At 68.9% G+C, this 42,305-nt stretch carries 34 protein-coding genes and 1 pseudogene (1 of these 35 only partly in view); 10 read left to right on the top strand and 25 right to left on the bottom strand.

Annotated elements, in window-relative coordinates:
• The 4 genes from E3O18_RS14765 to E3O18_RS14750 all read right to left on the bottom strand — a co-directional run.
• Nucleotides 1–483, bottom strand: a 483-nt coding sequence (locus tag E3O18_RS14765; RefSeq protein WP_134397077.1) for a PadR family transcriptional regulator, incomplete at its 3' end; no start/stop codon positions are given.
• 2 nt (nucleotides 484–485) lie between these two features.
• Complete coding sequence (locus E3O18_RS14760; protein WP_166784564.1) at nucleotides 486–1,367, bottom strand: DUF4097 family beta strand repeat-containing protein; 882 nt, start codon at nucleotides 1,365–1,367, stop codon at nucleotides 486–488.
• Between the two features lie 192 nt (nucleotides 1,368–1,559).
• The gene (locus E3O18_RS14755; protein WP_166784563.1) at nucleotides 1,560–2,234 is read right to left on the bottom strand and encodes a universal stress protein; all 675 of its coding nucleotides are present in this window, start codon (nucleotides 2,232–2,234) and stop codon (nucleotides 1,560–1,562) included.
• A gap of 109 nt (nucleotides 2,235–2,343) precedes the next feature.
• Nucleotides 2,344–3,267: a CPBP family intramembrane glutamic endopeptidase gene (locus E3O18_RS14750; protein WP_134418411.1), complete on the bottom strand. Its 924-nt coding sequence runs from the start codon at nucleotides 3,265–3,267 to the stop codon at nucleotides 2,344–2,346.
• Nucleotides 3,268–3,566: 299 nt separating this feature from the next.
• Here E3O18_RS14750 and E3O18_RS14745 point away from each other — a divergent pair, with 299 nt between their 5' ends.
• Together E3O18_RS14745 and E3O18_RS14740 are read left to right on the top strand one after the other, a co-directional pair.
• Complete coding sequence (locus E3O18_RS14745; RefSeq protein WP_241976521.1) at nucleotides 3,567–4,754, top strand: M20/M25/M40 family metallo-hydrolase; 1,188 nt, start codon at nucleotides 3,567–3,569, stop codon at nucleotides 4,752–4,754.
• A 183-nt stretch (nucleotides 4,755–4,937) separates the two neighbouring features.
• Entirely contained in the window at nucleotides 4,938–6,161 is a 1,224-nt protein-coding gene (locus tag E3O18_RS14740; protein WP_241978207.1) for an NRAMP family divalent metal transporter, read from the top strand.
• Nucleotides 6,162–6,557: 396 nt separating this feature from the next.
• Here E3O18_RS14740 and E3O18_RS14735 read toward each other — a convergent pair whose 3' ends face one another.
• From E3O18_RS14735 to E3O18_RS14710, 6 genes are all read right to left on the bottom strand, one after another.
• Entirely contained in the window at nucleotides 6,558–7,259 is a 702-nt protein-coding gene (locus E3O18_RS14735; RefSeq protein WP_134394042.1) for a GntR family transcriptional regulator, read from the bottom strand.
• Nucleotides 7,260–7,347: 88 nt separating this feature from the next.
• Nucleotides 7,348–9,153 (bottom strand): biotin carboxylase N-terminal domain-containing protein, encoded by a 1,806-nt coding sequence (locus tag E3O18_RS14730; protein ID WP_134394041.1) that lies wholly within the window; start codon nucleotides 9,151–9,153, stop codon nucleotides 7,348–7,350.
• Between the two features lie 131 nt (nucleotides 9,154–9,284).
• Entirely contained in the window at nucleotides 9,285–10,949 is a 1,665-nt protein-coding gene (locus tag E3O18_RS14725) for a 5-oxoprolinase/urea amidolyase family protein (protein ID WP_134418410.1), read from the bottom strand.
• Nucleotides 10,918–11,691 carry a 5-oxoprolinase subunit PxpA gene (locus E3O18_RS14720; RefSeq protein WP_134394039.1) on the bottom strand — a complete coding sequence of 258 codons (774 nt, stop codon included), beginning with the start codon at nucleotides 11,689–11,691 and terminating at the stop codon, nucleotides 10,918–10,920. The genes E3O18_RS14725 and E3O18_RS14720 overlap by 32 nt, the downstream gene beginning before the upstream one ends.
• A gap of 97 nt (nucleotides 11,692–11,788) precedes the next feature.
• Nucleotides 11,789–12,448 (bottom strand): hypothetical protein, encoded by a 660-nt coding sequence (locus E3O18_RS14715; RefSeq protein WP_198410569.1) that lies wholly within the window; start codon nucleotides 12,446–12,448, stop codon nucleotides 11,789–11,791.
• A gap of 127 nt (nucleotides 12,449–12,575) precedes the next feature.
• Entirely contained in the window at nucleotides 12,576–12,779 is a 204-nt protein-coding gene (locus E3O18_RS14710; protein ID WP_134394038.1) for a dodecin family protein, read from the bottom strand.
• 126 nt (nucleotides 12,780–12,905) lie between these two features.
• Between E3O18_RS14710 and E3O18_RS14705 the strand changes: the two genes are divergently transcribed.
• Nucleotides 12,906–16,145 carry an efflux RND transporter permease subunit gene (locus E3O18_RS14705; RefSeq protein WP_134394037.1) on the top strand — a complete coding sequence of 1,080 codons (3,240 nt, stop codon included), beginning with the start codon at nucleotides 12,906–12,908 and terminating at the stop codon, nucleotides 16,143–16,145.
• A 113-nt stretch (nucleotides 16,146–16,258) separates the two neighbouring features.
• Here the strand turns inward: E3O18_RS14705 and E3O18_RS16815 are convergent, their stop codons facing one another.
• Nucleotides 16,259–16,873 carry a DUF4232 domain-containing protein gene (locus E3O18_RS16815; protein WP_166784942.1) on the bottom strand — a complete coding sequence of 205 codons (615 nt, stop codon included), beginning with the start codon at nucleotides 16,871–16,873 and terminating at the stop codon, nucleotides 16,259–16,261.
• Between the two features lie 146 nt (nucleotides 16,874–17,019).
• Here E3O18_RS16815 and E3O18_RS14695 point away from each other — a divergent pair, with 146 nt between their 5' ends.
• On the top strand, nucleotides 17,020–18,384 hold the full coding sequence (locus tag E3O18_RS14695) for a protein kinase (protein WP_134394035.1): 1,365 nt from the start codon (nucleotides 17,020–17,022) through the stop codon (nucleotides 18,382–18,384).
• A gap of 66 nt (nucleotides 18,385–18,450) precedes the next feature.
• Here the strand turns inward: E3O18_RS14695 and E3O18_RS14690 are convergent, their stop codons facing one another.
• The 7 genes from E3O18_RS14690 to E3O18_RS14660 form a co-directional block, all read right to left on the bottom strand.
• Nucleotides 18,451–19,731, bottom strand: coding sequence for a hemolysin family protein (locus tag E3O18_RS14690; protein WP_134397642.1), 1,281 nt, complete (start codon nucleotides 19,729–19,731; stop codon nucleotides 18,451–18,453).
• 452 nt (nucleotides 19,732–20,183) lie between these two features.
• Entirely contained in the window at nucleotides 20,184–21,380 is a 1,197-nt protein-coding gene (hutI, locus tag E3O18_RS14685; protein ID WP_134418408.1) for an imidazolonepropionase, read from the bottom strand.
• A complete protein-coding gene (locus E3O18_RS14680; RefSeq protein ID WP_134418407.1) occupies nucleotides 21,377–22,846 on the bottom strand; it encodes an amidohydrolase family protein in 1,470 nt (489 codons plus the stop codon). Before E3O18_RS14680 ends, hutI begins: the two co-directional genes overlap by 4 nt.
• A 62-nt stretch (nucleotides 22,847–22,908) precedes the next feature.
• Nucleotides 22,909–24,129 carry an allantoate amidohydrolase gene (locus E3O18_RS14675; protein WP_206750816.1) on the bottom strand — a complete coding sequence of 407 codons (1,221 nt, stop codon included), beginning with the start codon at nucleotides 24,127–24,129 and terminating at the stop codon, nucleotides 22,909–22,911.
• Between the two features lie 13 nt (nucleotides 24,130–24,142).
• Nucleotides 24,143–25,831 (bottom strand): urocanate hydratase, encoded by a 1,689-nt coding sequence (gene hutU, locus E3O18_RS14670; RefSeq protein ID WP_134394031.1) that lies wholly within the window; start codon nucleotides 25,829–25,831, stop codon nucleotides 24,143–24,145.
• Between the two features lie 36 nt (nucleotides 25,832–25,867).
• A complete protein-coding gene (locus E3O18_RS14665; protein WP_134394030.1) occupies nucleotides 25,868–26,539 on the bottom strand; it encodes a helix-turn-helix domain-containing protein in 672 nt (223 codons plus the stop codon).
• Between the two features lie 215 nt (nucleotides 26,540–26,754).
• On the bottom strand, nucleotides 26,755–28,275 hold the full coding sequence (locus tag E3O18_RS14660; RefSeq protein ID WP_134418406.1) for a SulP family inorganic anion transporter: 1,521 nt from the start codon (nucleotides 28,273–28,275) through the stop codon (nucleotides 26,755–26,757).
• Between the two features lie 192 nt (nucleotides 28,276–28,467).
• On the opposite strand from E3O18_RS14660, the gene E3O18_RS14655 reads away from it, so the two are divergent.
• Nucleotides 28,468–28,857: a MerR family transcriptional regulator gene (locus E3O18_RS14655; protein WP_134397638.1), complete on the top strand. Its 390-nt coding sequence runs from the start codon at nucleotides 28,468–28,470 to the stop codon at nucleotides 28,855–28,857.
• Nucleotides 28,858–29,546: 689 nt separating this feature from the next.
• On the opposite strand, the gene E3O18_RS14650 is transcribed toward E3O18_RS14655, so the two are convergent.
• The gene (locus E3O18_RS14650) at nucleotides 29,547–30,197 is read right to left on the bottom strand and encodes a peptidoglycan DD-metalloendopeptidase family protein (protein WP_134418404.1); all 651 of its coding nucleotides are present in this window, start codon (nucleotides 30,195–30,197) and stop codon (nucleotides 29,547–29,549) included.
• Between the two features lie 1,056 nt (nucleotides 30,198–31,253).
• Between E3O18_RS14650 and E3O18_RS14645 the strand changes: the two are divergent.
• The 3 genes and pseudogenes from E3O18_RS14645 to E3O18_RS14635 all read left to right on the top strand — a co-directional run.
• A pseudogene (locus E3O18_RS14645) lies at nucleotides 31,254–31,439 on the top strand (hypothetical protein); the annotation flags it as partial.
• A gap of 266 nt (nucleotides 31,440–31,705) precedes the next feature.
• A complete protein-coding gene (locus E3O18_RS14640) occupies nucleotides 31,706–32,080 on the top strand; it encodes a sigma-70 family RNA polymerase sigma factor (protein ID WP_241978205.1) in 375 nt (124 codons plus the stop codon).
• Nucleotides 32,081–32,651: 571 nt separating this feature from the next.
• Nucleotides 32,652–32,999, top strand: a complete 348-nt coding sequence (locus E3O18_RS14635) for a DUF3140 domain-containing protein (RefSeq protein ID WP_134394026.1) — start codon at nucleotides 32,652–32,654, stop codon at nucleotides 32,997–32,999.
• 212 nt (nucleotides 33,000–33,211) lie between these two features.
• Here the strand turns inward: E3O18_RS14635 and E3O18_RS14630 are convergent, their stop codons facing one another.
• The 3 genes from E3O18_RS14630 to hutH all read right to left on the bottom strand — a co-directional run bounded on the left by E3O18_RS14630 (nucleotide 33,212) and on the right by hutH (nucleotide 37,984).
• Nucleotides 33,212–33,841 (bottom strand): Pr6Pr family membrane protein, encoded by a 630-nt coding sequence (locus tag E3O18_RS14630; RefSeq protein WP_166784561.1) that lies wholly within the window; start codon nucleotides 33,839–33,841, stop codon nucleotides 33,212–33,214.
• Between the two features lie 741 nt (nucleotides 33,842–34,582).
• A complete protein-coding gene (locus E3O18_RS14625) occupies nucleotides 34,583–36,268 on the bottom strand; it encodes a M23 family metallopeptidase (protein WP_166784941.1) in 1,686 nt (561 codons plus the stop codon).
• Nucleotides 36,269–36,433: 165 nt separating this feature from the next.
• Complete coding sequence (hutH, locus tag E3O18_RS14615) at nucleotides 36,434–37,984, bottom strand: histidine ammonia-lyase (RefSeq protein WP_241976519.1); 1,551 nt, start codon at nucleotides 37,982–37,984, stop codon at nucleotides 36,434–36,436.
• Between the two features lie 128 nt (nucleotides 37,985–38,112).
• Here hutH and E3O18_RS14610 point away from each other — a divergent pair, with 128 nt between their 5' ends.
• Nucleotides 38,113–38,877, top strand: a complete 765-nt coding sequence (locus tag E3O18_RS14610) for an IclR family transcriptional regulator (RefSeq protein ID WP_134394022.1) — start codon at nucleotides 38,113–38,115, stop codon at nucleotides 38,875–38,877.
• A gap of 182 nt (nucleotides 38,878–39,059) precedes the next feature.
• Here the strand turns inward: E3O18_RS14610 and E3O18_RS14605 are convergent, their stop codons facing one another.
• From E3O18_RS14605 to E3O18_RS14595, 3 genes are all read right to left on the bottom strand, one after another.
• Nucleotides 39,060–40,127, bottom strand: coding sequence for an alpha/beta hydrolase (locus E3O18_RS14605; protein ID WP_134418401.1), 1,068 nt, complete (start codon nucleotides 40,125–40,127; stop codon nucleotides 39,060–39,062).
• A 98-nt stretch (nucleotides 40,128–40,225) separates the two neighbouring features.
• Nucleotides 40,226–41,338, bottom strand: coding sequence for an FUSC family protein (locus E3O18_RS14600; RefSeq protein WP_134394020.1), 1,113 nt, complete (start codon nucleotides 41,336–41,338; stop codon nucleotides 40,226–40,228).
• Nucleotides 41,339–41,400: 62 nt separating this feature from the next.
• Nucleotides 41,401–41,880, bottom strand: coding sequence for a GNAT family N-acetyltransferase (locus E3O18_RS14595; protein WP_134394019.1), 480 nt, complete (start codon nucleotides 41,878–41,880; stop codon nucleotides 41,401–41,403).
• Nucleotides 41,881–42,140: 260 nt separating this feature from the next.
• Between E3O18_RS14595 and E3O18_RS14590 the strand changes: the two genes are divergently transcribed.
• On the top strand, nucleotides 42,141–42,305 hold the start of the coding sequence (locus tag E3O18_RS14590) for a DEAD/DEAH box helicase (RefSeq protein ID WP_134394018.1). It continues 1,977 nt past the right edge of the window; 165 of the gene's 2,142 nt are visible here — the first part of the coding sequence; it begins with the start codon at nucleotides 42,141–42,143; its stop codon lies off the right edge, out of view.

Genomic DNA, 42,305 nt, shown 5'->3' with positions numbered 1-42,305 from the left:
GGCTGCCGCGCCGGCGGCGGCCCCGGCCGCGGTGCGCGCGGCATGACCGGCGGCGGTGCCCGCGGTGGTGCCCGCCTTGCGTGCGCTGCGGGCATCCCCCGCCTGGCGCTTGGCGGAGGCCAGGTCGAGGCGCAGACTGCGCATCGCCGCGCTGACTCCCGACCGCACGTCATCGGCCAGTCGCCGTACGGAGTCGGCGACCTCGGTCTCGAGGTCGTGCAGGTCACCCTGACGGGCCTGGAGTTCGGCGCGGCCGGCGTCGGTGATCTCGTAGACGGTCTTGCGGCCATCCGTCGATTTGGTCACGAGTCCTTCCTCTTCAAGCTTGGCCAGGCGCGGGTAGATCGTGCCGGCGCTCGGGATGTACGTTCCGCCGAAGCGGTCGCTGAGCGCCTGGATCAGTTCGTAGCCGTGCCTCGGCTGATCGGCGAGCAGGCTGAGCAGGTAGAGGCGAAGGCTGCCGTGGGCGAAGACGGGGGTCATTCTCAGACCTCCCCGTTGGCGCGGGCGTCGCCCGGTTCGGTGTTTGCTCGTTCGCCGGCCGGGCCCGCGGGCGCAGCCTCGGTGCTGCGACGCACCACCGTGATGTCGCCCGACACCGAGTTGGCCTGCAGCTCGAGCCAGCTGCCCTGGAGTGTGCCGGTGCTGGACTCGAAGCCCTTTCCAAAGGTGCCGCGAATCGTCTGGTCGTCCAGCTGCAGCGTGCCCGAGACGGTGTTCAGCCGGTAGCGCGTCGCCACATCGGCGCCGAGGCGCACGGTGAGGCTGCCGCTGATCGTGTTCGTGTTGATGGAATCGGGCGTGCCCTCGATGTCGAGGAACACCTCGCTGTTAACCCCGTCGAGACTGAAGCGACGGATGGCCCCGCTCGCCGTGCAATCGCCGGAGACCGTGTGGGCGACGATGCTGCCCTCGAGGCCGCGCACCGACAGCTCGCCGTTCACGGCGTTGAGCTCCAGGTTCCCGGTGACGCCGTCAACCACGATGTCGCCCGACACCGTGCTCAGCCGGGCGCCGTTCGTGAGGCCCGAGATCAGGGCCTCGGCCGAGATCACGCCGAGCTTCAGGGCCACGTCGCGGGGGACCAGGATACTGACGTCTGCCTTCGCGGTGCCGCGGAACGATGCGAAGACCTCGATGAAGTTGTCCCAGCGCAACTGCGGATGGTCGATCTCGAGAGTGTCTCCGTCGACCGAGATCTTGAGGTCCTTGCCGGTCACGCTGTGCACCTCGATGCGAGTGCCCGGCTCGTCGTGGCCGATCACGTCGATCTTGCCGCCGATCATGCCCACCTTGAGCGCCCGAACGACCTCGATGTCGATCACCGTGGTCTGCCCGGGGCTGACCAGCCATTTTTCCAAAGCCATGGAATTCTCCTTTTCGGGGCGGCGTCCGCGCAGCGGATGCTCACCACCTGTTCACGATATATCGCGTTTGTTGAAACTCACGATATATCGCGAGTGGCGAGCTGACAAGCGCCGGCGCGAACTCTCAGCCGGGTTTCAGCTCTCGGTTCAGCCTTCCGTTCAGCCTTCCGGACCGGCTTTCCGGTAGGGCGGTCAACTCTCCGGCTCGATGGTCGGGCCGAGGCGGGCGGCGCGCTCGGCCGATTCGATCGATTCGACCGGGGCGGCTCGCACAGTCAGCAGCGGGATCGGGGCTTTGTTGGCGATCTCCCGGGCCACGCTGCCAAGGAAACGCGAGCGGCGCTGCCGGTGGGAGCCGAGGGCGAAGAGGTCGTAGGCGCCGGAGCCCGCCCGACGCAGGATCTGATCGGCGGCGCCCCCGGTGGCCCGGGTGCTGAACGGGTGCACCGCAAGGTCGGCCAGCTGGCCGACGGCGGCGGACTGGATGCCGGCGGCGATGCGGTCAAGCCTGTCGGGGGAAACGTCGAGCGCGACGTCGTAGTCGAGGACCGTCAGCAGCGTCACGGTCTGCAGCCTCGCCCCGAGGAGGAGCACGACCGTGACGGCGGCGTGGTCCGCGGCCTCGGAACCGTCGATGCAGACGAGCACCCGCACGTCTCCCTCGAGGGATTCCCCGGGAATCACGGCCGCCTCGGCCAATTCCTCCCGCTCGAGGTAGACGGCCAGCCCGGCCAGCGCGATGGCGAAGGGGCCGGCAGCCAGACCGAGAACCACCCAGATCGGGGCATCGTGGCCGCGGCGGATCATCACGAACGCCGACGCAAGTCCCACCAGGACCCAGCCGGCCGCCACCAGAAGCGGTGTCACCCAGACGCCTTCTGCCCACATGCCCTCAGCATTGGCGGCCCGCGCCGAACTTGCAAGGGGGCGAGGTCCGGCGGCCGGGGCATCCGTCGACCGGCTCGCCGCCTGAGCCTCAGTACAGGAAGATCGGCAGCCAGTCGCGGGTGTGGGCGTGCACGATCACGAGGAAGACGACCGCGTCGAAGAGCAGGTGCACGATCACCACGTAGGTCAGTGATTTGGTGAGCGCGAAGGTGTAGCCCTGCAACAGCGCGAAGGGGAACGTCATCAGCGGCCCCCAGCTCTGATAGCCCAGTTCCCACAGGAACGAGGTGAAGATCACGGCCTGCAGGAGATTGGCCTGCCAGTCGGGGAAATGACGCCTGAGCAGGGCGAACGCCGTGCAGATGAAGAAAAGTTCGTCCCAGATGCCGACGAAGCCGACGCCCACGAACAGGCGGGCGATCTCGTCGGGGGCGGTCACGGCCGGCCAGTTCTGGTAGGCGCCGGAACGGATGAAATAGGTCGGCAGAATCAGGTAGCCGAGCAGCAACACAAGCGGCAGATACCAGCGTTCCAGAGAGGTCCAGCGCTGGCCGGTGCGGATCGGGAACCGGATCGCGTGGTCGCCGAACGCGTAGCGGGAGAGCAGGTAGGGCACGAGCACGGCGACGGTCAGCACGGTCCCCATCAGCGCCATATTCGGGTAGCTGATGTCGGCCTCGACCGAGATGGTGCTGATGATCAGCAGTCCGATCGCGATCAGGAGCAGATCCTTGAACAGGGCACGGTCGATGGCGAAGGCGAGCCCGATGGCCGCGGCGAGTAGCGCGTAGCCGGGCAGCGGCTCGCGCGCCCCGAACAACAGCACGGCGGAGGCGGAGAGCAGCGTGGCGGGGACAAGTCCCCAGGAGGCGCGCGGGCGAACCCGTGCGCTCGACGTTGCCGGTCCGGCGCCGGCGCTCGTGCCGCCGCGCGTGCCGCCTGTGACTGGGCTGCCCGTGCTCCCACTCGTGCCCGCTGCCCGTTTCGCTGACCCTGCCGCGCCATCGCCCATGAGATATGGTACCCAACCCGTGCGGGGAACGGCCGGTTCGTCTCGCCTCGCGACCGGGCATCGAGGCCCGGCGATGAACCAATTCGACGGGGTTTTGGGAGCAATGAAGGTCTCCCAGATGTTGAAGGGGCGTTTCGGACAAAATCTCCCGTCGTATTCGCTCGAGGAGTGCGTGCGGGAGCTGTCGCCGGCTGCCTCGCCGGCTGCCCGGCCGCGAGAGCGGGTGAATCGTCGCTGTGCCGCCCTGAAACCGACGTTGCATTCGCTCTCGCGGTCTGCGGCGCCGCTAGGTTGAGGGTGTGAATTCAGAAAGCAAACCGGTGGACGTGCTGCAGAGGCTCATCGGCATTGATTCCGTCAACTCCGACCTGGTGCCGCAGGCGGTAGGCGAACGGATGATCGCAGCCTGGTGTGCAGACTGGCTCACCGCACGCGGGTTCGAGGTGCACCGCCTCGAGGAGCATCCTGGGCGGCCTACGATCGTCGGCATCCGGCGCGGCACCGGGGGAGGACGCTCCCTGATGCTCAACGGGCACCTCGACACCGTCGGCGTCGGCGGTTTCGCCGGGGATCCGTTCGCGGGCGAGCTCCGGGACGGGCGCGTCATCGGCCGGGGAGCCTTCGATATGAAGGGCGGCGTCGCGGCGATCCTGGTCGCGGCGGCGCGCGCGACGGGAGTCAGGGGAACCGGGGCCTATGCGGCCGGGCCGGCCGGGGAATCCGTTCTCGCCGGAGACGTCATCGTCACCCTCGTGGCGGACGAGGAGTTTGGCAGCCTCGGCACCATGGAGGTACTGCGCAGCTTCCGAGCTGACGCGGCGATCGTCGCCGAGCCGAGCGAGCTGTGCCTCACGCTCGCCCATCGTGGTTTCGCCTGGTTCGAGGTGGAACTCACCGGGCTGGCCGCCCACGGATCCCAGCCGGAGCGCGGCATCGACGCCATCGTGCACGCCGGGCTGGTGCTGCGCGCCCTCGATGAGCTCCGGGCCGACATCGAGGCGGCGCCGGCGCATCCGCTGCTCGGCCACGGTACCGTGCGCGTGTCGACCATCGCCGGGGGTTCGGATGCCGCCACCGTCGCCGCCGCCTGCACGCTCACGATCGAGCGGCGCATGCTGCCCGGCCAGAGCCCCGACCGGGTCGAGGCCGAGCTCCGGGCGCTGCTGGAGCGGCTCGCCGTCGTCGTCGTCGGGTTCCGCTTCCGGCTGACCCGGCTCGTGGCGCGTGCGGCGTTCGAGGCCGATCCGGAGTGGCCGATCGTGCGTCTGGTGACCGAACGGGCGACGGAGGTGCTCGGACGCCGGCCGGCTGTCCGCGGCGAGCCGTTCTGGACCGACGCCGGGCTGCTGCACGAGGCCGGCATCCCCTGCCTGGTCGTGGGCGTGGACGGTGGCGGAGCGCACGCCGACGCGGAGTGGGCGGACGCGGCATCCGTCGACGCTCTCACCGAGATTCTGACCCGCACGATCGCCGATTTCTGCGGGTAGTCCGCGCGCCCGGCGATCCCGTCCGAACCCTGCCTCGGCCCCATCGCCGTCCCTGCCCCGCCGCACCCCGCCGGCTGGGGGGAGTCCATGTAGGCCTCATGGTTGTCTTCATTGTTGAACAATATGTAGGCTGGCTCGACATCAGTGACCGCCGGTGCTGACCTTCCGAGAAGTGAGCGCCCCATGGTTTTCAACGTCGTCCGCGCCAAGATTCGAGCGAAAACCGCCGGCGTGAAGACGAAGCTGCGCGGCCCGCGCCGGGCGCAGCGCAGTGCGCTCCTCGGCGCCATGTTCCTGATGGCGACCAGCGCCGTCGGACCCGGCTTCATCGTGCAGACCACAAGCTTCACGGTGCAGCTCGGCGCGGCCTTCGCCTTCGCCATCCTGGTCTCGATCCTGGTCGACATCGCGGTGCAGCTCAACGTCTGGCGGGTGATCGGCGTCAGCGGTAAGCGAGCGCAGGAACTGGCCAACACCTTGATCTGCCTCGGCGGGCTTGTGTTCAACATCGGCAACATCGCGGGTTCCGGCCTGGGTGTCAACGTGCTCTTCGGCCTGGACGCCAAGCTCGGCGGCATCCTCTCGGCGGCCGTCGCGATCGCGATCTTCCTCAGCAAACGGGCCGGGCTCGCACTGGACAAGATCGTCGTCGTGCTCGGGGCCGTGATGATCCTGCTGATCGCCTACGTGGCGATCGTGTCGAATCCGCCCCTCGGCCTCGCGGTCGAGAACGCGGTGCTGCCCGACGACATCGACGTCCTCATCATCACCACCCTGATCGGCGGCACGATCGGCGGCTACATCACCTACGCCGGCGCGCACCGGATGATTGACGCCGGCGTGACCGGACGGGCCCACATCACCGAGATCACCCGCAGTTCGGTGCTGGGCATCATCATTACCGGCGTGATCCGGGTGCTCCTGTTCCTTGCCATCCTCGGCGTGGTCGCCGGGGGCGTGGCCCTGACCAGCGACAATCAGCCGGCGGAGGCCTTCCAGGCCGCGGCCGGCGAGATCGGGTTCAAACTTTTCGGCATCGTGCTCTGGGCCGCGGCCATCACCTCGGTGATCGGAGCGGCGTACACCTCGATCTCGTTTGTGACCACTTCACAAACCTCGCTCCGCACCCGCAGCATCGCCACAGTCGTCTTCATCGCCGTGTCAACGCTGGTCTACACGCTGCTCGGCCAGGCCCCGGCCACGCTTCTGATCATGGCCGGCGCGGTCAACGGGCTGATCCTCCCGTTCGGTTTCGCTGTCATCCTCTGGGTGGCCTGGCGCCGCCGCGACCTGCTCGGCGGCTACGTCTACCCGAAGTGGCTGCTGGGCATCGGCGTGCTGGCCTGGCTGCTGACGCTGTTCCTCGGCTATCAGTCCCTCGGCGGACTCGCGACGCTTTGGGGCTGACGGATGTCCCTGACCCCCACCCTGCATGGTCCGCCGCGCGCCGCCGTCCCGGCGCCCCCGTTTCCCGCCGCTGTCCGACGCCCCGGCGCCCCCTTTCTCCGTCGCCGTCCGCCGACCCGGCGCCCCCTTTCTCCGTCGCCGACATCTACCCCCGCTGCCTGCTTCATCGTCCGCCTCTGTGGCTAACTCAGGAGTTTTGTTTGCGTGGTCACCGGCTGGTGCTGGCCACCGCACTGGTCCGCGGCTTCGGTGCGCAGCCCGGCGGGATCTCCTGAGTTAGCCACAAACCAGCGCAGCGCGGGGGCGCAGCGCGGGGGTACAGCGCGGAGGTACAGCACAGACGCATGCAGGCAGCTGAGGGGAGCGGGGCCGGGCAGCCATGCCGGATACCGCCGGCTAGCGGACGGGCTCGGCCACGATCGACAAAAGCTGGGCCTCGGCGCGCTGCAGGTAGCCGGTGAGCAGTGCCGCGGCATCCGTCGACCGGCCGGCCGCCAGCAGCTCGACGATGCGGGCGTTGTCGTCGACGTAGGGCGCGTGGAAGGTGGCCTCCTCGCCCATCGAATGGAAGACCAGGCGCATCTCGGCGAGCACCTGCGCCATCAGCAAATCGAGGCGGTCGCTGCCGGCCAGGGCCACGACGCCGGCGTGGAACTCCTGGTTGGCACCGGCCATGCCGGGGACCGAACCGGCCTCGCGGGCCTTCCGCGCGCTCGCCACGGCCTGACGCAGTCCGTCCAGCTTCGCCGGGGTGAGCTCCTCGGCCGGTGTGAATGCCAGGGCACCCGGCTCGAGGAAGCGCCGCACCCGGTAGATCTCCCGGATGTCGTCTGCCGTGGGCCGGGCGACGAAGACGCCCCTGTTCGGGATGCGGGTGACCACCCGTTCGGCGCTGAGCGTCGCGAAGGCCTCGCGGAGGGTGTTGCGTGAGACGCCGAGCGCGTCGCAGAGCGACTCCTCGGGGAGCTTTGTGCCGGGCGGCAGGTGGCCGGCCGCGATCCGCTCGCGCAGCATCCCCGACACCCACTGGCCGGTCTCGGCGTGACGCGCCGACGCGGTGCGGTGACGCAGGTCGGCGAGGGTCTCGGCGAGGGTCATGGTGCCCACGATACCGCCCGGTCGGAGCGGCGGCCCGAGGACGGGCGGGGTGTTCCGGCGGGCCGTTGGAACCGGGTGACGGATGTGCTCAGTCCCCGATCGAGGCGACCGCGCTGTCCACCGCCACCGTGTCGCCGGGCTGCACCAGCTGGTCCCGCAGGGTTCCGCTGCGGTGCGCCACCACGATCGACTCCATCTTCATGGCCTCGAGTACGAGCACCGGGTCGCCTGCGGCCACGAACGCTCCGGATGGGGCCATCCACTTCACGACCGAGCCGCCCATGCTGGCCCGGAGGGTGTCCGGGTCTGCGGCGGGGGCCGAGTCGCCCCCGGTGGGGAGCTCGTAGGCAGTGGTGACAGCGGCCGCACCGCTCCCCGCTCCGTTTCCCGTAGCGGCCGAACCGACTGCGCCGCCCAGCCCGCGAAGGAGACTGTCGAGCAGGGCGGCAGGTAGGCCGAGCGCCATCCGTCGCCCGTCGACCTCGATGCTGATGGTGTGCCGGGCGGCCTCCGGCGGCACGGGATTGAACTGGGGGTCGCTGGGCAGTTCTTCGGCGAAGTCGGCCTGGATCCAGCCGGTGTGCACGCCGAGGTGGTCGGGCGCGGTGAATGCCGTCGAAGTGACCACGGCACGGTGGAACGGCAGAACGGTGGGCAGGCCGGTGATCTCGAACTCGGCCAGGGCTCGGCGGGCGCGGCGCAGGGCCTGCTGCCGGTCGGCGCCGGTGACGATCAGCTTGGCGAGCAGGGAGTCGAACCGGTCCGGTACGATGCCGCCAGCCCTGACCCCGGAATCGACCCGGATGCCCGGCCCGGTCGGCACGGTAAAGGTCGCCACGGTCCCGGGGCACGGCAGGAACCCGCGCCCCACGTCTTCGGCGTTGATGCGGAACTCGAACGAGTGCCCGCGCGGTTCGGGGTCGGTGAAGATGGGAACGGTCCCGCCGGATGCGATCTGCAGTTGCGCCAGTACCAGATCGATGCCGCTGGTCTCCTCGGTGATCGGATGCTCGACCTGCAGCCGGGTGTTCACCTCGAGGAACGAGATGGTGCCGTCCTGCGCGAGCAGGTACTCCACGGTGCCCGCGCCGGTGTAGCCGGCGGCCCGGCAGATGGCCTTGGCCGAGGAATAGATCTGGCTGTTCTGCGCAGGGGTGAGGAAGGGCGCTGGCGCCTCTTCGACGAGCTTCTGGTTGCGGCGCTGCAGCGAGCAGTCGCGGGTGCCCACGACGATCACGTTGCCGTGGGTGTCGGCGAGGATCTGCGCCTCCACGTGGCGGGGCTTGTGCAGGAACCTCTCGACGAAGCACTCGCCGCGGCCGAAGGCGGCCGTCGACTCGCGCACGGCCGAATCGAAGGACTCCTCGATCGCATCCATGTCCCAGACGACCTTGAGGCCGCGGCCGCCGCCGCCGAACGCCGCCTTGATGGCCACCGGCAAGCCGTGCTCCAGGGCGAAGGCGCGCACCTCGGCGGCGGTCTCCACGGTGCCCTCGGACCCGGCGACCAGGGGAGCTCCCACCCGGATGGCGATCTCACGGGCGAAGACTTTGTTGCCCAGCACCCGGATCGCGGCGGGCGTCGGACCGATCCAGAGCAGTCCCGCGTCGATCACGGCCTGAGCAAAGTCGGCGTTCTCCGAAAGGAAGCCGTAGCCCGGGTGCACGGCGTCGGCGCCGGAGTCCCGGGCGATGCGGAGCAGCTTGGCCACGTTGAGGTAGCTGTCGGCCGGGCTGTCGCCGCCGAGTGCCCAGGCCTCCGTGGCGGCCGAGACGTGCAGGCCGTCGGCGTCGACGTCCGCGTAGACGGCCACGGAGTCGAGGCCGGCATCGTCGCAGGCGCGAGCGATGCGCACGGCGATCTCACCGCGGTTGGCGATCAGGACTTTCTGCATGGTTCAGCTCTCGGTCGCGGCGTGTGAGTTCGGGGGGGTGTTTGCGGCACGCGCGGGGGGCTGCGCCGCTCCGCGCGTGGCGTGCCGGCAGCGCAGCGGCGCAGCACCCGCGTAGCGCGTGAGGGCGGGCATTAGGGGGAGGCGGGGACGGGCTCGGCAGGCACGGGCGTGAAACGGATGCGCGCTCCCGTCGGCAACTGTGCCGCGAGGTCGAGGTCCTCGGCGAGCACGACGCCGATCACCGGGTAGCCGCCGGTGACCGGGTGGTCCGCGAGGAACAAAACCGGCAGGCCCGACGGCGGCACCTGGATGGCCCCGCGGGCCGTACCCTCGCTGGCCAGCTCGCCCGGCCGCGACCGGGCGAGCGGCTCACCGGCCAGCCGCAGGCCGATCCGGTTCGACTGATGGGTGACGGTCCACTCCGCGTCGCCGAACCGGTCGACGGATGCCGGCTCGAACCAGTCCGCGCGGGGTCCCGGCACGAAGCGCAGCACGGTGACCTCGGCCGGGGCCGGCGGCGGGGTCTCGGGGTGGTGCACGGCGCTGCCGGGGGCGGGCGGCAGCATCCGGAGCACGGTTCCCGAGGTCAGCGGGGCCGGACCGATGCCGCTGAGGGTGTCGGTGGACCGGCTGCCGAGCACCGGGTCCACGTCGATGCCGCCGCGGAAGGCCAGGTAGCTGCGCACGCCCGAGCGGGGGGCTCCGAGCGACAGGGTCTGCCCGGCGAGGAGGGAGACGGCGGAATCCATCGGCAGCTCGCGGTGGCGGCCGACGGCATCCGTCACCGTGAGCGGGAGAACGGCACCGGTGACGGCGAGCACCTGGTCTGCCAGCGCGGTCAGGGACAGGCCGCCGAGGGCGTTCTCGAGCACGGCGGCCGTGGCCGGATTTCCAACGACCCGGTTGGCGCGCCGCAGGGCGCCACGGTCGAGTGCACCGGACGCGGTCACGCCCTGGTCGGCGTAGCCGGGGCGGCCGAGGTCCTGCACGGTCGTCTGCGCGCCGGGGGAGAGCACGCGGATGCCGGTGGCGGGGGTGGGGACCGCGGTTGCCGCGACATCGGGAGTGGCCGTCGCAGCCGGAGTTCCCACCGCGACTGCGGTCTCCGGCCCGAGGACCCCCGCGGCGGCGACCTGCTCGCGCACCGCGCGGAACCGCACCCGGTCACCCGGGCGGATCAGGGCCGGCTGCGAACGCTTCAGGTCCCAGAGCCGGGCGTCCGTGCGGCCGAGCAGCTGCCAGCCGCCGGGGGAGGTGCGGGGGTAGACGGCGGAGTAGTCGCCGGCCACGGCCACGGAGCCGGTGGGCACCGAGCTGCGCGGCGAGCTGCGCCGGGGCACGGTCAGCACGGCGCTCGCGCCGGTGAGGTAGAGGAAACCGGGGACGAAGCCGCCGAACGCGGCGGTCCAGTCCTGGCCGGTGTGCGCGGCGATGACGCCCTCGATGCTGAGGCCGGTGTGCGCGGCGACGTCGGCGAGGTCTTCCCCGTCGTAGACGGTGTCGATCTGCACGAGCGCGGCGTCTGCGGGGGCGGCCGGCAGAACCTGCAGCTGCCGCAGGGCGTCGGCGAATCCCCGTGCGGCGGAGGCGGAGACGCCGGTGATCAGCACGGTTTCCGCGGCGGCGAGCACGTCGAGCTGCCCGGCCAACGGATGCCGCTGCAGGTGTGCCTGCAGGTCGAGCACGTCGGCCAGGCCGGCCAGTTCGACCAGCACGGCGCGGTCGCCGACGGCTCGAATGATGCGAACGGGACCGGCCACGGGGCTAGACGAAGCTTCGAATGGGGATGCCGGCATCCTGCAGCGCGGAGCGCACCGCACCGGCCAGCGCGACGGCGCCGGGGGTGTCGCCGTGCAGGCAGATGCTTTCGGCCGTCACCGTGAGGAGGCTGCCGTCGACGGAACGCACCTGGCGGTCGCCGGCCAGGCGGAGCACCTGCTCGGTGACGGCGGCAGGGTCGAGCAGCACGGCGCCGGGCCGCGATCGGGACACCAGGGAGCCGTCCGGGTTATAGGCACGGTCGGCGAAGGCCTCCACGACTGTGCGGAGCCCGGCCCGGTCGGCGAGGCGCTGGATCTCGGAATCGGGCAGCACCATCACGGGCAGGCTCGGGTCGACGGCGCGGATCGCGTCGACGACGGCCTGCGCCTGCACCTCGTCGTGCGCGATGGTGTTGTAGAGGGCACCGTGCGGTTTGACGTAGCTGACCCGGGTTCCGGCGACCGCGGCCAGGGCCTGCAGCGCGCCGATCTGGTAGATCACCTCGTCGGTGAGGTGACCGGGCTCCATGTCGATGAACCGGCGGCCGAAGCCGGCCAGGTCCCGGTAGCCCGGGTGCGCGCCGACCGTCACGCCGGCTGCGGCGGCGGCCGTGCAGGTGGCGCGGATCGTGCTCGGATCCCCGGCGTGGAAGGCGCAGGCCACGTTCACGCTGGAGACGGAGGAGATGATCGCGGCGTCGTCGCCGAAGGACCAGTTGCCGAAGGATTCCCCGACATCACTGTTTAGATCGATGCTGTCTGAATCGATGCTGGACATCCGGGTCTCCGTCCGTGGAAGTTTGGTTAAGGATGCACCACTTCCGCAGATTGTTCAACAATGTATTGGCGGGTGGAAGCCCGATTCGGCGCCGGAGTCAGTTCGCGGGGCTGTCGAGGGAGGGCTCGGAGGGCGGCACGGAACCTTCGAGGGTCTCCTCGAGCCGGGCGTCGTCGTTCTGGGGCAGGGTGATCGCGAAGAACGGGATCGTCCAGTGGCAGAGCGGGCCGACGAGCACGGCGAAGAGAACCGTGCCGATGCCCACGTTGCCGCCGAGCGCCCAGCCGATGCTGAGCACGGTCACCTCGATGCCCGTGCGCACGATCCAGATGCGCCAGCCGGTGCGCTGGTGCAGGCCCGTCATCAGCCCGTCGCGCGGGCCGGGGCCGAAATGCGCGCCGATATAGAGGCCGGTGGCGATCGCCAGCACCAGAAGCCCGGCCGCGAACAGCAGGATGCGCACCCACAAATCCTGCCCCGTCGGGATCAGCCAGAGGCCGACATCCGCCGCCGGCCCGACGAGCAGGGCGTTCAGCACGGTTCCCACGCCCGGCTTCTGGCGCAGCGGGATCCAGAGCAGCAGCACGACGCCGCTGATCAGGATGGTGACCAACCCAAAACCGAGGCCGGTGAGGCCGGAGATGCCCTGGGTGAGTACGTCCCACGGGGCCACGCCGATCTCGCCGCGCACAATCAGCGCGATCCCCAAGCCGTAGAGGAAGAGGCCGATGAGGAGCTGGGCGAGGCGACGGGTCATGGAAGTCCATCCAATTGCACTATCGGCCCGTTATCAAGTTGCCAGGCCGACCCGGCCCAGCGGCGCGGATGCCGCCTTCCACGCCGCCGGCGACCTGTCGGGCCGGTCCCTCGTCTGCAGCCCGTGCCTAGTCGTCGAGAACGAAGGTGACTTCGATCACGACGTCGTACGAGGTGATCTCACCGTCTGTCACCTCCACCTTCTGTTCCTTGACCCAGGCGCCGGAGACCCCGCGCAGGGTCTTGCTCGCCCGGGCGATGCCGACGGCGACGGCATCCTCGAAGGATCTGTCGGACCGGATGCTGAGTGTTGTTACGCGTGCCACAGTCATAATTGCTCCTTGTCGTTCGGGTTGATGGTGCGTCTTGCGGCCGAGGGTACGCCCCTCCGTCTGCCTCGGCCCGACGGATGCCCCGGGCAGGGAAGTCTGCACACCCTGCAATGAGATACTGAACGGGTGCATTTTCTCGCTGTCTTGAGCATGAAGAACCGGGCGCTGATCGCGCTGATCACCATCGTCGTCGCCGTTTTCGGCAGCCTCGCCCTGACCAGCCTCAAGCAGGAGCTGATCCCTTCCCTGCAGCTGCCGCAACTGGTGGTCTCGACGAGTTACCCGGGCGCCTCGCCCGAGGTCGTCAACGACGACGTGTCGACGCCGATCGAGACGGCGATCCAGGGCATCCCCGGGCTCGAATCCACCTCGACGACCAGCAGCACCGACGCGTCGCTGGTCAGCGCCACGTTCACCTACGGCACCGACCTGGTCAAGGCCGAATCGCGCATCAGTCAGGCCATCAACCGTATCAAGTCGACCATGCCGGAGAACCTCGACCCGCAGGTGCTCTCTGGCAGCATCGACGACTTCCCGGTGCTCTCCCTCGCCGTGTCCGGCGGCGACCGCGACACCCTCGCCGACGACCTCAAGCGCAGCGTACTGGGCGACATCCGTGATGTGCAGGGCGTGCGCGAGGCAGCCCTGGTCGGCGACGTCGGCCGCCGCGTGACCATCACGCCGGATGCCGCGAAGCTGGCCGAACGCGGCCTGACCAGCCAGGGCATCCGCAGTGCGCTGGAGCAGAACGGGTCGCTGATCCCGGCCGGTTCGCTGACCGAAGACGACACCACCCTCTCGGTGCAGACAGGATCGAAGCTCGGCGAGGCCGAGGACATCGCGGCGCTTCCGATCCTCGCCCCGGTGCCCGGCGCGGGTCTGACCACCATCGGCGACGTCGCCAACGTCTCCCTCGGCGAGAACCCGGTCGCGAGCATCTCCCGTGTCGACGGCCGGCCGGCACTGACCATCGCGGTCACCAAGGTGCCCGCAGCGAACACGGTCGACGTGTCCGAGGCCGTGCGCGCGATCCTGCCCCAGCTGGAGGCGGCGGTCCCCGGCGCGACCTTCACGGTCGTCTTCGACCAGGCGCCGTTCATCCAGGAATCGATCGACGCGCTCACCGAAGAGGGCTTGCTCGGACTGATCTTCGCCGTTCTCGTGATCCTCGTGTTCCTGCTCTCGGTGCGGGCGACCCTGGTCACGGCGATCTCGATCCCGACCTCGGTGCTGATCACCTTCATCGGCCTGCAGGGCGTGGGCTATTCGCTGAACATCCTCACCCTCGGCGCCCTCACCATCGCGATCGGGCGCGTCGTAGACGACTCCATCGTGGTGATCGAGAACATCACCCGCAACCTGGTCGAGGGCGCCGACCGCGCCGCGACCATCGTGCGCGCGGTGCGCGAGGTGGCCGGGGCGATCACGGCATCCACCATCACCACCGTCACCGTGTTCCTGCCGATCGCGTTCGTCGGCGGCTCGACCGGGGAACTGTTCCGGCCGTTCGCGCTAACCGTCTCGATCGCCCTGCTCGCGTCGCTGCTGGTTTCTCTGACCATCGTGCCCGTGCTCGCATTCTGGTTCCTGCGGCCGGCCAGGGCGGTCGCGCCCGCCCCGGTGGTTGAGCTCGTCGAAACCCCCCTGGCCCTTACTGCGGAGGTCTCGACCGCCTCGCCGATCTCGACAGGCTCGCCCACCGTGAGCGTCGAGCCCGCCACCTCGCGCCGCACCCGCCACAACGGCAGCGCGGACGCCCCACCCGAGGAGCGCCCGAGCCGCCTTCAGACCGGCTACCTCCCGGTCATCCGCTGGACCCTGAACCACGCCGTCGCGACACTCCTGGTCGCGGTGCTCGTTCTGGGCGGCACGGTGGCCCTGGTTCCCTATATGAAGATCAACTTCCTCGGCTCGACCGGGCAGACCACCTTCCAAGTCACCCAGACACTGCCGGTGGGCACCAGCCTCGCAGCTCAGGACGACGCCTCCACGGCCGCCGAGAAGTCCCTTCGCGGCACCGACGGCGTCGAAATCGTGCAGGTCTCCATCGGTGGCGGCAACGCCCTGGCCGCATTCGGCGGCGGCGTGTCGTCAAACACCGTGACCTACTCGATCACCACCGACGGGGAGGCCAACCCCGACGAGGTTCAGGATGTCGTGCGAGACCAGCTCACGGCCCTGAACGGAAGCGGAGAATTCTCGATCTCGTCCGGCGGAGGGTTCGGCGGGACATCCGATATCGCTGTGGATGTGACCGCGGCCACGAACGCCGACCTGCAGAGGGCCACCGACGCGGTGCTCGCCTCCGTGGAGGACCTCGACGCGATCAAGGAGAGCTCAAGCAATCTGGCGGCCTCACGCCCCTACATCGCGGTGACCGTCGACCGGGATGCCGCGGGTGCCGTGGGCCTGAGCGAGCTCGCCCTGGGCGCACTGGTGTCGCAGGCCATGCAGCCGAGCGTGATCGGATCCATCGTGATCGACGAGACGACCCTGTCGGTCTACCTGCAGTCCGAGGCGCCGCCGACGACGACGGCCGAGCTCGCGGCCCTGAGTATCCCGACCCTGGCCGGACCGGTTGCCCTGGACACCCTGGCCACGGTCGAGCAGGTCGAGGGTCCGTCCACCCTCACCACGACGAAGGGGCTGCGCACGGCGACCGTGTCCGCCACCCCCAGCATCGACGACCTGGGTGCGGCCAACGCGCAGATGACGGCAGCCCTGGCCGACACCGCTTTGCCGGAGGGCGCGACGGCGACGCTCGGCGGGGTCACCGCCGACCAGACCGAGGCGTTCGCGCAGCTCGGGCTCGCGCTGCTGATCGCCATCCTGATCGTCTACATCGTGATGGTGGCGACCTTCCGGTCGCTGCTGCAGCCACTGCTGCTGCTGGTGTCGGTGCCGTTCGCGGCGACCGGCGCGATCGCCCTGCAGGTGATCACCGGCATCCCGCTGGGTGTGCCCTCGCTGATCGGCGTGCTGATGCTGATCGGCATCGTCGTGACCAACGCCATCGTGCTGATCGACCTGGTCAACCAGTACCGGCGTCGCGGGCAGTCGGTGCGGGAGGCGCTGGTCAACGGTGCGTCCCGTCGTCTGCGCCCGATCCTGATGACCGCGCTCGCCACGATATTCGCGCTGCTGCCGATGGCGGTCGGCCTCACCGGAACGGGCGGTTTCATCTCGCAGCCGCTGGCCCTCGTTGTCATCGGCGGGCTGGTCTCCTCGACCGTGCTGACCCTGGTGGTGCTGCCCGTGCTGTACTTCCTGGTCGAGGGCGGCCGGGAGCGCCGGGCCGAGCGGCGCGCATCCGCCGGGCCGAGCTGCGCGCATCCGCCGGGGTTATGCACGCAACGCTGCGGCTAACTCAGGAAAACCGGTGCCGGCTGAAGCCCCTGCCCCCGGGATCAGGCAACGGATGCCGCGGCCTCGCCCGGATCTCCTGAGTTGGCCACCGTGCGGCCGAAGCCGGCCCGGCTCTAGAAGCTGACCGGGGCCGGGGCCAGCGGGCCGGTGCGCACGAGCACGGTGCTGTCGTCGTCACAGCCCTCGATCGGGTTCGGCGTGGCCACCCGGCTCGCGGTGTCCCAGCCGGGCAGCGTCACGTCGAGGGCGCCGACCGGCACGAGGGGACAATCGTACGCGCCGGCTTGGCCGAGGTGCAGCAGGCTGTACGCGGATGTCCCGGGCGCCAACGCGAGGACCGCCACCGGGTACCAGCGTCCCGGCTCGGTGTCGGAAACGGATCCGACCGGCACATTCAGGGCCGTGCCGACCAGAGTCGTCACCGGGTAGCCCTCGACCGTGCACGCCGCCGGGCCGGTGTTCGTGAGACGCAGGTCCCAGTAGAAGTTGCCCATGCCGCTGTCCTGAGGCCGCGACTGCAGCGACAGCGACAGTTGGTTCGGGCCGCAGGTGCCGGCGGAGGCCGAATCGGCGGGAGCGGGCGTCGAGGACAGCGGTGCTGGGGAGGTCGGGGTCGAAGTTACCGTCGGGGTCGAACCGGGCGACGAGACACCGCCTGTCGGGGGTGAACCCGGCCCCGCGCATCCGGCCAGCACCAACGCCGCCGCGCACCCCAGTCCAACTGCCATTGACCGCCCTCGACCCCGCATCACCGTCATAACCCCAGTTTCACACTGCCTGGGCGTTGTCGCCCAGGGACACGGGCGCGGGCCAAAGATGTGTAACATCCCCCGCGAAGCTGACCTAGACTCATTTCCAAAGGGGGGGGGGTCTGATGACCACGCAATTTCCGAAGTTCCTGGACGCACGCTACCGGGTTAAGGACCTGATCGGCCGCGGCGGAATGGCCTCGGTCTACCGGGCCACCGACGAGCGTCTGGGTCGGGACGTGGCGATCAAGATCTTCGAACTTCGCGCCACCGACGTGCCCAATATTCAGCGCCAGCAAGCCGAGATCAACGTGCTGGCAAGTCTGAACCACCACAGCATTGTCACCCTGTTCGACGTCGGTGTGGACCGGACCGAGGCGGACCACCCGCAGATCTTCCTTGTGATGGAGCTCGTGGACGGCGTCAACCTGCGTCAGCGACTCGACCGGGATCCGATGTCGACGCGGCACATCGCCCAGATCGGTTACGACCTGGCGGAGGGGCTCGACTACATTCACGGGCGCGGCGTCATCCACCGTGATATCAAACCGGCGAACATCCTCCTCGCGGAATACAGCTCGGATTCCCGAGCGCGCGCGCGGCTGACCGATTTCGGCATCGCCCTGTTCCCGGACAGCGCGCGGGTGACCACCCAGGGGATGACGACGGGCACGGCCGCCTATCTCAGTCCGGAGCAGGCCCGGGGAGAGAACCTCGGACCGGCGAGCGACATCTATGCGTTGGGGCTCGTGCTCCTGGAATGCTTCACCGGTGAGACGGCGTTCCCCGGGGAGCCGATCCCGTCGGCCCTAGCCAGACTCCAGCGCGACCCTGCCATCCCGCAGGCACTCGCCCCGGAGTGGCGGCACCTTCTGTCGACCATGCTGGCCCGCAAGCCGGAGCAGCGCCCGCCGACCGCGGAGGTGGTGCTCGCTCTGCACCAAGCTGTTATCGCGGAAACCGGCCGCCATCGTAGTGCCGTGGATCACAACCTCGTCAGCGACGAATCCGCACGGCTGCACGAGGTCGCGCGCCTCGACATTCTCGACACTCCCGCCGACGGCGCCTTCGACCGGATTGCCGCGCTCGCCGCCCGGTTGTACGATGTGCCGATCGCGATCGTCAGTATCGTCGACACCGACCGTATCTGGTTCAAATCGCATCACGGCCTCGACCTCGAGGAGATCCCCCGCGATCCGGGCCTCTGTGCCTCGGCCATCATGTCCGAGGGACCCTGGGTGGTAGAGGATGCCCGCACCGACCCGCGCGCGCTCGCAAACCCACTCGTGGCCGAGGAATTCGGCTTGCAGTTTTATGCCGGAGTGCCCCTGACGACCCGGAACGGTTACAACCTCGGTACCCTGTGCGTTATCGACTTCCGACCGCGCGCCATCACCACGCCCGAGCTCCGAACTCTCACCGACCTTGCCGCCCTGGTGATGAGCGAACTCGAACTGCGGCTGGAAAGCCGGCGCGCTGCTCTTTCCTGAAGGGAAGCGGCCCCGTGGCGTGATCAGGCGGTGTGGCCAGGCGCAGTGGTCACGCGGAGTCCTCGCTCAGCCGGCACCGACCTCGATGACGCTGACGCGCAGCCCGTCGAGAGCGGCGACCCGCAACTGGTAGTCCCCGGCCGAGACGGTGTCACCCACCTGGGGCATGCGTCCGAGCCGGTAGGTCACGAAGCCGGCCGCGGTCTCGTAGGGGCCGTCCTCGAGTTCGACTCCTGTGGCATCCGTGAAGTCTTCGATATTCAGGCCGCCATCCGCCAGCCGGGCCTGGCCGTTCTCGTCGGAGTGTCCCTCGGGCACGGGCAGGTCGTACTCGTCGTGGATCTCACCCACGAGCTCCTCAACGAGATCCTCGAGAGTCACGATACCGTCGGTGCCGCCGTATTCGTCGACGACGATCGCGATGTGCACGCCGGCACGGCGCAGCTGGGTCATGGCCGGCAGGATGCGATTGGTGCCGGGAAGGAAGACGATGGCCCGCACCACCTCGGCTACGGTCGTCGCGCCGGGGTGGGCGTCGGGGTCCAGGAGATCGCGCACGTGTACGAAGCCCAGCACCTCGTCGATTGAGCGGCCGATCACCGGATAGCGCGAGTGCGGCAGCGACCGGATCTCCTCCAGGGCGGCGGGAATCGTCTGCGTGCCGACCAGGAAGTCGACGTCTCCGCGATGGCGCATCACCTCCTTGACCAGCCTGTTGGTGGCGTCGAGCACTTCACTCAGGATGTGCCGTTCCTCGACCTCGAGGCCCTCGTGTGCGGCGACGAGGTCGCGCAATTCCTCATCAGACACGAGCTCGCTCCGGGCGTGCGGGTCTCCGCCCAGGAGCCGCACAACGGCGTTCGTCGAGACGGACAGCAGCCAGATCACGGGGCGCATCAGGGTCGCGAAGACCTGGAGTGGCGGCGCGAGCGCGAGCGCGAAGCTGCTGGCCTTCTGCAGTGCGAATCGCTTCGGCACGAGTTCCCCCAACACCAGGGAGAGGTAGGCGACGAGGAGCGTCAGACCGACCAGGGCAAGCGTGTCCGCGGCCCCTTTCGACAGCCCGAGTACCACCAGCAGCGGGGCGAGGTCGGGCGCCAGCGTGGAGGCACCGTAGGCGGCGGACAGGAACCCGGCGACGGTGACGCCGATCTGCACGGCCGCCAGAAACCGGTTCGGGTCCCGGGCCAGGTGGGCGACCGTTTTGCCACGCGTGCTTTCGCGTTCCAGCGCGTGCAGCTGGCTCTCGCGCAGGGACACCAACGCCAACTCGGTCGCTGCGAACACGCCGCCGATGAGCACGAACAGCAGCACGAGCGCCAGGTTGAGCCAGGTATAAACGTCCATGCCGGTCATTATAAAGCCGTTCGAGGACTCCACCCGGGCCGCGCCGCTGCTTCGACTCCTCCTGCGTGTGGCTAACTCAGGAGATCCGGCGAGTCGGCTGCCGATCGGGTGGCGGTGCCGCGGAAATGCAGAGGGTGCAGTGACGAAGCCGGCCATTCTCCTGAGTTAGCCACGGGCGGGCGGGCGGGCTCCTGGCCGGCCGGCGACCTGCCCGGACGTCGGCTGGCTGGCTGGTCGGTGACGGCGCGACTTGGCCCGGGAGGTGCTCTTCGGTGCCTCGGGTGCATAACTCCTGGGATTTTTCGAGACCGCGCCGGACATCCGCGGAATTCCGGGGGTGCCCGATAAGTGATTGAGCAATGTGCAGGAGTCATGCACGACGGGGTGGGGTGGGCTGGAAGGGGGCGGCAAGGGAGAGGGGACAGTGAGGGCGCGAGGCGCAAATCCCTCGGTCAGGCCGGGAGCGGTGATGGGCCGCGGCGGCCGGTCCGCACACCCTGCCGCCAGACCGCCCAGGTCAGCGGCACGCCGGGGCGGTAGGCGAGATGAGCGACGGATGGCGCGTCAAGCACCTGCAGGTCGGCCCGCCCGCCCACGCGCAGGGCTCCGACCGCGTCCGTTCCTGTGTCGCGGCCGAGAGCCCGGGCTCCGCCGCGGGTCGCCGCCCACACCGCCTCCTCGATCGTCAGACCCATTTGCAGCACCGCGGTGGCCACGCAGAACGCCATCGACGTCGTGTAGGAGCTGCCCGGATTGCAGTTGGTGGCCAGGGCGATGCTCGCGCCGGCGTCGAGCAGCCGCCGGGCCGGCGGGAACGGCTGCCGGGTGGAGAGGTCGCAGGCCGGCAGCAGGGTGGCCACGGTGGCTGAGGCGGCGAGGGCGTCGAGGTCCGCCGGCTCGAGGTGGTTGCAGTGGTCGACACTCGCCGCGCCGAGCTCCACCGCGAGGCGCACCCCGCCGCTGAATCCCAGCTGGTTGCCGTGCAGGCGCAGGCCGAGGCCGGCGGCACGGCCGGCCAGTAGCACCTCCCGGCTCTCCGCCACATCGAACGCCCCGACCTCGCAGAACACGTCGACGAACTGTGCGTGCGGAGCCACCACGGCGAGCATCGGTCCGGTGACCAGGTCCAGGTAGTCGCGCCGGTCGATGCCCGGCGGCACGATATGCGCGCCGAGGAATGTGACGACATCAGCGACGGATGCCGCCACCCGAGCCGACCGCGCCTCGCTCGCCAGGTCGAGGCCGTAGCCGGTCTTGCTCTCGAGGAACGTGGTGCCCTGCGCCTCCGCCTCGCGCCGCAGCCGTGCCGCCGCGGCCGTGAGCTGCGCCTCGGTCGCGGCGCGAGTGGCAGCCACGGTGGTCAGGATTCCTCCCGCCGCGTAGGGCTGACCGCCCATCCGGGCCACGAATTCCGCGGCCCGGTCGCCCGCGAACACCAGGTGGGTGTGGCTGTCGACCCAGCCGGGCAGAGCGGCCCGGCCGCCGGCATCCGTGCGGACGTCGGCCGCCGGTGCCGCGGACGCCGCGCCGATCCACGCGATGCGGCCGCCCTCGATCACGAGGGCAGCATCGGCGAGGCGCGGGGCGCCGTCCGCCTGCGTGGTCAGTTCCCGGATACCGGTGATCAGCTCGGTCGGTTCGGGGGTCACGGTCGTTCTCCTGACGCGAGCGCGGCGGTGCCGTCGAGCGCGGCGAGGGCGTCGCGCAGCAGGATCTCGGGTCGCAGCGTGCCCGACGCCCGCCCGTCAGGCCCGCCCGCGCCACCCACCAGCACCCCGAAGTCGGCGACGACGCGTCCGCCCACGATCACCCGGCGCACGTCGGCGGCCGTCGCGGTCAGCGGCAGCTGCTCCGGCAGCGACCCGGCTGTGCGGATGCTGTCGCTCGCCACCTCCACGAGGTCGCACAGGTCACCGGGGATGAGGCGCTGCCGGCCGAGTCCGAGCGCGGCATAGCCGTGGTCCGAAGCGGCCACGAGCAGTTCGGCGGGCGTGAACCGGCCGCGCCGGCCCGATACCAGACGCTCGCCGGCCTCCAGGCCGCGCATCTCGAGCAGCGGGTCGATGACGGCGTTCTGGTCCGAGCCGAGGGCTATCCGGGCGCCGGCCCGCTGCAACGCCAGGGCCGGCCCGATCCCGTCGCCGAGGTCGGCTTCCGTGGTCGGGCACATCACAACCGAGGCCCCGGATGTCCCGATCAGCGCCACATCCTCGTCGGTGAGGTGCGTGGCGTGCACGACGCTCAGCCGCGGAGCGAGCGCCCCGATCCCGGCCAGCACCTCGGTTGGGGTCCGGCCGTAGGCGGCCCGGCAGTCCGCGTTCTCCTGAGGCTGCTCCGACAGGTGGATGTGCAGTGGAACGGCATCGGGCAGCCCGGCGAGCGCCTCCCGGATCGCGGTCGGGGACACCGCCCGCACCGAATGGATCGCCGCGCCCAGGGTGATGCGGGTATCCGTGCCGGCCTGGGTGCCTGACTGGGCGTCGGCCTGGCGGTCAGCCTGGGAGCCGTCGCCGTCGCCGTCATCTGCCGTGGCAGCACGGCCGAGCGCCTCGCGCAGCGAGTGCCACCGGGCCAGCCAGGCGGCGGCCGATCCGTCGCCGAAGGCGCGCTGCGCGGGGGTGAGTGGCATTCCGATTCCGCCGTCGAGGTAGAGCGTGTCGAGCAGCACCAGCCGGATGCCCACCTCCCGTGCCGCGGCCGCCAACGCCAGTTCCATGGCGTGTTCGGCGGGGTAGCGGGAGCCGCCCGGCCGGTGATGCAGATAGTGGAACTCGCCGACTGCCGTGAAACCGGAGGCCAGCATCTCGGCGAACACGGCCCGTGCCAGCAGGAAGTACCGCTTGGGGTCGAGGCCGGCGGCCACCTGGTACATGGCCTCCCGCCACTGCCAGAAGTCGCCGCCGGCGTCGTGGGTGCGGCCCCGCAACGCCCGGTGGAAGGCGTGCGAGTGCGCGTTCGCCAGCCCCGGCAGCACGGTGCCGAGCCGCACGTCGCCGGGCCGCGGCTCGGAGCGCGGTGTGACGGCCTGAAGGCGCCCGTCCGTGCCCACCTCCAGCCGCACGCCGGGCAGGGCAGCCCCGTCGACCAGCGCCAGCTCGCACCAGTAGGCGGCCACCGGTGGCCCCGACTGTCCAGCCCCAGCCCCAGTCCCGACCCCAGCCCCGACCCCGCGCGCGCTCACAGCAGGCTCCGCAGCAGGGTCTCGAGGGCGTCGATCCCGGCGACGCAGTCGCCCACCTCGGCGAATTCTTCGGGGGAGTGCGAGACGCCGGTGGGATTGCGCACGAAGAGCATGGCGCTCGGCACGCTCGCTGCGAGCACGCCGGCATCGTGCCCGGCACCCGTCGGCAGGGCCGGAACGAGGGCGTCAGCGCCGAGCACCGACCGGAATCGTCCCACGAGCTCGGGGTCGAACGTCACCGTTCCGGTCCAGGACTCCTCGGTGACGGCCACGGAGCATCCGTTCACCTGGGCGGCCTCGCCGACGGCCGCCGCGATTGCGGCGACCAGATCGCGGGTCTCGGCGTCGGTGGGCGCGCGGGCGTCGAGCCAGGCGTGCACGGATGACGCGATCACGTTGGTCCCGCCCGGCACCACCTCCAGGCGGCCGACCGTGGCGCGCGCGCCGGGGTGTCCCCCGGTGGCATCCTGCACGGCGACGATCGCGCGGGCAGCGGCCACGAGCGGGTCGCGGCGGTCTTCCATCGGGGTGGCGCCGGCGTGGTTGCCCTGGCCGGTCACGGTGAGGCGCCAGCGCCCGTGCGCGAGGATCGACGACGCCACCGCCACGGGCCGGCCGAGGTCGACCAGGCCGCGGCCCTGCTCCACGTGCAGCTCGATGAAGAGGCCGATTCGGGCCAGGGCGTCCCGGTCGGCGCCGAGGTGCGCAGGGTCGAGCCCGGCGCGGCGGGCAGCCTGGGCCAAGGTGATCCCGTCGGCGTCGATGAGCGCGCGGGCCCGGTCGGCGTCGATACCGCCGGTCAGTAGCCGGGAGCCCAGGCAGGCGATCCCGAATCGGGAGCCCTCCTCCTCGGCGCAGACGAGCACAGCGCAGGGGCGGGACGGCGTGAACCCGGATGCCCGCAGCCGCGCCACGGCCTCGAGCGCACTGACCACGCCGAGGGGGCCGTCGTAGGCGCCGCCGCCGGGAACGGAATCCAGGTGGCTGCCCGTGACCACGGCATCCGGCCCCGGCTCTCCCCACCAGGCCCAGAGGTTGCCGTTACGGTCGGTCTCGACGCTGAGCCCGAGGCGCTCGGCGCGCAGGGCGAACCAGGCCCGCAGCTCGAGGTCGGCACCCTGCCAGAGGTGCCGGGAGTAGCCGCCGCGGCGGGAGTCCCGCCCGGTGTCGGCGATCTCGGCGAGTCCGGCGAGCATCCCGTGGGCGAGCTCGCTCATGCGCACACCCCGCTCACTCCGACTCCCACATCGGCACGCGCAGGCCGCGCTCCCGGGCCACCTCTTCGGCCCGCTGATACCCGGCGTCGACGTGCCGCATCACGCCAGTGCCGGGGTCGTTGGTGAGCACGCGGGCGATCTTCTCGGCGGCCAGGGGGGTGCCGTCGGCCACGATCACCTGGCCGGCGTGGATGCTGCGGCCGATCCCGACGCCGCCGCCGTGGTGGATCGACACCCAGGTGGCACCCGATGCCGTGTTCAGCAGCGCGTTCAGCAGCGGCCAGTCGGCGATCGCATCCGACCCGTCCAGCATGGCCTCGGTCTCCCGGTAGGGCGAGGCCACCGAGCCGGAGTCGAGGTGGTCGCGGCCGATCACGATCGGCGCGCTCAGCTCGCCCGACGCCACCATCTCGTTGAACTTCAGGCCGGCCCGGTGCCGTTCCTGGTAGCCGAGCCAGCAGATCCGGGCCGGCAGACCCTCGAAGTGCACGGTGTCCTGCGCCTTCGTGATCCAGCGGCGCAGGTGCTCGTCCTCGGGGAACAGCTCCACGATGGCCCGGTCGGTGGCCGCGATGTCGGCCGGGTCGCCCGAGAGCGCCACCCAGCGGAACGGGCCTTTGCCCTCGGCGAACAGCGGGCGGATGTAGGCGGGCACGAACCCGGGAAAGTCGAACGCCCGCGCGCAGCCGCCGAGCTCCGCCTCCGCCCGGATCGAGTTGCCGTAGTCGAAGACCTCGGCACCGGCATCCTGGAAGCCCACCATCGCGGTGACCTGCTTCGCCATGGATGCCCGGGCGCGCTCGGTGAATTCCTCGGGCTTCGCGGCCGCGTAGTCATGCCACTCCTCCGCAGTCACGCCCTCTGGCAGGTAGGCCAGCGGGTCGTGCGCGCTGGTCTGGTCGGTGACGATGTCGATCGGCACCCGCCGCTCCAGCAGCTCGGCGAACACGGTCGCCGCGTTGCCGACCACGCCCACCGAGAGGGCGCGCTTCTCGTTCTTCGCCGCGAGCACCCGGGCGACGGCGTCGTCCAGGGTGGGTGCCAGTTCGTCGAGATAGCCATGCTCGACCCGACGCAGCAGCCGGGACTCGTCCACGTCGACGATCAGCACGGCGCCGCCGTTCATGGTCACGGCCAGCGGTTGCGCGCCGCCCATGCCGCCGGCCCCGCCGGTGAGGGTGAGCGTGCCGGCCAGGGTGCCGCCACTGTGTGTGTGAGGCCCGCCCTCACGGGCGGCGATCTTCGCGGCCACGGCGGCAAAGGTCTCATAGGTGCCCTGCAGGATACCCTGAGTGCCGATGTAGATCCACGAACCGGCCGTCATCTGGCCGTACATTGTCAGGCCGAGGGCCTCGAGGCGGCGGAACTCCGGCCAGGTCGCCCAATCGCCGACCAGGTTGGAGTTGGCGATCAGCACCCGCGGCGCCCACTCGTGCGTGCGGAACACGCCGACCGGCTTGCCGGACTGCACCAGCAGCGTTTCGTCCTTTTCCAGCGTGGTGAGTGTACGCACGATGGCGTCGTAGGCTTCCCAGTTGCGGGCGGCCTTGCCCGTGCCGCCGTAGACCACCAGGTTCTCCGGGTGCTCGGCCACGTCAGGGTCGAGATTGTTCATCAGCATCCGCAGCGGGCCCTCGGTCTGCCAGCTTTTCGCGGTCAACTCGGTGCCGCGGGCGGCGCGCACGGGGCGGGATTCGGACATCACTGTCTCCTTGAGGGTTCGGGGGTTCGGGGTCGATCAGTCCATGGGGAGGTTGGGGACGGCGCGGCTGAGACCGGCGGACACGTGCCCGGCAGCCTGGGCCAGCAGCGGGCCGTAGCGACGGATGTCCGCGGGCTCCACCCGGTAGCTCGGGATGACCAGGCTCAGGGCGGCGATTGTTCTGGCTTCCGAACGGATCGGCGCGGCCAGGGCCGTGACATCCGTTTCGACGCCGCGTTCGACGACCACGTAGCCGGTCTCCGGGGTGTGCCCGGTGAGCACCTGCCCGGCCGCGGAGCGTTCGAGCGGCACGGTGCGGCCGACCCAGCTCGAGTGCCGCACCGAGTGGGTGCCCTCGACGATGGCGATGTAGAGCCCGGTGGCGTCGTGGCCCTCGACGCTGAGGTAGACGGACTCGCCGGTCTCGGCGACGAGCCGCTCCATGGCCGGGCGGGAGAGGGTGACCAGCGACTCGCTGCTGAGCGACTGCGCGCCGAGCTGGATGATGCGGCTGCCCGGCAGGTAGGCGCCGTCGTCGGTCTTGTGCACGAAGCCGCGGGTCTCGAGCGTGCGCAGCAGGCGCAGGGCGGTGCTCGGTGCGAGGGCGACGGCGCGTGAGCTCTCCGAGAGCGTGAGCCCGTCGGCGTCGCAGATCACGGCGAGCAGGTCGAGGGCTCGTTCCACGGTGCGGGTGGACGACTCGGCCATGGGTGCTCTCCCGGTTCTCATGCGGATGCTGATGTCATCCAGTAAAACTCAAGTGCCACTGTATGGCAAGAGGCGGCTGGGGGACCCGTTCCCATTCACCGGGTCCAGGGCATGACCGCGGACATCGCCCACGTCCTCGCCGACTTCTCCACCTCCCGCGAACCTGTCTACGCCGCGGCGGGGAGTCGGCGACGGATGCTGCTCGGCCGGTGGGGTCAGTGACCCCCGCCGAGGTTGCCGGCGAGACGGGCGTGGATATTGGTGCTGGCATCGTTCATACCCACGATCACAGCGCGTTTGCCGAGACGTTCATATTTGTTCGTGATGGAGTCGAGGGCTGCGACGGTAGAGGCGTCCCAGATGTGGGAGGCGGCCATGTCGATGACGATGCGGTCCGGGTCTTCTGCATACTCGAACTGGGTGGTGAGGTCGTTGCTTGATGCGAAAAAGAGCGCGCCGGTCACGGTGTAGTACGCGGTCGGCACGGTTTCATCGGTTGAGACGGTGCGTTCCACGTCGACGAGGTGGGCGACCCGGCGGGCGAAGGCGACCATTGCCACGAGAACCCCGACGACTACGCCGATGGCGAGGTTGTGGGTGATCACGACCACAGCGACTGTGGCGACCATGACCGTGGTTTCGCTCTTGGGCATCCTCTGAAGTGTGGACGGACGGATGCTGTGCCAGTCGAAGGTCAGCACCGAGACGATGATCATCACGGCCACCAGGGCGGCCATGGGGATGATGGCGACGACATCGCCGAGAGCGACGACCAGGATCAGCAGGAATACGCCGGCAAGGAACGTGGAGATGCGGGTTCGGGCGCCGGAGGCCTTCACGTTGATCATGGTCTGGCCGATCATGGCGCACCCGCCCATGCCGCCGAAGAAGCCGGAGAGCATGTTGGAGACGCCCTGACCCCAAGTCTCGCGGGTCTTGTGGGAGTGGGTGTCGGTGACCTCGTCGACGAGTTTGGCCGTCATCAGGGACTCGAGGATGCCGACCATGGCCATGGCCAGCGCGTAGGGGGCGATGATCGTGAGCGTCTCGAAGTTGAGGGGGACGTTCGGAATGAAGAGTTCGGGGAGGCTCTTGGGCAATTTGCCCTGGTCGCCGACGGTGGGCACGTTGATTGCGATGGTGACGGTTGCGATGGTCAGCACCACGATGGCGACCAACGGGGCGGGGATGATCTTGGTGAACCGGGGCATGACGACCATGATGATGATTCCGATGGCCACCAGCGGGTACACCATGAACGGTACGCCAAGCAGTTGCGGCAACTGTGCGATGAAGATGAGGATGGCCAGGGCGTTCACGAAGCCGACCATGACGCTGCGGGGGATGAAACGCATGAGCTTGGCCACACCCAGCACGCCCAGGATCACCTGAAGGAGCCCGGCCAGGATGACCGTGGCGATGAAATAATCCATGCCGTACTCGCGTGCTACGGGGGCGATCACCAGGGCGATGGCTCCCGTTGCGGCGGTGATCATCGCGGGGCGGCCGCCGAGGAACGCAATGGGTACAGCCATCACGAAGGACGAGAACAACCCAACCCGTGGGTCGACTCCAGCGATGATGGAGAACGAGATCGCCTCCGGGATCAGCGCCATCGCCACGACAAGGCCGGCGAGGACTTCCCGAGTGAGGAGCCGCGGGGTGCGCAGCGCTGTCATCATCGATGGTTCGGCTTTGTAACGGTCGGGTGCGAGGGATTTCTGAACGAGAGCCATGGGGCCTCCAGGGACGAGGGCTCGCGGTGGCGGGCCAGAATGGGGCGAAGGGAAAGGGGTGCGCCCGATGCGCACAACCATGCGCCGGAACGGCGAGGATGGATGGTGGACTGGCATTCATTGTCAGCCGACGATCACAACTCTACCCTAACGTTAGGGTTATGTTTGAGTTGACGCGTGAGAGGTACCGCCATGTCACCGACTGAGTCCACGGCAACGATGCATATCGGCGAGCTGGCCGAACGCACCGGACTGTCACTACGAACCATCCGCCACTACGACGAAATCGGTTTGCTCAGGGCCTCAGGCCGGACCGATGGCGGCTTCCGCCTCTACACGGACGAAGACCAGGCCCGGCTGATCCTGATCCGGCGCATGAAGCCGCTGGGCTTCTCGCTTGAAGAAATGATGTCGCTCCTCAAGACCATCGACACACTGGACGGCGCCATCGAGGGCGCCGACATCGCCGCCGTGAGGTCGGACCTGGAGTCCTTTATTGCACAGGCCGAGGAGCGGCGCCAGGGGCTGCGGGATCAGCTCGCAATGGCCGACGAATTCCTTGCTCTCCTGCGCCAGCAGTGAGCGAGTGCCCTGCGGTGGACTCAGATGGCTGAGGGTTGGGAACAGCTCACTTCTGCGAATTCACGGGACCCTGAGTAGTGTGACCCGCGGTCGCCCTGACGACCGCCGCGAGTCGGAGCCGCCGGTCGAATCAGAGTGTGCGCAACAGGGAAGTCACATCGCGCCTCATCGACATGGGGTACTCGGTCGTGGGCGTGCCTCGGTCATCGCGATCGCATTCTTAGCCCCGGCCGCATCGTCGTTCAGTTCCGGAAACACGGTGAGGAGACCTTGGAGGCCGGCGACATCCTCGGCCAGGATCCAGTATTCTGCGCGGTCGAACTTTCGTCGAGCCCGGTCAGCTACTCCGGCGACCGCCACGCCGTCGCGCGAAGCGCACGCCTCGACCCACCACGGGACAGAGATAAACGAGACGGACCGTGAACCCGGATTATGTGCGTCGGCGATCATGGATGACGTGCCCTGGGTCATTGGGGACGCCCGCTTCGATCCGCACACACTTGCCAACGTAGGGTCGACTCGACGCCGGATCGATGCGGCTCAGGCTTGCTGTCCAACATCCAACAATGTCGCCAGCAAGGGCCCTGTTTTGGGTCCGCGTCAACATGCGTGATGCCGTGATCACTGAAGCCGAACTGTTAGTGCGCGAAAAGCTGAGAGGCGGCATGGCGGGTGGCTGCCTGCGCCATTCATTCGGCCGTGAAGGCCTCCCCGTTCCTCGGCAGCCAGTTGCCACCGTTGACCTGAGGGCGCTCAAAGACGATCGGCCCGCCCCGCGCCGTCGGCCAGTTCGTTGAGTCCGTGACTTGCACGTGCACGTGAGGCTGCGTGCTGTTGCCCGAGTTCCCGCATGATCCGATGTTCTCGCCGACCATGACCACCGATCCAACTGCGACGCTCACCGATCCTCGCTGGAGATGGGCGATGAGCACAAAAGGCCCGGCCGGCTCCAGTGCGATGACCACGTGATTGCCCGCGATCGCGCGCACGCCCTCTCGAATTCGGCGCGCTTGGGAGAGCGCGTAGGGAATCAACGCCAATTGTGAGCGCCGGGCCTCGTGATCAAGCTCACCGTCGACCGCGGCAACGACTGTGCCCGATGCTGGCGCAAGGATCGGGGCGCCGAATCCGGCAAAGAGCTCGGGGGGCTCCGTCGCTAGCACGGAGCGCCAACCGTGCTTCGCCGAACGGCCTCGTTCGTCGACGGCGATGAAGTCGATTGCGAAGGTCGTGCCGAGCAGATGGGTGCCATGGCTGGGAACACGGTTCGCCGGACTGTTCTCTGCGGTCCACCGGCCCTGGAACGGAAATCGCAGCACGACGGGGGGAGTGCTCAACATGACAGCACCTCCGGCCGCGCATAGTGATGAGGCCCGTTCGAGCGACACGTTGAGTGTAGCGAGAGGCACGAGTCCACCGGGCCCGACCAGATCGGTCTAGGTTGAGGCGTCTCGCCCGCAAGCCGACCCGCGTTCGGACGCGAAGGTCACATGAACCGGGCGGTGCGGTTCCCCCCTGGCATTGAGGCGGGGCGTCGCTACCAATCCCGCAGAACAACCTCCACCCGCACAGGCATACCTGCCGGACCGGCACAAATCGGTCCCGCACGAAGCACGCGATCGGTATGCCTAACTGCCCGTCACACCCCTGCCAGAAATTTGGTTTTGCCCTCTGTCGTACGCCTGGACGGTGAGCGCTCACGCGTTTCGCTGAGGCGGACACTGACGTCGACGCGCTTCCGCCATTGCGGGAAAAACCCCGCCGATCGACGATTCGGTCCTGTCGACCGCACCCGCCGGGAACTGAGGCAGATGCGCTCGCTCGGTGACCAAAAGACCCTTGAATGCGCCCGTTCTCAGCGTAACGGCGCCCCAGCAGCATGCCCCGCACCGATTCCGTGGATCGGTCCAGCAACCACTTGTCAATGACGAACAACGTGAACGCGGTGTCTTTGCGGAGGAACCTCCCGGGCCCGCCGGATGTGTCTTGGGCGGCGACCCAGGCTTCCTCGAGGTCGGGCATAATTGTCCGATGACGGCCAGGAAGAGTGCCCGTTGGTGGCCATGAGATCAGCCCGATTCCTTTTCTGGATCCGACCGCTTAAACGGCGGGAGTATCCTCTTGGGCAATGTTTACCGTGTCTCAGTCGCACCAAAGCTCCCAGGAGGAGGCCCTGCATAGAGTTAAAAGTTAGAGGGGGCCATCGTCGGCGACATCGAGCGTTCCGACGCCCGTGGCTTGCTCGATCGGCCAAGGCCTGCGCATCAGAATTTACGTTGTCGCATCGCATCGCATCGCATCGCATCGCATCGCATCGCCTCAAACTCACCACCGTGGCCACGGCAGTTATCGACCGCAGGACCGATTTGGGAAGCCGCGTCGGGGCGAGAGAAGACGCCGACGTCCACTACGGCCTCGCCGCCGGCAAGGCCGTCGAGCGGGCGGCGACCCTCGCCACCGCGCGCGCCCGAAACCCCGAGCGCTGCAGCACCAGCTGCGACCCGAAGATCCTCGCCACCCCCGACGCGGCCTGGATCAACAAACCCGCCGCTCAAGAAAAAGAGCCGAAACTAGCCGCCTAAACTCACGCTGGCCTCATTCACCTTGACAAATTCCGCAGTCACGGCAGGTCAATCACTCAGGTTGTCGCTCACGGTTGGCTGGTGCGTCGCGAGCCTCGAGAAGGCAATTCTGGGGGACTCCTCGGCTGTGTGTCGCAACAGAACGAGAGTTTCGAAGAAATGGAAATCGGCGACGTTATTCGCTGGACAATCTTCACAGCGTTTCGCGATGTGATTACGCACTTGACATCAAGCGCAGAATCCGGATCCATCTGGGTGGTGAGCGCATGACCGCGATCAGTCATGTGCGAGACCAAATGAATGGTTTCGATCACCGGCCGGCGCTGCCGCACGCTGCCACGGGCGGCCCGGCCCGCGAGGACGTGATGCCACTTCACGACGTTGGCACGCCGCAATTTGAGGACAACACTGATGGTGTCCTTGTCACCTACGCCGTCGCGGGAATCGACGCTGCCTTTGCGATTCTGGTGCGCCGGCATCGACCGCTGATGCGCTGTTGCGCTCTGCGGTTAATCGGCTCGGGTGCGGAAGCCGACGACGTCGTGCAGGAGTCGTGTGTTACCGCATGGCAAAAGCTATCGACATTGCATGACGGTAGGTGTTTGAAGTCTTGGTTGATGCGGGTCGTGCTCGGGCTCTAGTTACTCGGTGATCGCGGGCGAACTCGGGGTTCCAGTATCAACGGTGCGAGGACTACTCGCTCGATCTCGTCATACTCTCGCTCACGAAATGGCGTGTTGGCGCTAACCGCCCGCATCAAGCTGCGCGAACACGCACCCAGAGCGGGGCCCATAACACACGGGGGCGTCACAATGTGGAAAGAGCCTTCACAGTGGCTCCTAGCCACGCCGACTGTGCCTCCGACTGCATTTTTTTCCGGTCTACGGGCATATCTTGCAGAGCGCAACAGTAGAAGTCATGATCGAAGGTTAGGGCCTCGAGTAGGGGCCGAGGAGACAGCTGTCGACGGGGTTGCAAAAGCGTCGCCGTTATCGAACGAAAAGGCCCCGGTTGTGTCGCCCAGGGAAAGACGAGCAAGAGAACCAGGGCTGATCATCGGAGTGGGGGGACTCCGATGCGGAGCGTTACAGGGACGGTTCCTGCTGGCGGATTCGGCTCGCCCGAGAACATCTCACTCCCACCTCGGAGGACTTTTTACGCGGAGCCTGAAAGACCCTTGTTGCCGCGCATCATCACAGCAATGATTGATTCATGGCAGATAAGCAGAACGATGTCGATGAGATCTGGGATGACTGGAAAGACGCGATCACGATGACCGTCAGTGAGCTCAAATTGTGGCTCGACACGGATGAATCCAAGGAAGTCGGACAAAAAAACGATGGCAGCGGAGAGTCCATCGGGCACAAGTCCGGTCGCAGGATCGTGACAATTCTTGAAACGAAGAAAGCCGATCTGACTGCGTCCGATGTCGAACATATGCATAAGGTCGTCAGCTACGTGAAGCGGCACAGGGCACAGGGACCGGATTCCGATGTCGAGCACTCACGATGGCGATACTCGCTGATGAACTGGGGAAATGATCCACTGAAGAAGGCATGACGTAGGAGGTCGGTGCAAAGTTCACCGCGCACGCCGTGTTGGGGGAGCGCCTGTTCTACAAGGGGGCGGGTTCGGCGGGTGCGCCCCATCGTGGGACCAGGAGACATGAGCGACCGGTTCAGCTATTGGGTTTCCCGGCTGGGGGCCTACGACGCACGGCTCTCCAGTCGTGCAACCGGACGCCTCGGTCCCGAACACTTTAGGGGGTTTAGCTAGCGCATCTCTGCCAGCGCGGGGCTGCGAAGGGGGTTCGACCGACTTACGGTCCAGATGACGGCGGCGAAAATGACGGTGGCAACAGCGATAGCAAGAGCGTAGAGCGCGACGATGCTGTAGCCCTGGGCCGGGTTCAAGAAGGGGTAAGGCACCCATCCGTCGGTTGCCCCGCGGACGAGCACGACCATGATCCACACGATCGGGTAAATGAGGGCGATCCATATTTCGTTCCATCGGAGGGGGCTGCGGTCGTTGAAGATCAGCCAATCGAGTGCTGCGGCGAGGGGCAGGACGACGTGCAACACGGTGTTGGCCCAGGCCAGAGAGACGCCTCCTTCGAGCCCGGCGAGCAGCAAGTTGTAAACGAATCCGGTAATCACTATGTAGGTAGTGGCACACCCCCTCGCCAACACCAAACGTGGGGATTGGTGTCTCCCGAGGAAAGAAACGAAGGCGGAGACTGCCAGCACGATGACCACAATGATGTTGCTCTGCATTGTGAAAAAACCGAAAAAGTTGAAGGGGTTGATCGTGGCGCGGGTGGCTGTGTCGAAGAATGTCGACACGATCGCCGCTATGCCGAGGAGCACGATGGCCAGGCGAAGTGACGGAGCAAGGAGTTTCATAGTTCGTCTCTGATCGGTGGTGCGGGTGCTGTGCACATCTGTGTTCTGCATGAATCCTAAGGGGTTACGACTTACATGGCAGATGCCAGTGCGGGGGGAACCGATGCCCCTGAATTTGATTCCACGGCCCGGGGTGCTTGCGCGAAGGATCGATGGGGCCATTAGCTCGCAGGCCTTCCGGTCGCTGGCGCACGAGCCACGACCGCGGCTCCCTGCGGGACCTGGACGGGTCGGCCAGGCATTCGCCCGGACTCGCGCGGCGTGACTATGTCAGTCGCGAAGCAGCGCAGCGAACGCATCCGAGAGCTCACTCCTTTCCCTGCCCAATTCGGGCAGCACTGCCAAGCGCCCGACTGCTATAGCTTCGAAATCACCCTCGTCGACAACTGATCGGGAACTTGACCCGCAATCTCAGGGATGCAACAACCGGAGTATCGAGACTGTCGCTGCGGGGCGTTCCGCTAGAGTTCCACGCCTAGGCGGCATCGACGTCGGTGCCGGCGCGGGGGTCGGTGTCCTGGTCGTGGCGCGGTTGATGGTGGTGGTGAGGGTTGTGTCGCGGGACCGGGGGACGGTGTCCACCATGACGGGTCGCGCTGCATCCCCAGTCGTCCGTGCGGCCACGACAGCACGAGCTGCGTCGTAGTTGGTCATGTAGCGGTTTGGGTCGGCGATTATCTGCACGGCATGCGCGGCCGCGTTGGGCGTGAACGACCCCAGCTTGGCGCGCTCACGAGGCACTCAGCCGAACGGCACACCGCGCTGCACCAGGAACGGCCGCGGGTCGACGGCGGTGCCGTCCGTTCGCACCTCGAAGTGCAGGTGGCAGCCGGTGGAGGCCCCGGTGCTGCCGATGCTCGCGATGACCTGCCCGGCGATGACCGTCTCGCCGACGCTCACGAGGGTCTGGCCCTCGGCGAGATGCGCATAGCCGGTGGCAATACCGTTGCCGTGGTTGATCAGGATCCAGTTGCCGTAGGTCCCGAGGGGTGCTGCCGTGACCACGACCCCCGCGCTCGCCGCATAGACGGCCGCCCCGCACGCCGCGCCGATGTCGGTGCCGCCGTGGACGTCGTTCACCTCAGGCAGCGGTTTATCGTGCCGGGGACCGAAGGCATCCGTCAGGGAGCCGACCGCCGGCGCGGCCCAGCCCGCATCGCTCGGTTGGCCTCCGAGCCGGCCGCCGAAGTCGTCGGTGCCGGCCGCGGGAACCAGGTTGGGCAGCGGTGTCAGAACCAGGGCGACCGGCGTGCTCGCCGAGAGATCGGTCACCTCAGCGGAGGCCGCATCGAGCTCCTGCTGGGCGCCCTCCATGGCGAGGCGGGTGTCGGCGAGCGGGATGGCCTCGATCGCGGCCCGAAGTGCGGCGTCCTGGTCTTGCAGTGCTTCCTCACGCTTCGTGTCGGCGTCGACCTGGGCCTGCACCTCGTCGAGGCTGTTCGTGAGCCGGTCCAGGCTGTCGAGCGTGGCGAGCCGGGCGAGCAAATCATTGCCGTCGCTGCTGCCCGCGAGCAGCACGTCCACGGCTTCGGGCCCCGATCGCTGCAGGGTGGCGCGAACGAGCGTCGCCAGCGCCCGCCGGGATGCCTCGGCCCTGGCGGCGGCGTCGGCGCCGTGGTCGCGCACCAGATCGGCCTGCACGACAGTGGCGTCATAGTCGGCCTTGGCCCCGGCGTAGGCGAGTTTCGCGGCGTCGTAGGCGGCCTGAGTGGCGGCGGCGGCCGTTCGGGCTGCTGCTGCTGCCCGGGCGGCGGATGCCTGAGCCTCGGCCGTGCGGGCGGCGGCGGCCTGCGCTTCTGCTGCTGCAGCTCGATCGGCTGAGGCTGATCCGGCCTCCACGGTCAGCTCTGCCGGTGCCGGTGCCTGTGCAGTAGGCTCGGCGGCCGGTTCAGGCTCCGTGGGCGTGGACGGCTCCTCGCCGAACACTGAGGGAGTGGTGGGTGTGGGTGTGGGTGTGGGTGTGGGTGTGGGTGTTGGTGTCGGGGACGGCTCACCCATCGGCTCCGTCGTGGGGGCTGGAGCCGGTGCCGGTTCGAGCGTGGGGGCAGGGGCGATTGTTGGCTCGGGCTCGGGCTCGGGCTCGGGGACGGGTGTCGGGGTGAGCGTCGGCACCGAGGAAGGAGTCGGTGCATCCATGGGGCAGGGCGCGGCAGCCGAGTCGGCCGGCCCGGAGGGCTGAGCCGGATCCGCGGCCGCCGGGGCATCCGTCGGGAAGAGCCTGGCGCATGCATCAGGGACAGCGGGCACCGCGGCAGCCGGATCCTCCGTCGCAGCAATAGGGGCGTCGTCGGCGAGGGACCGTGCGGGTGTCCCGAAAATCGTGAGGGCCACGATGACGGAGACGGCGAGCTGCGTCGCCAGGTACCGTGGCGGGACCGGGACCGGGGGCAGGGAAAGGCGGAGGCGAGATCGGGGGGAGGGGTTCATGAGTCTCCACAGTCCACTGTTTCAGGGCATCGATTCAGGGCATCGACGGGCAATTCCGGGGCGGTTGCAACGGGTTAGCGGGTGACATCATGACATGGGCCCGTGGGGCCGACAAGCGATTGACGCAGCCCGGAGTCCGTGTTGCCCTGCGATGCCTGGCGGGCTTCAGGCCAGCGGCCCGACCACGCCCGCCGCGGCATCCCGCACCGCGCCCGACGCCACGAGGCCCACTATCGCCTCGATCTCGGGGGAGAGGAACCGGTCGTGGCCGGGGCCGTCGGCCACCGTGCGCACGAGGGCCCGCACCGCGCCGGTGGCCGCGCCGGGAGCGAGCGGCGCGCGCAGGTCGAGTGAGCGCGACGCCGTCATCACCTCGATCGCGAGCACCCGGCCGAGGCCGTCGATCGAGTGCCGCAGCTTGCGGGCGGACGCCCAGCCCATCGACACATGGTCCTCCTGCATGGCCGACGACGGGATCGAGTCGACGGATGCCGGCACCGCCAGCCGCTTCAAAACCGACACGATCCCGGCGGCGGTGTACTGGGCGATCATCAGCCCCGAGTCGACGCCGACCTCGTGCGCCAGGAACGGCGGCAGTCCCTTGTTGCGATTCGCGTCGAGGTGGCGGTCGGTGCGCCGCTCGCTCATGCTCGCGACGTCCGCCGCGGCGATCGCGAGGAAGTCGAGCACGTAGCCCACCGGGGCGCCGTGGAAGTTGCCGTTGGACCGCACCCGGCCGTCAAGGGTGACCACGGGATTGTCAACCGCGCTGGCCAGCTCGCGGCCGGCGATCAGGGCGGCGTGGTCCATCGTGTCCCGGGCGGCGCCGTGCACCTGCGGGGCGCAGCGGAGGGAGTAGGCGTCCTGCACCGTGGGGTCGTCGGGACCGGCGTGGCTGGCGAGCAGCGGGGAACCGGCCAGCAGCGCGCGCAGATTGGCCGCGCTCGTGGCCTGGCCGAGCTGGGGGCGGAGGGCCTGCAAGTCGGCGGCGAAGGCGGCATCCGTGCCGAGGAGCGCCTCGACACTCATGGCCGCAGCGATGTCAGCGGTCGTGAGCAGGCGGGACAGGTCGGCGAGGGCGAGCACGAGCATCCCGAGCATGCCGTCGGTGCCGTTGATCAGGGCGAGCCCCTCCTTCTCGGCCAGCACGACCGGGGTGATGCCGGCCGTGGCCAGGGCCAGACCGCCGTCCATCAGGGTGCCGTACGCATCCCGCACCAGACCCTCGCCCATCACCGCGAGCGCGCAGTGCGCGAGCGGTGCGAGGTCGCCCGAGCAGCCGAGCGATCCGTATTCGTGTACGACGGGGGTGATCCCGGCGTTGAGCAGGGCCGCGTAGGTCTCGGCGACCACGAGCCGCACGCCGGTGCGCCCGGTCATCAGAGTCGACAGGCGGAGCAGCATCAGCGCGCGCACGACCTCGCGCTCGACCTCGGGACCGCTGCCCGCGGCGTGCGAGCGCACCAGGCTTGCCTGCAGCTGGGCGCGGCGGTCGCTCTCGATGAACGTCGTCGCAAGAGCCCCGAAGCCGGTAGAAATCCCGTAGTGCGGGTGCACGTCCTGTGCGAGTCCCTCGATGATGCGGCGCGTCGAGGCGACGCCCTCACGCGCCGCCGCGGGCAGCAGGACGGGCGCATCGTGGCGGGCCACCGCGGTGACGTCGGCGAACGAGATCGGGCCGGTACCCACGGTGACAGATGCGCTAGCAAGGTTCATCCTCCGATTTGACACCAACCGGGCCGCCCGCACGACGGGTTTAGGCTTGATACTGTCCGGGATACCGGACATTTATTCGGTGCCGTTCACACACCGTTCACACACACCGTTCACGGGGAGGCAGGCGCATGACCCCGTCGAAGGTTCCGGCGGCGCAAAGCACGCTGCGCATCCTCTCCCACCTGGCCACGCAGCGTGGCCCGGTGCCGGCGTCCCAGATCGCCACGGCCCTCGGGCTGCCCCGCTCGAGCGTTTACGACCTGCTCGCGGTGCTCGCCGACCAGGGCTTCGTGGTGCACCTGCCCGAGGAACAGCGATACGGCCTCGGCCTGGCCGCCTTCGAGCTGAGCTCGGGCTTCTCCCGGCAGCAGCCCCTCTCACGCCTTGGCCGTCCGCTCGTCGCTGCGCTGGTCGACCGGCTCGGTGAGAGCGCCCACCTCGTCGTGCTGCACGGGCGCGACGTGATCTACCTCGTCGAGGAGCGTGCCCCCCGGCGCCCGTCGCTGGTGACGGATGTCGGCGTGCGCCTCCCGAGCCACCTCACCGCGAGCGGGCGTGCGCTCCTCGCCGCGCTGCCGGCAGCCCAGCTGCGGGCGCTGTACCCCAACGCCGCCGCCTTCGTCACGCGCCACGGCCGGGGGCCACGCACCAGGGCGGAGCTGCGCACCCTGCTTGAACAGGTGCGCCGGGACGGGTATGCCCTCGAGGACGGGGAGATCACGGAGGGGATGGCATCCGTCGCCGTGGCCGTGCGCGACCACGCGGGCTGGCCCGCCGCGGGCATCGCCGTCACCTTCCCGCGCGAGCGCATCGCCGAGGAGTACTGGCCGGCGCTCGCCGCGCAGCTCGGCGGCACCGCCGCGCAGCTCTCCCGGCGCATCCGTGGCACGTAGCCCTGCGGCGCATGTGTCGCCTGCCCCGGCTCCCCGCGCGCTGCCTGCCGGGGCACGCGGCCTCCACAACGCTCGCGGCGCATCCTGTGGCAGCGGGCGCACGTTAGGACATGTGCCCGCTTCCCTACCCTGCGCCGCGAGGACGCGGCGCACCGCGGGCCCGCCGCCAGAGGGCCCCGCGGCTACTCGCCGAGCGTCGTGTGCAGGAAGGCAGCCACCTTTTCGCGCATGACGGCGTCGAGGATGCCGATCGAGTGCAGCGTCCCCGGCACCGTCACGAGCTCGTGGGCGACGCCCGAGCGTTCGAGTGCCGCCGCATACCCGGTGGCCTGCGACAGCGGAATGTACTCGTCGGTCGACGAGCCGAGGAATACGGGCGGATCGCTGCGGTCGAGGGTGCTCGCCGGCGACGCGGCCGTGGCATTGGCGCAGCCGCGCAGGGTTTCGCAGCCGACGTAGTCGCGCACAATGTTCTGCAGCCCCGCGGGGGCCCGGCCCGTGACCAGCGCCTTGTGGCTCAGGTCGAGCGGCGCGGAGAGTTCGGCGACCGCGGCGACCCGGGCCCCCGTGGTCAGCGACCCTGAGCCGCGGGTGCCGAGCAGTGCGGCGAGGTTGCCGCCGGCCGAGCCGCCGAACACGCCGATCCGGTCGGGGTCGATGCCGTAGGTCTGCGCATTGACGGGGTCGCGGGCCCACTCCACGGCCAGGGCGACGTCGTCGAGCGCGGCGGGGAACACGGCATCCGGTACCATCCGGTAGTTCACCGAGTAGGCGACGAATCCCTCGGAGGCGAGCCAGGCGCAGACTGCGCGCCAGTCGCTGTTGCCCTTGTCGCCTCGGGCCCAACTGCCGCCGTGGATGGAGATGACGGCCGGACGCAGCGCGGCCGCCGCGCCCTCCGATGACAGCACGACCGGCGGCGCCGCCTCGAGGGTCGTTTCCGCAGTGGGGGTGATCGTCGGCGAGCACACGTCGAGGGTGAGCACGGCGCCGTCGGCCTGGGTGCCGTACTCAACATTTTCGTCGACCGTGATGCCTTCTGGCCGCTCGAACGTTCGGATGCCGACGATCTGGGTCGTGACGAGCTCGCTGCGCTGGTCGCCGGGTTCGTCGGGCGTCACGGAATACAGCGGGGGGCGGAAGCCGCCGAGGAGGGCCGTCGCAGCCATGGCGATGCTCACCGCGCCGGCAATCGTCAGAAAACGGATGCGATGCGAGCCGAATCGGGGATGGCGTGGGCCGGTGTTCACGTGTGCTCCGAGCTGCGGGGTAGTGCATCGAGACTAATTCGTCTCTCGCGCCTCACCGAATCCCGTTCGGGGGGCGGGGTGGGGCATCCTCGCCTGGGTCAGCGCGTCGGCGTCGGGTCGGGGGCGGCGTCGGCCTGGTCGCCCTCGTCGGCCTCCGGCAGGATATGCGGCCGTAGGGCGGTGAGAATGCGGGTGACGTCCATCGCGACCGTCGCCGCGACCCCCAGCGACGTCACCGGATCAGAGTTTCGCCGCTCGTCCAGCTCGGTCATCAGGTCCGTCAGGGCGGCATCCGCCTCGGCGAATGCCGCCTGCTCGTCATCATCCGTGTCCCAGTCCCGCAGCACCGCGGCCACGGCGTGTAAGGTCCGGCCGAGCGCCGGCCGCAACTCGGGGCGCAACTCGAGCTGGACCGGCTGACCCCAGACCGCCGCGGCGAGCACCTCCGTCAAGTCGCGCACATGGAAGGTCACGTCCTCAAGGGCCGACAGCTCGTCGTAGTCCGAGCGAAGATCCCGCTGATGCGCGTGGGCGCGTGGGTTGCCCTTGCGACTGTCATCGGCGTGGCTGACCGCCGCGCGCACCGCACGGCCGACCGCCACGAGCTCCTGACTGCGGGAGGCCCATCCGTCCCGTTCAGGTGGCCAGCTGTCGGCCAGGGCGTCGGCCACCTCCGAGAGCTGGTCGGCCAGGGTGCGGCGAAAGCGGATCAGCTGCCGGCCGACGGCTTCGAAGGCCAACGGCGGAAAGAAGAGGAGGTTCACGGCGAGGCCGATCACGATTCCCAGCGTCATCTGCACCAGATACCCGATGGAATAACCGTCGGCATTCGGCCCGCCGACGATCAGCACGAACAGCGCCGTCACCGGGATGTACTCCCGGCTCGCGCCGAACCAGCCGGTGGCCGAGATCGCGGCGCCGACGCCGACCGCGAGCGAGATGGTGAGAACGTTCGGCTCGCTCAAAACAATGACCGCCCCCGCGAGCAGGATTCCGACGGTGAGGCCGCCCAGGGTCTGCAGGGCGTTCCGCACCGAACTCATTAGCGTCGGGTACATGCTCACTAGCGCGCCCAACGGGGCGTAGTAGGGGTAGTCGTCGGCCACACCAGGCAGCAACGGCGCGATCGACCAGGCGATGGCGACGGCGATGGCGGCCTTGACCGCCTGCACGATTCTCGGGCTGGTCGCGGCCACTCCCAGCCAGGACACCGTCCTCCGTGCGCGATGCACACTCACCTGCGCCGAAGTGCCGGCGGTTGCCCGCTCCCGGGTCATGGCCGGGTTCCCGGGATCGTCTTGGCGAAGCAGACGCTGAAGGCTTCGCCCACGTACTGACCGAACAGGGGAACCTCCCGGTAGCCGACGCTCCGATAGAAGGAGAGCGCCGCATGGCTCTCCGGCCCGGTCTCCAGCACGATTTCTCGGATGCCGCGGGCCGCGGCATCCGTCTCGATCCCCGCCAGCAGGCGGGCGGCCACGCCGCGGCCCCGGGCATCGGGGTGAACGAACATGCGCTTCAGCTCCGCCGCGCTGGCGGTGCCGGCCCCACCCACCAGTGCGGCGATCCCCAGGGCGCGGGCCCTCGCATCCCGCACGACGTACACGGCGACACCCGGCTGCTCGAGCTCGTCGACGTCGAGCAGAAAGTTGCTCTCCGGTGGGTACAGCGAGTGGGCGTAATCGCCGCTCAGTCGCAGCAACTCGGCGATCTCCGGCTGCCGCGGGGACTCAATGGTGATGGACGTCAGCATGTGAACAGAGTAAGCGGTGAAGGTGAACCGTGACATTGCGGCATCGATCAGGTAACGTAGACAGGTCGGCTCTTGACACCGCGTTTTTTTGTGTGCGCGGATGGGTTTGTAAGTCAGGATGGGCCGGTTTCCCAGTAATCCGCTGGTGAAAAATCACTGTATGTGAACGGCCCCGGCCATAGACTGCCCGGGTTCTCAGGTTGCGTCGCGTGTGCGGCGTTGTTCTGCCATGTACCCAATACAACCCAGGAACATTTTCCATGCCTAAGAACTTCGATCCCAAGTACTCCGCCAAGGGTGGACCGTCCAAGGGCGGCAGCAAGAGTCCCGGACACCGCGGCCACAACGCCGCCGAGGGTGCACCCAAGAAAGCGCGGTGGAACGCCGGCGAGCGTGCCGACCGTGCCGCCGGCCGCCCCGCAGGC

It is taken from the genome of Cryobacterium sp. TMT2-42-4 (assembly GCF_004402645.1).
GTDB classification, from domain to species: Bacteria; Actinomycetota; Actinomycetes; order Actinomycetales; family Microbacteriaceae; genus Cryobacterium; species Cryobacterium sandaracinum.
The sequence above is the reverse complement of the archived record's forward strand: the minus strand, read 5'-3'. Positions and strand labels throughout refer to the sequence as shown.

Coding starts and splice junctions, on each gene's coding strand:
- E3O18_RS14735 (WP_134394042.1), bottom strand. CDS start 7,259: ATGACCCTCGCCGAGACCCTCGCCGACCTGCGTCACCGCACCGCGTCG.
- E3O18_RS14690 (WP_134397642.1), bottom strand. CDS start 19,731: ATGGACGTTTATACCTGGCTCAACCTGGCGCTCGTGCTGCTGTTCGTG.
- E3O18_RS14760 (WP_166784564.1), bottom strand. CDS start 1,367: ATGGCTTTGGAAAAATGGCTGGTCAGCCCCGGGCAGACCACGGTGATC.
- E3O18_RS14650 (WP_134418404.1), bottom strand. CDS start 30,197: ATGTTGAGCACTCCCCCCGTCGTGCTGCGATTTCCGTTCCAGGGCCGG.
- E3O18_RS14675 (WP_206750816.1), bottom strand. CDS start 24,129: ATGAGCGAGCTCGCCCACGGGATGCTCGCCGGACTCGCCGAGATCGCC.
- E3O18_RS14720 (WP_134394039.1), bottom strand. CDS start 11,691: ATGTCCAGCATCGATTCAGACAGCATCGATCTAAACAGTGATGTCGGG.
- E3O18_RS14730 (WP_134394041.1), bottom strand. CDS start 9,153: ATGCAGAAAGTCCTGATCGCCAACCGCGGTGAGATCGCCGTGCGCATC.
- E3O18_RS14695 (WP_134394035.1), top strand. CDS start 17,020: ATGACCACGCAATTTCCGAAGTTCCTGGACGCACGCTACCGGGTTAAG.
- E3O18_RS14630 (WP_166784561.1), bottom strand. CDS start 33,841: ATGAAACTCCTTGCTCCGTCACTTCGCCTGGCCATCGTGCTCCTCGGC.
- hutU (WP_134394031.1), bottom strand. CDS start 25,831: ATGTCCGAATCCCGCCCCGTGCGCGCCGCCCGCGGCACCGAGTTGACC.
- E3O18_RS14640 (WP_241978205.1), top strand. CDS start 31,706: ATGACCGCGATCAGTCATGTGCGAGACCAAATGAATGGTTTCGATCAC.
- E3O18_RS14660 (WP_134418406.1), bottom strand. CDS start 28,275: ATGGCTCTCGTTCAGAAATCCCTCGCACCCGACCGTTACAAAGCCGAA.
- E3O18_RS16815 (WP_166784942.1), bottom strand. CDS start 16,873: ATGGCAGTTGGACTGGGGTGCGCGGCGGCGTTGGTGCTGGCCGGATGC.
- E3O18_RS14740 (WP_241978207.1), top strand. CDS start 4,938: ATGGTTTTCAACGTCGTCCGCGCCAAGATTCGAGCGAAAACCGCCGGC.
- E3O18_RS14725 (WP_134418410.1), bottom strand. CDS start 10,949: ATGCCGGCATCCCCATTCGAAGCTTCGTCTAGCCCCGTGGCCGGTCCC.
- E3O18_RS14710 (WP_134394038.1), bottom strand. CDS start 12,779: ATGACTGTGGCACGCGTAACAACACTCAGCATCCGGTCCGACAGATCC.
- hutH (WP_241976519.1), bottom strand. CDS start 37,984: ATGAACCTTGCTAGCGCATCTGTCACCGTGGGTACCGGCCCGATCTCG.
- E3O18_RS14595 (WP_134394019.1), bottom strand. CDS start 41,880: ATGCTGACGTCCATCACCATTGAGTCCCCGCGGCAGCCGGAGATCGCC.
- E3O18_RS14715 (WP_198410569.1), bottom strand. CDS start 12,448: ATGACCCGTCGCCTCGCCCAGCTCCTCATCGGCCTCTTCCTCTACGGC.
- E3O18_RS14610 (WP_134394022.1), top strand. CDS start 38,113: ATGACCCCGTCGAAGGTTCCGGCGGCGCAAAGCACGCTGCGCATCCTC.
- E3O18_RS14655 (WP_134397638.1), top strand. CDS start 28,468: ATGTCACCGACTGAGTCCACGGCAACGATGCATATCGGCGAGCTGGCC.
- E3O18_RS14665 (WP_134394030.1), bottom strand. CDS start 26,539: ATGGCCGAGTCGTCCACCCGCACCGTGGAACGAGCCCTCGACCTGCTC.
- E3O18_RS14750 (WP_134418411.1), bottom strand. CDS start 3,267: ATGGGCGATGGCGCGGCAGGGTCAGCGAAACGGGCAGCGGGCACGAGT.
- E3O18_RS14635 (WP_134394026.1), top strand. CDS start 32,652: ATGGCAGATAAGCAGAACGATGTCGATGAGATCTGGGATGACTGGAAA.
- E3O18_RS14625 (WP_166784941.1), bottom strand. CDS start 36,268: ATGAACCCCTCCCCCCGATCTCGCCTCCGCCTTTCCCTGCCCCCGGTC.